Source organism: Thiocapsa rosea, from assembly GCF_003634315.1.
Classification (GTDB): domain Bacteria; phylum Pseudomonadota; class Gammaproteobacteria; order Chromatiales; family Chromatiaceae; genus Thiocapsa; species Thiocapsa rosea.
The window spans coordinates 771638-829308 of record NZ_RBXL01000001.1 but is presented as its reverse complement, the minus strand read 5'-3'; the positions used below and the strand labels follow the sequence as shown (position 1 = coordinate 829308).

The following is a 57671-nucleotide window of genomic DNA, read 5'->3' as shown; positions in this document are numbered from 1 at the left end:
TGATCGCAACCCCGGGGCGCCTGCTCGATCACGCCGGCCGACGCACCGTGGATCTGTCTCGCGTGGAAATCCTCGTCCTCGACGAGGCCGATCGCATGCTGGATATGGGCTTCATCCACGACATCCGGCGCATCATTCAGCTCCTCCCCGAGCGGCGTCAGAACCTGCTGTTTTCGGCGACCTACTCCGACGACATCAGGCGTTTGGCCGACGGGCTGCTCAAGCGGCCGAAATTGATCGAGGTTGCACGCCGCAACACGGCCGCCGAATCGGTCACGCAGGCGGCGCATCCGGTCGACAAGGCCCGCAAGCGCGATCTGCTCGCGCACCTCTTCCGTAGCGAGGGTTGGCATCAGGTCCTGGTGTTCACGCGGACCAAGGCCGGCGCCAATCGGCTCGTCGAGCACCTGGGTCGAGAGGGCATCACGGCTGCGGCCATCCACGGCAACAAGAGCCAATCGGCCCGAACACGCGCCTTGGATGATTTCAAGCGCGGGAGCGTCCGGGCATTGGTGGCGACCGATATCGCCGCGCGGGGATTGGATATCGTCGATCTGCCCCAAGTGGTGAATTTCGAGCTGCCCAACGTCGCCGAGGATTACGTGCACCGGATCGGTCGGACCGGTCGTGCAGGGGCCGGCGGCAAGGCATTGTCCTTAGTTAGCCATGACGAGCAAGGTTTGCTGCAAGGAATACAGCGGCTCCTGCGCAAAGAGATCTCGATGAATCCCGTCGTTGGTTTCGAGCCGTCTCTGGTTGCACCCGAGTGCGAGCCCGACCGAAGCCTCGGTGGCCGACGCGACTCGCGTGGACCGAGCCGACCGGCACGCAAGCCGGCGGCAGCTGCTTCGCCGGCAGCCAAACGCACATGGCGAGGCGGAGATCGGCGCGGGCGCATCGTCACGCCCTAGACACCCTTCGCCCTCGCGGGGACGCGGTCCAACCTGCCCCCGCGAAACCTTCGTCCCCAACGGTTGGGGACAAAGACCGTCGAAACAGTTGCGTATTGATCTTTCGACCGTTCTCTCTCTCTTCAATGCGCTCTCACGGAACTCTTGAATGATGAATATTTACGTTGGCAACCTGGCCTACGGCGTGACCCAAGACGAGCTGAAGACCGCATTCTCCGCCTATGGCGAGATCTCGAGCGTGAATTTGATCACCGACAAGTTCACCGGCGAGTCTAAGGGCTTCGGCTTCGTCGAGATGCCGAATAACTCCGAGGCAGATGCCGCCATCAAGGGGCTGAACGAGACGCCGCTGAAGGGCCGCAACCTGAAGGTCAACCAAGCCAAGCCGCGCGGTGAGCGTCCCTCACGCGGGCCGCGCTGGTAAGTTGACATCGACCTCGGGGCATTGCCCCGAGGTCGTTTGCGAAACCGAACTCGCGATCTTGTAGAGATTTCCTTTCCTCTCACAGCCCCCTGCGCATTCCCGATGTCGCTCGACCTGCTCTATCGCGTTTCTCCCGCCGCTCCGAATGCCCACCAGTTCCGCGTCGATATCGACATTCCGAATTCGGGTGCCGAACTCGTTGAGCTCTCTTTGCCCTCGTGGATTCCCGGCAGTTATATGATCAGGGACTTTGCGAGGAATATCCTGACGCTGGTCGCCGAATCGGCCGACGGAATGCCGCTCGAGTGTCGAAAGCGCGACAAACAAACCTGGGTTTGCCGGACGGCTGGCCATGCCATCAGGGTGCATTATTCCGTCTATGCGTGGGAGCTTTCGGTCCGCGCGGCGCATCTCGACAGCACGCACGCCTATTTCAACGGAGCGGTTCTCCTGATGCGGGTGCGCGGTATGGACGCCCGAGCCTGTTTGCTCGATGTATTGTCCCCCGATGCTCGCGACGGCGAGGAATGGGAGGTCGCAACCAGCCTCGCGCCCGAGCAGATCGACGCGCGTGGCTTCGGACGTTATCGCGCCGAGAATTACGACGATCTGATCGATCATCCGGTGGAGATGGGCTGCTTCGAGCGCGTGGCGTTCGATCTTGCGGGCGTGCCGCATCGCATGGCGATCACGGGCCGCCAGCAAGCCGATAAGGCACGCCTCGAGAGCGACCTCTCACACATTTGTGCCGAGCATGCGGCCCTATTCGGCGAATTGCCGATCGATCGTTATCTCTTTCTCGTCACCGCGGTGGGCGAGGGTTATGGTGGATTGGAACATCGGTTCTCCACCAGTCTGCTCTGCTCGCGCAACGATCTACCCCATCCGACCGACGAGAAACGCACCGACGCCTATATCCGCTTCTTGGGCCTGTGCAGTCACGAGTATTTCCATCTCTGGCATGTCAAGCGCATTCGGCCTGCTGCCTTGATGGATGGCGGGCTGGATCGGGAGATCCACACGCGCACGCTTTGGGCCTTCGAAGGCATCACGTCGTACTACGACGAGCTTGCCCTGGTGCGCAGCGGTCGTATCGATGTCCAAACCTATCTTGGCTTGCTCGCCGCGACCATCACCCGCCTGATGCGAACCCCGGGGCGCGAGGTGCAGACCCTGGTCGAGTCGAGCTTCGATGCCTGGACCAAGTTCTATAAGCAAGACGAAAACGCACCCAACGCCATCGTGAGCTATTACGTCAAGGGCGCCTTGGTCGCCTTGGCGCTGGATCTGAGGATTCGGGCGGGGACGCAGGGCAGGGTATCGCTCGATGACGTGATGCGCGCGCTCTGGAGCCGCTATGGCCGCACCGGTCTCGGCGTTCCTGAGCACGGGGTCGAGGCCGTCGCGACCGAGGTGTCGGGGCTCGATCTTGACGGTTTCTTCTCGACCGCCCTGGAGGGGACCGAGGAACTCGATCTCGAGCCGCTCTTGGCCGGGGTCGGGATCGCGATGCGGTTGCGCCCCGCGGATGGGCCGAAGGACCAGGGCGGGTGTCTGGAATGCTTCGGCCATCGCGAGGCGCGACCGACCCTGGATCTGCGCCTGCGGCCAGGTGCCTCCGAGGCGATCGTGCAGAACGTGATCCGCGGCGGTCCGGGCGAGCGTGCCGGTATCGCCCCGGGAGACGTCTTGGTCGCGGTCGACGGCCTGCGCGCAACGGCGGAGAATGTGGAATCCCTGGTCGCACGCGCTGCGGTCTCGTCCGAGGTCCGGATCCATCTGTTTCGGCGTGACGAGTTGATCGAGGTGCTAGCTATCCCGGCGCCGGCGCGATCCGATACCTGTGATGTGATGCTTTTGGACGCAGTGCCGCCGGAGGTGCTCGAGGCCCGCATGCGTTGGCTCGCCAGCGTTGTCCGGGACGGCGAGGATCGCGCCCCGTGATTCTCGGCTCGGCGTTTCATGGCCAGAACGTGCCCCCCGATCTCCTTGATGAGAAGCGACTTCTGGCAGCACTCTCCCCATCCGCTCGCCGAGCGATCGCGCGTCTGGAGATCCACACCGAGATCGACTCGACCAATCGCTACCTGATGCGCGAAGCGGCGACGGGCGCGCCCGGCGGAACGCTTTGCCTCGCGGAGTGCCAAACTGCCGGACGGGGGCGTCTCGGGCGTGCCTGGATCTCCCCGTTCGGGGCCAACCTTTATCTTTCGATGCTCTGGCGATACGCGGCGCCGCCGGTCGCCTTGGGTGGCTTCAGCTTGGTCGCAGGGGCCGTCGTTGCGGACGTGCTGCGTCGGATCGGCGCCGAAGGGCTCGCGCTGAAATGGCCGAACGATCTGCTCTGGGATCGGCGCAAGCTCGGCGGCATGCTCCTGGAGGTGGCCGGCGAGGCCAAAGGCCCCAGTGCCCTGGTGGTGGGGATCGGAATCAATGTGCGGATGACGGCCGATCACGGGCGGGTCATCGACCAACCTTGGGTCGATCTTACCGACGTGCTCGGTGGCTCGCGGGTCGATCGCAACACCCTGGCGGCGCTGATCGTCGATGCCCTGATCGATGCCTTCGAGCGTTTCGGTCGCGAGGGCTTGACCCCGTACCTTGCACTCTGGGCCGAATTCGACGCCTTTCGCGGCGAGCAGGCGCGCATCCTGCTTGCAGACCGAGAGATTCGGGGCAGGGTGCTCGGGATCGCATCGGACGGCGCTTTACGGCTCGATACCGCCGACGGGGAACGGCGGTTTCATGCCGGAGAGGTCAGTTTGAGACGCGAGGGTGAGGGCGAGCGATGATGCTGCTGTTGGATATCGGAAACACCAACCTGCGCTGGGGGCTCTCCGATGGCGGTCCTCCCGACGAGGTGCGGGTCGTTCGCCACTGCGCAGCGGTGCCGCTCGATCTTCTGGCCGACTGGGAGCGGCTGAATACACCCGAGCGCGTGGTTGCGAGCAACGTGGGCGGAGCTTCGGTCGCGACGGCGATCGGTCGCGCGACCCGGGCCTATTGGGGGCTCGACGTGGAATTCGTGCAGACTCGAGCGCACTTCGGCGCCCTGCGCATTGCGTATCCCGCGCCGGAACGCTTCGGTGTCGATCGCTGGCTCGCCCTGGTCGCCGCCCATCGCTTGGTTCCCGAGGCGGCGCTGATCGTGGACGCCGGAACGGCGGCCACCTTCGACCTCCTGCTTGCCGACGGGCGCCATCTCGGGGGCTTGATCCTCCCCGGGGTCGAGATGATGCGTGCGAGCCTTCTGGCCGGAACACTCATCCCGCGGATCGCCTCCGAGCCGACCGACGAACCTTGGGCGGTCGACACGGGTCCCGCCGTTGCGGCCGGCAGTCTTCAGGCGCTTGCGGCTCTGACAACTCGGCTCTACGACCGACTCGAGCAGCAGGCGCAGACGCCCCCGGCGCTGATTTTGACCGGCGGCGACGCCGAGCGCCTGATTCCGGCCATGGACCGACCCGCTCAGGTGGTGCCTGATTTGGTCTTGCGCGGACTGTTCGAGGTCGTTTCCGGCGAAGAAGCCCAGGCCGTCGGATGAGCGTCCGCCTCGCCGGGCGGGCTCGCAACGGGGCATCGGCTTGCGGCGTGAAGTGAGCGAGCAGAGGGTCACATGCGGGGATTTGGCGCCCTCGACAGGAATTGAACCTGTGACCTACCGCTTAGGAGGCGATCGCTCTATCCAACTGAGCTACGAGGGCGTGCTGCCGAGCGACATCGGCTTTAGTGTAACCCGGGGAATGACTGGAGGCACCGGTTAGGATCCCGATTCAGGCCGATATCGGTTGAAGTCCATCCGCGAAGCGGTGATTATTGAAGCGTGATCAGGTCTATACGCCCATGTCCATGACCAATCTGGCCCAGCCCGACGTCACCATCTTTCTCGATCACGCCGGCGTGATCCGGCGGGCGGCGCTGTCGCCTGCGATCCGCGGCGAGGCCCTGGATGCCTGGGTCGGGCGTCCCTGGGCCGAGACGGTGGAGTCGTTCGGAAGCGAGAGCCTGCAGAGCCTCGTCGACGACGCTCGGGATTCGGGTGTCTCGGCCTTCCGGCAGGTCAACCAGATCTTTCCATCCGGCTTGCGTCTTCCGATCGAGTATACCGCGGTGCGTTTGGGAGGGGATGCCGGTCTGGTCGCCATCGGCCGCAGTCTCCAAGCGGTGACGGAGCTGCAGACGCGCCTCGTTGAGGCGCAACAGACGATGGAACGTGACTATTGGAAGCTGCGCGAGGTCGAGACCCGGTATCGGCTCTTATTCGGATCCTCCAGCGACGCGGTCATTCTGTTGCGCGTCGACAGTCTCGCGATCCAGGACGTCAACCCGGCTGCGTCGCGCGCCCTCGTTGGTCCGGCCGGAGCGCGGAGGCCGTTGGTCGGAAAAGACTTTTCCGGCGAGTTGGTCGACGGCGAGCGCGACCTCTTTCACGCGATGCTCCGACGGCTTGACGATCACGGCAGCGCCCCGGGTATTCTGCTGCATCTCGGCGCGGAGCGAGCGGCTTGGATGGTGCGTGCTTCGCGGCTCGCGTCCGAGACCGGTTCACTGTACCTTCTCCAATTGACCGCCACCGAGGCCGCGTCGACGTCTCGGCCGTCTGCCGACGGGGAGGTTGCGAGCGTCCTGATCGAGCGCCTGCCCGATGGATTCGTCGTGACCGATCGCGGCGGCGTGATTCGCTGGGTGAATCCGGCGTTCCTCGACCTCGTTCAAATGCCGACCTCGGGCGGGGTGTTGCAGCAGAGCCTGGGGCGTTGGCTCGACCGGCCGGGCGCCGATATGGGCGTGTTGTTGGCGACGATCATGCGACTCGGCGTCGTACGTCCGTTCTTGACCAGACTCCGCGGCGAGCTCGGCGGGGAGACCGAGGTTGAGATCTCGGCAGCGGGGGATCTGGACAGCGAACCGACGTCGATCGGAATCTTCTTCCGCGACGTGGGCAGGCGCCTGCCGCGCCAGGACAACGACGAACGTCTCGGTGGACGTTTGGCCGCCTTGACCGGGCGGATCGGTAAAGGCCCCTTGCGTGCCTTGGTGGACGAGGCGGTCAGCGTGCTCGAGCAGCACTATATCGAAGAGGCGTTGGACCTCACGCGCGGCAATCGCACCGCAACCGCCGACCTGCTGGGCTTGAGTCGTCAGAGTCTCTACGTCAAGCTCAAGCGTTACGGAATGGATCAAGACACGATGACGGATCCAGGACATCGGCCCTAAACCGCGCCCGGAGTGAAATGCGTCATTTTCATTTTGTGATGGGCTTAAGGATTCTCCGACCTTTATGGAGACGCGGTTTAAGCATCGGAGTGCAGTCCAATTGACCCCCGATCTTTCCTCCTCACCGGCGTTCGGGCACGCCGATCTTTCCAATTGCGAGCGCGAGCAGATCCAGCTCGCCGCATCCATCCAGCCGCACGGCGCCCTGATCGTTCTGTCGGAGCCGGATCTTGTCGTGATCCAGGCCAGCGAGAATGCGCGCTCCCTGTTGCGGCTCGACCGGGAGCCGATCGGGCTCCGTCTCGACGCATTGATACCGGTCCTGGCAGCGCGGGTGCGGCCGAGGCTCGATGATGATCTGGCCCAGATCCCGCTGGTGTTGCGCACGCCGGTGGGGGGCCGCTCGGAGCGGGATTTCGATGCCATCGTGCATCGCCCGCCTGCAGGGGGATTGATCGTCGAGATGGAGCCATCGGGGTCCGCAGTCGATCTGTCGGCGCCGATCAACGCAGCGCTGCAGACGATCATCGCATCGGCGTCCTTGCGGTCCTTGTGCGACGAGGCTGCGCGAATCTTCAAGTCGATTGCCGGTTACGATCGGGTCATGGTCTATCGGTTCGACGACGAGGGCCACGGCGAGGTCTTTTCCGAGCAGCGCGAGCCAGAGCTGGAGGCCTACCTCGGCAACCGTTACCCGGATTCCGATATCCCTCAAATCGCGCGTCGACTCTACGAGCGCAACCGGATCCGTCTCTTGGTCGATGTCGATTACGCACCGGTGCGCATCCACCCCCGGGCCTCCCCCGTCACGGGGGAAGATCTGGATATGTCGCTGTGCAGCCTGCGCAGCATGTCGCCGATCCACATCCAGTATTTAAAGAATATGGGCGTCGGGGCGACCCTGGTCGCCTCGCTCTTGGTCGGCGGCAGACTCTGGGGTCTGATCGCGTGCCATCATCGCGGGCCGCGCTTCGTGCAGTACGAGATTCGCGCGGTCTGCGAGCTGCTGGCCGAGGCGGTGGCGACCCGCATCGCCGCCTTGGAGAGCTTTGTCCAGGCCCAGGCCGAGCTGTCGGTGCGGCGACTCGAGCAGCGCATGGTCGAGGCGATCTCGCGCGAGGGCGACTGGACATCCGCCCTCTTCGACGATCCCCGAACACTGCTCCAGACCGTCGATGCGGCCGGAGCGGCCTTGCTCTGCGACGGCAGGATTCTGACCACCGGAGATGTACCCGGAACCCGCGACCTACGCGAGATCGGCGCTTGGCTGGATACTCAGCCGCAGTGTGCGGTGATGGCGACCGCCTCGTTGCGGTGCGACGAGCCCCGTCTCGCCTATTTGACCCCGGTGGCGAGCGGTATCCTCGCAGCGCCGGTGTCGAGCTGTACGGGGGAGTATCTCATTTGGTGCCGTCCGGAGCGCGTACGCACCGTCACCTGGGGTGGGAATCCCTTCAAGCCGGTCTTCATCGGAGACGATCCCGCGCAGCTTTCCCCGCGGCGTTCGTTCGCGCAATGGCATCAGGTGGTCGAGGGCACATCCGAGCCCTGGACGTCCGCGAATCTGGCCACGGCTAGACTGATCGGCGAATCCGTGGCGGATGTCATCCAGCAGTTTCGCTCGGTCCGTGTGCTGATCGCCCAAGCGCAGCTCGCCCAGGTCCGCTCTCAGGTCCGAGTCTCCGAGCAGCCGATCCTCATCGCCGATGCGGACGGCGTGTTTTTGCTGACCACACAGTCCTTCGAGCGGCTCCTGCATCCGGATCAATCGCGCCCGCGGTGTCTGGATGAACTACTGGGCTTGTTCTCGGAGACGACGCAGGCGGAGGCGCGCCGCCGTCTCGAAGAGTTGATGACGCACCGTCGGCCATGGCGAGGAGAGGTCGAGTTAAATACCGGGGACAGCGGCCTGCGTCCGTTTCTGGTGCGCGCCGATCCGGTCTTCTCTTCGCCGGAGCGGGTCCTGGGATTTGTGCTCTTGCTGACCGACCTGAGCGAGCGCAAAAGGGCCGAGGATGCCCGGCATCGGGTTCAGGCCGGTCTGCTGGAGCAGCAGAAGATCATGCGCCAGCAGTTGCAATGGAGTGCCAACCCACTGTACCGCGAACTCCTCTCGGCCATTGTCGGGAATGCGCAGCTTGCCGCACTCGAGGTGACCGACGGCGTCGATTTGGGCCGCGTGCCCGCATTGGTCGACGCCGTTCAGTCATCCGTCCAGCGGACCACCCAGCTCCTCGAGCACCTCGCCTGGTATTCGGCGCAGAACACAAAGGGCGATCCGGCTAGCGGAAACTGATGCGAGCGGCTTAAACCGCGCCCGATAGGGTATGTGATGTTTTCGGATGGGATCGGCCCCGGCAGACTTAACGACCGTTTGAGTCGGCGCGGTTTAAGATATTAAAGAGATTAAATTCTAAACCGCGTCTCCGCAAAGGTCGGAAGAATCCTTGAGCCCGATACACAAGGAAAACGATGCATTTCACTCTGGACGCGGTTTAGGAGCGCCAGCGCAGTGCTAAATCCGCGAGGTGTGCGATCAGGGCTAGGCCCAGCCAGAGTCCGATCCAGATCCACTCGGCGCCGGTCAAGGCGAAACGCACCGCGACCAGCAGGAAGGCGCCCGCGAGCAGCAGGCCGACCAGATCGCGCGGTGCGACGCCTTTCCCCGTCAGGCGGTTGAAAAGCGTCAGTGCGATCGCCTCGACCACGACCAGGCCGAGGATCAGATCGATCAAGCGCCCGCTTTCGAAGAGCTCGGCCATGATGGCGCCTCCCTGGGTGCTTGCGTCGGACGCGTCGCGTCAGCGTGCCGAGACGAAACCCAAGAGGTGCGCCATGTCCTTGAAGAAGACCCGCAGATGGGCCGCCGGCTTGGCGCGGACCAGACGCTTGTTCATGTAGGCATCCCAGGTCAGAGACTGCACGTCAGGGTCTTTGCACATGCTCACGAAACGCTCGCGACGTTTGTCGCTGGAGTACCAAAAGTACTGCATCATCCCGAGCACCCAGAAGACCTTGCCGTGGGCCTTCATGAAGCGGGCTCGCGCGGTCTTGAGCGCGCGTGCGTCGCCGGTGGAGAGAAAGGTATCGACCGCGTCCCCGGCCAGACGTCCTCCGACCAGTGCGTAATAGATGCCTTCGCCCGAGGCGGGAGCCACGACGCCGGCGGCATCGCCGGCCAGCACCAGGTCACGTCCATTGTCCCAGCGCTTGAGCGGTTTCAGCGGGATGGGCGCGCCCTCGCGACGCAGGGTTTCGGCATGCTCGAGTCCGGCGCGGCGACGCAGCTCGGTGGTCGCGCTCTTGAGCGAGAAGCCATCGACCGCGGTGCCCACACCGACGCTGGTGGTGTCGCCGTGCGGGAAGACCCATCCGTAGAAGTCCGGCGAGATGTCGCCTTGGTAGTAGACATCGCAGCGCGTGCCGTCGAAGTCGGCCGGACCGCCGTTGGCCGGGGTCCGCACGATCTCGTGATAGGCTGCGACATACTTGATCTTGTCGGCGCCCGGAACGCACTGCTTGCCGACCGCAGAGTGTGCCCCGTCGGCGCCGATCACGGCACGGGCGCGGACCCGCTCGGACTCGTTGCCGCTGCGCCCGGCGCCCGGTCGATAACGGATGAGTGCCACACCGTCGGTGTCGCGCTCGACCGCCTCGAAGGTGCCGGTGCGCCGTTCGGCTCCGGCTTGTGCGGCGCGTTCGCGCAGCCACTCGTCGAAATGCTCGCGATCCACCATGCCGACATAGCCGCCGTTGATGGGCATGTCCACACGCTGATCGGACGGGGAGACCATGCGGGCGGAGTTGACCTGGTTCGCCAGCATGGATTCCGGGATATCGAACTCACGCATCGCCTGCGGCGGAATGGCGCCGCCGCAGGGCTTGATGCGCCCGCCGCGATCGAGCAAGAGGACGCGGCGACCGCGCTTGGCCAGGTCGGTTGCGGCAGTTGCACCGGCGGGGCCGCCGCCGACGATCACGACGTCGAATGTTTCAAGAGTTGTCATCGCATGCTGGCCCTGATGTTGGGGTAAAACGAAGTGTTCCGACGCCCGGAGCAACGGCGCCGAGCAGGCGCGATCAAGCCTTCTGTCGGGTTTGACTCAAGCGAGAAGCCCGCGCACGGCGAAGGCGCTGATCATCATCCCGGTGACGTAGACGCTGACGCCGAGTCCGCTGAACCAGGTCGCACGCTCGCGCGGGCTTTGCAGGAAGCGGATCATGAGCAGCAACTGGATCATCAAAACCACGCCGACCGCGATGGCGTGAGCCGGCTTGTCCCAAGCGAGCAGCAGCGCGATCACGACCGCTTGAGGCACGGCCATCACGATGCTGGCCAGCCGCGCGGCCCCGTCGACGCCGAGCTGAACCGGCAGCGAGCGCACATTCATCTGTTTGTCGCCCTCGATCGCTTTGAAATCGTTGAGCGTCATGATGCCGTGCGCGCCGATGCTGTAGAGCACGGCGAGCGCAAGGATCCGCCAGTCCGGCATGGCGCCGCCGAGCATGACGGCGGCCCCGGTCACCCAGGCCAATCCCTCGTATGAGAATCCGACGGCGAGGTTGCCCCACCAGCCGTTGCCCTTGAGCCGGAACGGCGGTGCGCTGTAGGCCCACGCCAGAGCCATACCGATCAGCGATGCCCCGAAGACCCAGGGTCCGAGCACCCACGCGAGCAGCAGCGAGAGCGTGGTCCAGATGAGTGCGAGATACAGACCCCAGCGCCCCGGGATCCGTCCGGAGGGGATCGGGCGGTTCGGCTCGTTGATGGCGTCCACATGACGGTCGTACCAGTCATTGACGACCTGACTCGTTCCGCACATCAGGGGGCCGGCCAGCAGCACGCCGGCGAGCAAAAGCCACCACTGCTGCAGGACAGGTGCGCCGGAGGACACGACGCCGCAGGCGAAGGCCCACATCGGCGGGAACCAGGTGATGGGATGCGACACTTCCAGGATCGCAGGCATGGACGGATAGGCGGACGGTGCCGCGGGTAACGCGCTTCGATTCATGCCGCTCACTTCTCGGATGGTGCCGATGGCTCGGTTGCTTGGTCTGAAATGCCGTAGCGATCGATTTTGACGTATAGGCTTTGGCGGCTCAAGCCCAGCAGCTCGGCCGCCGAGGCGCGATTGTCTCCGGTCAGCTTCAGTGCAGCCTCGATGCAGAGCCGTTCGATGGTGTCGGTCGACTCGCGCACCAGTTCCTTGAGCGGGACCCGCCCGACGCGATCGGTGAGCTGATCGAGCCAGCGCGGCTGCTCCGGGCTCGTCGGTTGCTCGGCATTGAGCCGGCGCCCGACATCTCGGATAAAGAACCCGAAATAGGGGCGCTCCCCGTTGCGCACCGCTGCGGCGGAGATCTCGATATCGGTCGTGGATCCATACTCGCCGCGCAAGGTGGTCGCGAAGAGCCGGACCGTGTCGTGCTGACGCAGGTTGGCCATCAGTACATTGAGGTCGACGCCCGGACGCCCGAGCCAACGGTCGAGCGACTCGCCTCGCGCCTGTTGCTCAGCGGCGATCTCGGTCAAGGCCAGGAAGGTGTTGTTGGCACTCAACACCCGTCCGTCCGCATCCGTGATGACGACACAGTCCGGCGCGTTCTCGAGCACGCGAAGATAGCGAGCCCGGTTCTCCGGCAGGGTGAAGGTGGCGCTCTCGGCGATGATCGGCGACAGGCGTACGAGCAGAAACGAGAGGTTTTCCTGGCGCAGCAGCGAGGCCGAGACCAAGAACTCCTGCATGCCGTCGGCGAGCTTGGCCCGCACGTCGTCGGCCCGGCCGGCGGCACGGACACCGGCCAGAAGACCATTGATCGACTGTGTGCCTTCGGTGTCGAATCCTTCCGGGAACGGGCGGCCGATGACCCGCGTCGGCGATTCTCCGAGCAGCTGTCCTGCGGCCGGATTCGCCTCGACGACCCGCTGGGTCGGCGCATCAATGATGAGAATGGCCTCCGAGACCATGCGAAACAGCAAGCGATAACGGGTCTCGACCTGGCGGAAACGCCAATAGTCGCGCTCGAGGGCTTGCTGCGCGTCGACGAGCTGCTGTTGCAGTGCGGCCATACCTTGGAGGTTGCGCCCCAGTGCCACGACGCTCGTCCCGAGACGCAAGGCCCGGTACTGGATCGGGATATCGGTCCCGCGAACGGAGGGATGGTTGACTTGTCGCCAACGTGTGACGCGGGAGTCGGATGCCTCGCTGAGCAAGGCTTCGAGGTTCGCGCGGCTCTCCGGCAGCACGGTGGTCAGCCACGGCTGTCCGATCCAGTCCCTGCTGAGCTCGCTCGAAAGATCCTCGCTGCCGAACGAGATGTCGCAGACGATGCCCGCCTGGTCGACCACGACCGCGATGTCGGTTGCGCCTTCGACCAGCGCCGCCGCCGTGTCGGCATCGAGGCTGCCGAACGATTCCTTCGGAGCTCTGAACGGACTCACGACGACCAGACCCTCCAATGCCTCTGGGCGCGCCCGCGCAACCCGATTTCGGTGCCGATAGCGGCTGGCTCGCCGGAGTCTTCCCGCCGGAGCGGTAAGCCCGTCGGTGCCCGATGTCTGCACCATCGCGCCCGACGGCCTCGAGCGCATCGCTCGACGCGGCTTCCGACTTCAGCCGGATCCTGTCTCGTATCGATGATCACACAAAGACCGCTAGCGCTGCTCGGGGGACGACAGTCGTCTTACGAAAACACGCCGAGGCGCGAGGTGCGAACAGCCCAGCCGATCCATTCCGGATCGAACGAGCGCCGCCGTTGTGCGGAGTCCGAGTGGGTGATCTTGCCGCAGCCGGTGTTCACATGCTGCGGGGCGCAGCTGCTGCCGATGGCCATGCAGAAACGCCGGTTCACCACTGTCGGGCTCGCTACCCTATTGTGGTGTCTGGCGCGGGGTTGTCAAGTCAGGTTTACGTAAAGTTTGGTTGACGCATCCCTGAAAGCGGACTAGATTCGTCATATGTAGAACGCGACGACGGATCATACCCTAGTTCGCCCACTGATGAATCATCCTCGAATGCAGCCCCAGCAACGCAGACCGCTTTACACCCCGGAGGAGCGCCTCCGCCGCGATGAGTCCCCGTGGACGCTGGTCCAAGGCATTCTTGCGCCGGTGCAGTTTCTGATCTTCCTCGTGAGTCTCTATCTCGTGCTGCGCTATTTGGCGACAGGCGAGGGGGCGTTCGCCGCAACCGTCTCGATCGTGGTCAAGACGCTGGTGTTGTACGCCATCATGATCACGGGCGCGATCTGGGAGCGCGTCGTCTTCGGGCGCTACCTCTTCGCACCGGCCTTCTTTTGGGAAGACGTGTTCAGCATGCTGGTGCTGGCCCTGCATACGGCCTATCTGATCGCGCTCGCCACCGCTGCGCTCGATACGCAAGGGCTCATGTGGCTGGCGCTGGCGGCGTATGCGGCGTACGTCATCAATGCCGGTCAGTTCTTGATCAAGCTGCGCGCCGCCCGACTCGATCAGGCGCGCGATCAGGCAAAGGATCGCGAGAGCCTCGCGGAGGCGGCCGAATGAGTGGGCAGCCGACGCTCGAACGGGGATCCGCCGCCGGCGATCTGCTTCCGGTCGTCACGCGCGAGCGCGGCCAGCGGCAGGTGTTCTGCGGCCTGGCCGGAATCGTCTGGCTGCACCGCAAGATCCAAGATGCCTTCTTTCTCGTCATCGGCTCGCGCACCTGCGCGCACCTGCTGCAGTCCGCTGCAGGTGTGATGATCTTCGCCGAGCCGCGCTTTGCCACGGCGATCCTGCACGAGCGCGACCTCGCCGGTTTGGCCGACTGCAACGCCGAGCTGGATCGCGTGGTCGCCGAGGTCCTGGAGCGGCGTCCCGATATCGGCACCCTGTTCCTGGTCGGCTCCTGCCCGTCGGAGGTCATCAAGCTCGATCTGGCGAAGGCCGCCGAGCGTCTGTCCGGTGTCTACAGTGGTCGGGTGCGGATCCTCGACTATTCGGCGAGCGGTCTGGAGACCACCTTCACGCAAGGCGAGGATGCTTGTCTGAAGGCGCTGGTGCCCGAGTTGCCGCAGCTGCCGAGCGGCGAGCGCTCGCTCCTGGTCCTCGGGACCTTGCCCGACGTGGTCGAAGATCAATTCGCCCGGCTGTTTGCCGAGCTGGGGATCGGTCCGGTGCACTTCCTGCCGCCGCGCCGGACCACCGCGTTTCCTCCCCTGGGCAGCGGGACCAAGATCCTGCTGGCCCAGCCCTTTTTAGGGGAAACGGCGCGGGCCTGTGAGGCGCGGGGGGCACGTCTGCTGTCCGCGCCCTATCCCTTCGGGATCGAAGGCACGCTCGGCTGGCTGCGCGCGGCGACCGAGGCATGGGGCGTGACGGGCGAGGTGCTCGACGCCGTCACGGCGCCTGCGATCGCGCGGGCCCAACGCGGACTTGCGCATCATCGCGAGTCTCTCGAAGGCAAGCGCATCAGCTTTCTCCCGGATTCGCAGCTTGAAATCCCGCTCGCGCGCTTCCTGCAGCGCGAATGCGGCATGGAGCTGGTCGAGGTCGGTACACCCTTCCTCGATCGTCAGCTCATGGCCGAGGAGATGCGCCTCTTGCCGGAAGGCGTGCGCCTCACCGAGGGCCAAGATCTCGAGCGTCAGCTCGATCGTCTGCGCGCGGATCGCCCCGACCTCACGGTCTGCGGTCTGGGCCTGGCCAATCCGCTGGAGTCCGAGGGTCTGCGGACCAAGTGGTCCATCGAGCTGGTGTTCACGCCGGTCCATGGCTTCGATCAGGCCGCCGATCTTGCCGAACTCTTCGCGCGGCCGCTGCGGCGTGCCGCCTTGTTGCGGGTCTGACGCGATGCAGCTCACTCTCTGGACATACGAAGGACCACCGCACATCGGCGCCATGCGCGTCGTTGCCTCCATGCAAGGCGTGCATCTGGTCCTGCATGCGCCTCAGGGCGACACCTACGCGGATCTGCTCTTCACCATGATCGAGCGGCGCGGCACACGTCCGCCCGTGTCCTACACGACCTTCCAGGCGCGCGAGCTCGGCAGCGATACCGCGGAGCTGGTCAAGAACTGCGTCGGCGAGGCCTTCGAGCGTTTCAAACCGCGCGTGCTCTTGGTCGGCGAGGCTTGTACGGCCGAGTTGATCCAGGATCAGCCCGGTGCGCTGGCCCGTGGGATGGGTCTGCCGGTGCCGGTCCTGTCGCTCGAGCTGCCTGCCTATGCGCGCAAGGAGTGCTGGGGCGCAAACGAGACCTTCTATCAACTGGTCCGCGGTCTGCTCAAGCCCCGCGTCCCGGAAGCGGGGCGTCATCCCGAGCCGAGACCGGCCGATCGGTGCCCGCGTGCGAATCTGCTCGGCCCGACGGCGCTGGGTTTTCGCTGCCGCGACGATGTCGAAGAGGTCACCCGGCTGCTCGCCTCGGTCGGCGTGGATGTTCATGTCGTCGCGCCCTTGGGTGCCACCCCCGAGGATCTGCTCCGGATCCCCGAGGCGGATTTCAACGTGTGTCTCTATCCCGAGACGGCAGATCAGACCTGCCTGTGGCTGGAGCGCATGTTCGGTCAGCCGACGGTGAAGACGGTGCCGATCGGCATCGGCGCGACGCGTGATTTTCTCGACGAGGTCGGGCGCATCGCAGGGATCGACGTGACTGATGCCAAGTCGCCGATTTCGTCTAGAATGCCCTGGTACTCGCGGTCGGTGGATTCGACCTACCTGACCGGCAAGCGTGTGTTCATCTTCGCCGACGCCACCCACGCGGTCGCGGCGGCGCGGATGTGTGCCGAAGAGTTGGGCTTCATGGTCGTCGGCATCGGGACCTATGCCCGCGAGTTTGCGCGTGACGTTCGGGAATGCGCGAAACGCTACGGGGTCGAGCCGCTGATCACGGACGATTATCTCGAGGTCGAGAAACGGGCGGCAGAGCTTCAGCCCGAGCTGATGTTGGGCACCCAGATGGAGCGCCACATCGCCAAGCGTTTGGGTATCCCGTGCGCGGTCATCTCGGCGCCCGTGCATGTACAGGATTTTCCGGCGCGGTATGCGCCGCAGATGGGTTTCGAAGGTGCGAACGTGATGTTCGACACCTGGGTCCACCCCTTGATGATGGGGCTCGAGGAGCATCTCATCACCATGTTCCGGGAGGACTTCGAGTTTCACGATGCGGCGACACCGTCGCATCTCGGATCACGGGTCGGAGCGAGTCGGCCGACCGAGGCCGGTTCGCAAGCCGTGGCCGAATCGGCGGATTCGCCGATGCAGGCCGATGCTTCCACCATCATTTGGGCAGCGGAAGCCGAGCAGGAGCTGAAAAAGATCCCTTTCTTCGTGCGCGGCAAGGCGCGTCGGAATACCGAGCGCTTCGCGGCGGAACAGGGCATCCAGACCATCACTGTGGAGACGCTCTACGATGCCAAAGCGCACTTCGGCCGCTGACAAGCGCGCCCCGACCACGGACATCACCCCCGTCCGCGTGGTCATTGTGAATCTCGACGGGCACCTCGCCGGTACGACCGAGCGGGCGCGTCCGTCATTGCAGCGTGAGCTGCCCGGTCTGCAGCTGACGCTGCATGCCGCCACCGAATGGGCCGATTCCCCGGAGCTGCTCGAGCGTTGTCGCGAGGACATCGCCCGCGGCGACATCATCATGATCACCATGCTGGTCATGGAGGAGCACTTCAAACCCATCCTGCCCGCGCTCGCCGCCCGTCGTGACGACTGCGATGCCATGATCGTCTGCATGTCGGCCGGCGAGCTGATGAAGATGACGCGGCTCGGCGGATTTAAGATGGACGGCTCCCCGGGCGGTCCGATGGCGCTGCTCAAGCGTCTGCGCGGCGGCAAGGAGAAGAAGCAGAGCGCGGGCGCCCAGCAGATGTCGATGCTGCGACGCATCCCCAAGCTGCTGCGCTTCATACCGGGCACCGCCCAGGATGTGCGCGCCTACTTCCTGACGCTTCAGTATTGGCTGGCCGGCTCGGACGAGAATCTGGGCAACATGATCCGGTTCCTGGTCGACCGCTATGCCGACGGCCCGAGGCGCCATCTGCGCGGGACCATCAAGGCCGCGCCGCCCGTCGAGTACCCGGACGTCGGGCTCTATCATCCGAAGATGAAGGGCCGGATCTCCGATCAGCTCGCGAGCCTGCCGCCCGTGAACGGCCGCCCCGTCGGTCGCGTCGGTCTGCTGCTCATGCGCTCGTACGTGCTGGCAGGCAACGCCGCCCACTACAACGGTGTGATCGAGGCGCTGGAGTCGCGCGGTCTGCAGGTCATCCCCGCCTTCGCGAGCGGTCTGGACGCGCGCCCGGCGATCGAGCGGTTCTTCCTGAAGGACGGCAAGGCGACGGTCGATGCGGTCATCTCGCTCACCGGATTCTCCTTGGTGGGCGGGCCGGCCTACAACGACTCCAAGGCCGCCGAAGAGATCCTGACCAAGCTGGACGTGCCTTATCTGTCCACCCTGGCGGTCGAGTTCCAGCATGTGGACCAATGGGAGGCATCGAGCCAAGGTCTGCTCGCGGTCGAGGCGACCATGATGGTCGCCATCCCCGAGCTGGACGGCGCGACCGGCTCCATGGTCTACGGCGGTCGCAGCGGCGGCGGCTCGGGCGACGGTGCACGCGACATGCAGTCGCACACCGAGCGCGCGCAACGTCTGGCCTCGCGCGTGGAGCGTCTGGTGCGTCTGCGTCGTGCCAAGCGCGCCGAGCGCAAGGTCGCCATCGTGCTGTTCAACTTCCCGCCGAACGCCGGCAACACCGGCACGGCCGCCTATCTGTCGGTCTTCGCCTCGCTGTATCACACGCTCAAGACGATGCATGCGGAAGGCTACAAGGTCGATGTGCCCAAAGACGTCGACGCGCTGCGCGAGCAGATCGTCAACGGCAACTCCGGGCGCTTCGGTTCCCACGCGAACGTCCATGTCCGCATCCCGGTCGACGATCATGTCCGGCGCGAGCCGTGGTTGGCCGAGATCGAGGCGCAATGGGGCTCGGCACCGGGCAAGCAGCAGACCGACGGTGGCTCGCTGTTCGTGCTCGGCGCCCAGTTCGGCAACGTCTTTGTCGGCATCCAGCCCGCGTTCGGCTACGAGGGCGACCCGATGCGGTTGCTCTTCGAGAAGGGCTTTACCCCGACCCATGCCTTCTCGGCCTTCTATCGCTGGATCCGCGACGACTTCGGCGCCCATGCGGTGCTGCACTTCGGAACCCATGGCGCATTGGAGTTTATGCCCGGCAAACAGGCCGGTCTGTCCGGTGCCTGCTGGCCGGATCGACTGATCACGGATCTGCCCAACGTCTATCTCTACGCCTCGAACAATCCGTCCGAGGGCACGATCGCCAAGCGGCGCGCAGCGGCGACCCTGATCAGCTACATCACGCCCCCGATCGCCCACGCCGGGCTCTATAAGGGTCTGATCGATCTGAAGGGCTCGATGGAGCGCATGCGCGGTCTGCCCCCCGAGGAGAAAGACGAGCGCGCCGAGCTGGCCGTGCTGATTCAGGCCCAGGCCGCCGAGCTTGATCTGGCGGAGCTTGAGCCGACGTGGACCGATGATGCGGAAAGCCGCATTGCCAAGCTGCATGACAAGGTTCTGGAGCTCGAATACACCCTGATCCCGCACGGACTGCACGTCGTCGGCGAGGCACCGAGCGAAGAGGAGCGGCTCGATCTGCTGCTCGCGGTCGCCGAGGCGTCCAAGGACATGCACCCGACGCGCGCCGCCATCGAGGCGCTGGTTGCGGGCAAGACTCCGGAAAAGGCACTCAAGGCCGGCGGGATGGCCACCTCTCACGAGAACGTCGAGCTGTTCCGCGAGCTGGCCGAGACCGACCGACTTCTGGTTCAGGACACCGAGACGCCGGCCATCCTGCATGCGCTCGACGGTGGCTTTATCCCACCGGCACCGGGCGGCGATCTGCTGCGTACCCCGGCGATCCTCCCGACCGGGCGCAACCTGCACGGTTTCGACCCCTTCCGTCTGCCGAGCACCTACGCGGTCAAGGACGGGGCGCGCCAGGCCCAGCGTCTGATCGAGCGTCACCTGTCGGAGGAGGGCAACAGCTTCCCGGAGACCATCGCGCTCGTGCTTTGGGGGACCGACAACCTCAAGACCGAGGGCGGACCGATCGGGCAGGCCCTGTCGCTGCTCGGCGCGCTCCCGCGTTTCGACAACTACGGTCGTCTGGCCGGCGCGACCCTGATCCCGCTCGAAGAGCTGGGCCGTCCGCGTGTCGACGTGGTCATGACGCTCTCGGGCATCTTCCGCGATCTACTGCCGCTGCAGACCCGTCTGCTGGCCGAGGCTGCCTTCCTTGCAGCCCAGGCCGACGAGCCGCTCGAGCAGAACTTCGTGCGCAAGCATGCTCTGGCCTACCAAGAGGCGCAGGGTTGCGATCTCGAGACAGCCTCGCTGCGTGTCTTCAGTAATGCCGACGGGGCCTACGGCGCCAACGTCAACTACCTGGTCGACAGCAGCAACTGGGACGGCGAGGACGAGCTGGCCGAGACCTACACGCGTCGCAAGTGCTTCGCCTACGGGCGTTCCGGTCAGCCGGTGCGTCAGGCCGAGCTGCTCAAGAGCGTGCTCTCCACCGTCCAGTTGGCCTATCAGAACCTCGACTCGGTCGAGCTGGGCGTGACCACCGTCGACCATTATTTCGACACCCTCGGCGGGATCACCCGCGCGGTAGGTCGCTTCAAGGGCGACGACGTCCCCGTCTATATCGGCGATCAAACCCGCGGCGACGGTGTCGTTCGCACCCTGGCCGAGCAGGTCGCGCTCGAAACGCGCACTCGCATGCTCAATCCTAAGTGGTACGAGGGCATGCTCAAGCACGGCTACGAAGGCGTGCGCCAGATCGAGGTCCATGTCACCAACACCATGGGGTGGTCGGCCACAACCGGGCAGGTCGCGCCCTGGGTCTATCAGCAGCTCACCGAGACCTACGTGCTCGATGAAGAGATGCGCAACCGTCTGGCGCAGCTCAACCCGACGGCATCGGCCAAGGTCGCGAACCGTCTGATCGAGGCCCACGAGCGTAACTACTGGTCGCCCGATGCGGCCACGCTCGAGGCGCTGCGTCTGGCCGGCGAGGAGCTTGAAGACCGTCTTGAAGGCATTGTCGAGGAGGCCGCTGCGTGACGATCCAAGAGATCCCGGCCGGCATGCTCGGCGACTTCACACGGCACCCGGACGGCGAGGGCAGCGTCCAGGTCCAGCTCGATCCGGATATCCGGATCGATACAGCCAAAGTCTTTGCCGTCTACGGCAAGGGCGGTATCGGCAAGAGCACGACCTCGTCGAACCTGTCGGTCGCTTTTTCCAAGCTCGGCAAGCGCGTCCTGCAGATCGGCTGTGACCCGAAGCACGACTCGACCTTTACGCTGACCAAGTGCCTGGTTCCGACGGTGATCGACATCCTCGAATCCGTGGACTTCCATGCCGAGGAGCTGCGCCCGAGCGACTATGTCTATGAGGGCTACAACGGCGTGATGTGCGTGGAGGCGGGTGGTCCGCCGGCCGGCACCGGCTGCGGCGGCTATGTGGTCGGCCAGACCGTGAAGCTGCTCAAGCAGCATCACCTGCTGGAAGACACCGACGTGGTGGTCTTCGACGTGCTCGGCGACGTCGTCTGCGGGGGGTTTGCCGCGCCGCTGCAACATGCCGAGCGTGCGCTGATCGTCACCGCCAACGACTTCGACTCGATCTTCGCGATGAACCGCATCGCGGCGGCGATCCAGGCCAAGGCCAAGCATTACGGCGTGCGCATCGGCGGCGTCATCGCCAACCGCAGCGTGAATACCGACGAGATCGACCGTTTCAACGATGCGGTGGGTCTGAAGCGGCTTGCCCATCTGCCTGACCTGGACGTCATCCGGCGCAGTCGTCTGAAGAAGTCGACCCTGTTCGAGATGGACGACGCAGACGGACTCGAGCATGCCAAGTCCGAGTATCTTCGCCTTGCCCAGATGCTGTGGGACGGGGTCGAGCCATTGGACGCGCAGCCCATGCGCGACCGCGATATCTTTGATTTTCTGGGGTTCGATTGATGGCCAACGGCTCGTATCAAGAGCGCCGCGAAGAGATCGAAACCTATTTCGATCGCACCGCGGCCGACGCCTGGCGCAAGCTGACATCCGACGTGAAGGTCAGCCGCATCCGGGCGACCGTGCGCGCCGGCCGCGACGACATGCGGGCGACCCTGTTGAATTGGCTGCCCGCCGATTTGACGGGTAAACGTCTGCTCGACGCCGGTTGCGGGACGGGTGCCTTGGCCTTCGAGGCGGCACGCCGCGGTGCGGAGGTCGTCGCCATCGACGTCGCACCGACCCTGATCCAGATCGCGCAGGAGCGTACCCCGAAGGACCTCGGTCCAGGGTCGGTCCATTTCGAGGCCGGCGACATGCTCGACCCGGCGCACGGCCGATTCGATCATGTGGTCGCCATGGATTCCTTGATCCATTACGTTCCGGCGGATGTGGTGAAGGTGTTGGCCGGGCTGGCCGCACGAACCGGCGGCTCGATCCTCTTCACCTTCGCACCCAAGACGCCCGCGCTGGCCGTGATGCACGCCGTCGGGCAGCTCTTTCCGCGCGGCAACCGTTCGCCTGCGATCGTGCCGGTCGGACCGGATCGGCTGCGAGCACTCTTGGCCGGCGATCCGGCCCTCGCGGGCTGGCATCCGCAGCGGACCCGGCGGATCGCCGTCGGTTTTTATACCTCGCAGGCGCTGGAGCTGGTGCCTGCGTGAGCAGTCGCGTGTGGTGTTTCGAGACTGCCGTTCGTGCGCCCATGCGTATGGCTCCGCTGCCTGTTGCGGCGCGGCGCTCGGGTGTCGTCTCGGGCCGGCAAGTTCCGGTCCTTTCACTGGCTAGGGGGGCGTCTATCACATCGAGATCCAGAGCATATTTCCCCGCGTTGGCCGCCATTGATCCGCTCGTCGCTCCCCCGAACGAACCCGGTCATCGGCAGTTATCGCGCTTCGGCCTAACCGGTTCTCGCGGTTAGTCTTTCGTCCTACGGAGGTCACCTCATGACAGCAGCCATCACCAGCTATATCGACGTCGCCCAGATCGTTCTCTATGTCTTCTGGTTCTTCTTCGCCGGGCTTGTCTTCTATTTGCATCGCGAGAACAAGCGGGAAGGCTATCCGCTCGAGTCCACGCGTGGCGGTAAGGTCAAGATCGAAGGTTTCCCGTCCATGCCGAAGCCGAAGACCTATGTGCTTCCGCACAACGGCGGAAGCTTCTCCGTGCCGCGTGTCGAGGCCGCAGAGAAGATCAATGCCACGCCGGCTCAGCCGGGCGCGGGCTCGCCGCTCATCCCGAACGGCGATCCGATGCTGTCCGGTTTCGGTCCGTCCGCTTCCCCGGATCGCGCAAAGCACCCGGATCTGACCTTCGAGGGCGCGCCCAAGATCGTCCCGCTGCGCGTCGCCACCGATTTCTCGATCGCCGAGAAGGATCCGGATCCGCGCGGTATGACGGTTGTCGGATTCGACGGGGAAGTCGGCGGAACCGTGACCGACGTCTGGGTCGATCGTTCCGAGCCGCAGATCCGGTATCTCGAGGTGAAGGTCGCGAAAGGCGGTAAGCAGGTCCTGCTGCCGATCAACTTCACGCGCTTCGACAAGAAAAACCGCAAGGTCAATGTCAAGTCGATCGCCGGCAAGCACTTCGCGAACGTGCCGGGTCTGGCCAAGCCCGATCAGGTCACCCTCTACGAAGAGGACAAGGTCTGCGCATACTATGCCGGTGGCCAACTTTACGCAGCTGCGGATCGGTCTGAGCCTCTGCTGTGAGAGAGTATGAGTCCGAGCCCATTCGGGGCTTGCCCGAGCATCTTCCTCCCGGCGAGGAGATGCTCTGGCAGGGCGCGCCGCGCTGGACCGCGTTGGCGCGGCGCGCCTTTCATGTTCGGAAGGTCGCCGTCTATTTCGCCATCATTCTGGTCTGGCGGATCTTCGCGGATCTCTCCGCGGGGGAGACCGCGGCTGAGGTCGTGGTCGGTGCGCTCTGGATCCTGGCCCTCGGCGTCGTCTCGATCGGCGGCCTTGTGCTGCTTGCTTGGGCGATGGCGAGGTCTACGGTCTACACCATCACGACGCGCCGCTTGGTGATGCGTTTCGGTGTCGCACTGCCGATGATCGTGAACTTTCCGTTTGCTCAGATCCATTCCGCGCAAATGAAACGCCATAGCGACGATACCGGCGACATCCCCATCATCCTGGTGGCGTCCACGCGTACGTCCTATACGGTCATGTGGCCGCATGTTCGCCCCTGGCATTTCGCCAAACCGCAGCCGATGCTCCGGGCCATTCCCGATGTGGGTCGGGTCGCCGAGATCCTCTCGGATGCCCTCAACCGCTATCTGGCCCAGACCGAAACGGGCGCTGCGCATGCCGAGGCGGGCTCGGACGATCGCGCCGGATCCGACCCTGCTCCGACATCCTGAAGAAGAGGTTGAATCTTGACTGAATTGCATGATCGTCCGTTCCCGCGGGGCATGCTCATCGCGGTTGCCTTGCTGATCGGTTTCACGATCCTGGCGGTCGCTGTCGCTCGGCTGACCGGCTTCGATCCGAGCCAGGCTCCCGTCTCACCCGAGGTTGCGGTTCGCGATCTGAGTTTCGTCGAGGTCGGCCAGGGCGACCTGGCGGTCTACGATGCCGAGTCCGGGGTGCTGCTGGAAACGCTCCCTCCGGGTGAGGACGGGTTCATTCGAGGGGTGCTTCGCACCTTGGAGCGCGAGCGTCGGATGCACGGCGTCGCTCTGAATGGGCCCTATCGGCTGAGCCTTCGCGAGAACGGTCGTTTTACGTTGGAGGATCAAACGACCGACTTCTTTATCGACCTCAGGGCATTCGGCCCGACGAACGAAGTCGCCGTCGGTCGATTCCTATCGGCACAGCCATCGCCTCAGTGAGATTGCGGCCGGGCAGGGGGGCGAGCGCTGCCCTCTGCCCGGCTGCCGTCGCGACGACACGAAGAATGCTCGTGCGGCGTCTCGCCTGTTATTATCCGACTCCCCGACCTCGATATTCCGCGTCCGCGGGATCTGCTCCTACCGAGCGACACGTCGGTCGATCCTCGACCCGGCGATGGCGAGGTCTTTCGCTGCAGGGCAGGGGTGATCTCGGAAGGAGAGGTCTTCCGATCGCCGTCGGCCAGAGAATAGGGCGCATTTCATGCTCGAATATGGTTACCCCGTTCTTTTCGCGCTCGGGCTCTGGTGGTTCAGCACGGGTGTCGTGCTCTATTTGGACAATTTGCCGGGTCGCACCTTCGGTTGGACGATGCTCGGCGGCTCCGCGGTGCTTGCGTTTGCCGTCTTTGCGCTCGTCGTCAGCAGTACCTCAACCTCTCTGAGCGCCGCCTACATTGCCTTTACCTCCGGCGTGATGGTTTGGGGTGTCTTGGAGATGAGCTATTTCACCGGTCTTCTGACCGGGCCGCGCAAGACGCCGTGCCCGCCCGGTTGTGCGGCCTGGAAGCGCTTCGGTCTGGCCATTCTGACCAGCCTCTATCATGAGTTTGCGGTCCTCTCGGCGGTGGCCTTCCTGGTCTTGATCACATGGGGCGAGCCCAATCAGGTCGGAACCTGGACCTTCGTCGTTCTCTGGCTGATGCGCTGGAGCGCAAAACTCAATCTCTTTCTGGGTGTTCCCAATCTGAACGACTGGCTGCCCGAGCATCTGGCGTACCTGAAGTCCTACATGCCCAAGCGGAGCATGAACCTCTTGTTTCCGATCTCGGTGACCCTGGCCACCCTGATCGTGGTTCTGATGGTGTCTCGGGCGCTGAGTCCGGGTGCGAGCGAGTTCGAGGTCGTGAGCCTGATCCTGGTGGCGAGCCTTTTGGGTCTGGGGATCCTCGAGCACTGGTTCCTCGTGCTTCCCGTGCCGGACGAAAGGCTCTGGGCCTGGGCGCTGCCGCCGCGCGACGCCGACGGGGAGCCGGGTGGGGAGCGCGGCCAGGGGGGATCGCCTTCCGATGGATCGACCCGCAGAATGGCGGCCTCCCGAGAGGCGTCGGTCCAGCAGGCGGTCTCGGCGTCACCCGGTCGTTCGGTCGGGGGTGGTCGAGGCGGGGCACCGATCACGGAGATTCCTTGAGCGCTTTGATCCGAGCCCGAGACTCGGCTAGGCTTACAAGGATGTTGGCCACGGCGGCTGTCGGAAAGACGATGTCGTAGCGCCCGGCGCGGTTGACGCGAATCATATCGAGATGCTCGGGAATCAGCTAAGGTATGAAGCAATGCGCGCCCGGACGGCGCGATTACGAAACGACCCGATTCGGAAACGTTCGAGCTCTAGGCCAACGCATCGCGGAGGCACTGCGTCCCGGTGTCCTCGCGTCTCGGTGTGATTGCCGGTGTCGCTGGCTCGACGAGTTCGGCTTCGCCCGAGATCGGACTAATGCGGTCAGGCTTGAATGGCCGTTTGCCGTTCGACCCGTTCCTGAGGAATTCTCATGCGTATATTGATGATCCAGCCGAACTATCACTGTGGTGGTGCGGAAATCGCGGGAAACTGGCCACCCGGTTGGGTTGCCTATATCGGCGGTGCGCTCAAGCACGCGGGCATGACGAACATCCGGTTCATCGATGCCATGACCTATGATATTCCGGACGACAAGCTGCGCGAGATCATCCGGGTCAACCAGCCCGACGTCGTTCTGGCGACCGCCATCACCCCGCAGATCTACAAGGCGCAGACCACGCTGCAGATCGCCAAAGAGGTGCTCCCGGACTGCGTCACCGTGCTCGGCGGCATCCATCCGACCTTTATGTACACCCAGGTGTTCAGCGAGGCGCCCTGGATCGACTACATCGTGCGCGGCGAGGGCGAGGAGATCGCGGTTGCGCTCCTGCAGTCCATCGAGGCAGGCACGCATCGGCAAGACCGCAAGCGTATCTGGGGTATCGCCTATATCGACGACGACGGCCAGGTTGTCGCGACCCCGGCGCGTCCGGTCATCGAGGATCTGGATACCCTGACGCCGGATTGGTCGCTTCTCGACTGGGACAAATACATCTACACCCCGCTCAACTGCCGGGTTGCCGTCCCGAACTTTGCGCGCGGTTGTCCGTTTACGTGCCGGTTTTGCTCGCAGTGGAAGTTCTGGCGCAAATATCGTCATCGCGATCCGAAGAAGTTTGTCGACGAGATCGAGACCCTGGTTCGTGACTACAACGTCGGCTTCATGATCCTCGCCGACGAAGAGCCGACGATCTTCCAGAAGAAGTTCGTCGCACTCTGCGAGGAGTTGATCAAGCGCGATCTCCCGCTCCACTGGGGTATCAACACCCGCGTAACCGACATCATGCGCGACCGCGACCTGCTGCCCTTGTACCGCAAGGCGGGTCTGGTCCATGTCTCGCTCGGCACCGAGGCGGTGTCGCAGTTGAACCTCGACACCTTCCGCAAGCAGACCACGGTCGAGCAGAACAAGCTCGCAGTCAAGCTCCTGCAGCAGGCCGGAATCGTCGCCGAGGTCCAGTTCATCATGGGTCTCGAGAACGAGACGCCCGAGACCATCGAGGAGACCTACAAGCTCGCCCAGGATTGGAAGCCCGACATGGCGAACTGGAACATGTACACGCCATGGCCCTTCGCGGAGCTGTTCGAAGAGTTGGGCGACCGGGTGGAGGTTCGCGACTACTCCAAGTACAATTTCGTGACGCCGATCATGAAGCCCGAGGCGATGACGCGCGAGCAGGTGCTCAAGGGCGTGCTGAAGAACTATGCGCGCTTCTATATGCGCAAGAGCTTCTTGGAGTATCCTTGGATCAAGGACAAGTTCCGCAGGCGTTACATGCTCGGCTGCCTCAAGGCCTTCGCCAAGACGACCGCGTCGAAGAAGTTCTACGATCTCGAGCGGCTCAAGATGAAGGGGATGTCGGCCGAGGTGGATTTGGGCTTCGATGCATCCAAGGTTCTGACTGCCGACGAGATCGCGCAGTTGAAGCGGGATCGTCCCGAGCTGTCCGCAGATATGAATTTCAAAGGAACGCCCGTCAAGGTCGTGGCATGCGGTGCACCGGACGATCTGCAGGTCTCGGAATCGGATCTGCCGGTCAAGGTCGCCGTCTCCAAGCCCAAGATGACGGCAGTCCAACCTGACTAACCGGGTTCAAGACATGGCGCCTCCACTCCCTTCAAGCCTACCGATCGAACTCCTCGAGCGGTTCGGACATTTGCCGCCGGGGTGCGCCTTGGCGGCCTCGCAGATGGGTGGTGATGCGGCTTTCTCGGATTCGAACTATAAAGAAGCGCTCATGGGGCTGCGCGACAGCCCCGATGAGCACGTTTCCGTGTACGTGCATGTGCCCTTCTGTCACGTGCGCTGTCTCTACTGTGCGTGCAACACGACCATCACGCACAGCGAGGATAAGGTCGACCAATACCTCGATGCCCTCGACCGGGAGATGGGCTTGGTCACCGACATCATCGGTCGGGGTCGGGTCACCGACCAGCTTCACGTCGGAGGCGGCACGCCGAACCATCTCAACGAGCCTCAACTGGCTCGACTGATCGAGATCGTGGAGCGCCACTTTCGGATTGCGGAAAAAGCCTGTACCTCGATCGAATGCAACCCGCGCCGGACCTCGGCCGGTCAGCTCGACCTTCTCTACGGGCTCGGGTTCAAGCGCATCAGTTTCGGTGTGCAGGACCTCAACTCGGACGTTCAGCGCGCGATCGGCCGCGTCCAGTCGCTCGATATGGTGCGTGACGTCTTTCTGACGGCGCGCGACACCGGGTTCGAGAGCATCAATCTCGATCTGATCTACGGCTTGCCTTTCCAGACGCCGGAGGGGTTCCAGGCGACACTCGACCAGATCGTCGCGCTCGGGCCGGATCGGATCGCCTGTTTCAGCTACGCTCACGACCCCGTGAGCAGGCCCCATCAACACGCCATCAGTGCAGACCACCTTCCGTCGGTGGCCGAGAAGCTGGCCCTGTTCCATCAGGCCGTGCAGTCCTTCTCGGCAGCAGGGTATCGCTGGGTCGGTTTGGATGTCTTTGCGCGCGAGGCAGACGAGTTGACCAGTGCCCAAGACGAGCGCCGCCTCTATCGCAACGCGATCGGCTACACCCCGATGCCGGCCAAACAGGTGCTCGCCTTTGGCCCGAGCGGGATCGGGGAGGTCGGCGGTGCATTGGTTCAGAACGCGCCGGACCTCAAGACCTGGCAGAGTTGTGTGTCCTCGGGGCTGCTGCCCGTGTCCTGGGGACGTCGGCTGAGCGATCAAGATCGGCGCCGTCGCGAGGCCATCCTCTATCTCATGTGTAACCTCGAGCTGCCCGCCTCATCCGCTCACGGTTTGGAGCATGAGTACGAGAGTCTCTGCCGCGACGGCGGACGTGGCCTGCTCGAGGTCACGGACGACGGGATTCGGGTTACCGAGGAGGGCCGTTATCTGCTGCACGGGCTCTGTGTCGAGCAGGACGCGTCGGTCGACTGGGGAAGCACCCAGTGGCGCGCGACGGCTGGGCCATGAACGCGCCGACCGATTTCGGTGCGTCCGCACGGGTCGGACCCAATGCCGTGATCCGTGTCGCCGAGGCGTTGGAGGCAGCTCGCGGCGCCGACGCCGTTGCCCGGGTGTTTCAAGCGGCCGATCTCGAACACTATCTGACGGCGCTCCCGAGCGAGATGGTCGACGAGCGCGAGGTCGCCCGTCTCCAAGCCGCGCTGCGCGATCAACTGGGCCTAGAGGTTGCCCGGCCGGTGTCGCACGATGCGGGTTTGCGCACGGGCGATTATCTCCTCGCCAATCGCATCCCGCGTCCCGTCCAGCGCCTCCTCACGATCCTGCCGGCGCGCTTGGCGAGCCGCGTTCTCATCTCGGCCATTCGTCGCAACGCCTGGACCTTTGTCGGCAGCGGCGTCTTCGACGGTACGCCCGGTCGCCCGACCAGGCTATCGGTGACCGATGGTCCGATCTGCCGCGGCGCTTCGGCCAACCAGCCTCTCTGTGATTTCTATGCAGGGAGCTTCGAGCGCCTGTTCTCCCGGCTCGTCCATCCGAACGCGCGTGTCACCGAGATTGCCTGCCAGGCCAACGGCGCCGAGTCCTGCGTCTTCGAGGTCCGCTGGTAGCCTCGATTCCGTCGGCTGCTGACTCTGCCTCTCTCGATTCGGTCGCAATCGCACCTCTTGTCTGATCCATTCGGTATTCACGGCGCCATCCTCTTGGATCGCACCCGACGAGGTCGTGTCGGGCGCGATGCACCTGTCGGCGAGACTGTTGCCGCGCTGACGCATCAGGGGCTTCGGCCGGGACAGGTTGTCCTCTGTCCGGATACCCCCGTGATCGAGCCGGTGACGATGATCCTGGCGCTCATGCGGATCAGAGCGGCATTGTTGCCGTATCGCACCGGTCTGACCCCGAACGAACGCCTTGAATTGGCGACCTCGACCGGGGCGGAGTGGCGTTGGTGTCCCGAGTCCAAGATCCTGGTCCCGATCAAGCATGCGGCCGGGGCCGTATCTGCGAGTCCCTGGTCCTCGGATTCGGAACTCGCCTTGCTCGTGAAGACCAGCGGCAGCAGCGGCGGACCCAAGGTCGTGATGTTGACCCGCGAGAATCTCCTCGTCTCGGCTGCGGCTGTGAATCGGCGCCTCGGTTTCGGGTCCGATGATGTCTGGCTCTGTTGTCTGCGTTTGAGCCATATCGGCGGTCTGGCGATCATTCATCGCTGGGCGCTCGCCGGGGCGACCCTTGTCCTGCATGAGGGATTCGACGCGCAGGCCGTTGCCGAGGATCTGCAGCGTTGCGCGGTGACCCATGTCTCTTTGGTACCGCCGATGTTGGTCCGCCTGCTCGAGACGGGCGTCGCGCCGCCGCGCTCGCTGCGCGTCGTGTTGGTCGGTGGGCAAGCCTTGAGTCCGGTGCTGGCCGAGCGCGCACTTGATGCCGGATGGCCGCTCTTTCTCACCTACGGCATGACCGAGGCCACGTCTCAGATCGCGACCTCGGCGCATGCGCTCGAGCGCGTCCCCGCCGACGGCCGCGTGGGTCCGTTGCTCCCGGGTGTGGAGATCGATCGGCGCGACGGATTCGAAGGCCCGAGTCGACTTCGGGTCCGCGGGCCCATGGTGATGGCGGGTTACGCCAATCCCAGACGTGTTGCGGGTCAGGGGCTCGCCGAGGGTTGGTTCGAGACCTCCGACCTGGGCGGCATCGACGCGGCAGGTGAGCTTTGCGTTGTCGGACGCGCCGATGACGTCTTGGTCATCGGCGGCAACAACGTCTCACTGGTCCGTGTGGATGGGCTGCTCCGCGCGGCCCCCGGCATCGCGGATCTCGCCGTCGTCGCACTCGAAGACACGATCTGGGGACATCGCTTGGTGGTGGTCTACGCCGGCGATCTGGACGAGCCGGCATTCGAGCGCTGGTGCGACGGCACCCTCTCGGGTGCCGAGCGACCTCGCACATTCAAGCGGGTCCCTGCGCTCCCGCTGCTCGATTCGGGCAAGTACGATCGGATCGCGATCCGTGCCCTGGCGCTTTAAACCGCGTCCAGAGCGACATGCGTCATTTCTATTTTGCGCTTGGCTTCGGAGATGTCCTTGATCTCGGTGGGGCGCGGTTTAAATTTAATCTTTTTAATACCTTAAACCGCGTCCCCGCTAGGGGCCGTGGATGCACCAAACGCCGAGCGCACTCGAAATTCAGCATCTCGCTCTGGGCGCGGTTTAATCCGCAAACCGTCTGTCGCCGCGTCCCGGCGGCGCTTCAACCCCCGACCCGCGGCATCCGAAACGGCAGCATCAATTGGACGATGCGCGAGGCGAAGCGATCGAGGGAGAGGCTCTCGTGCACGCAGGTCGCGGTCTCGCCGGCCAGGCGTGTCTCGACGAGCGAACGTGCATAAAAGGGCGTGTCTTCCAGCGTCTCGACGACGCGGGCCTCATGCCCCGGCTCGCATTGGGTCCCGCGCTTGATGCGCCAGATCCCGGTCGTGGGCAGCCGCACCCGCGGCGGTGGCGCGAATTCCTCGACCTCGCCAGAGGCATTGAAGCGCAGCGCGAGCCCGGCGCCGGTCCCGTGACGCGCGGTCACGTCGTAGAGCATGGTGGTGCCAGACGGCGTATTGGCGCGCGACCAGTCCCAACACACGAAGGCGTCCTCGAGCGGCTCCTCCCCGCGATTGGAGTCGAGATAGGCGTGCCCGCTCCAGCGCAACGCCGGTTTTTCCAGATCGACCTCCACGCGCGAGATGGGCGCGATCGGCCACCAGACATGACGCCCCGCCGGATCGAGCGTGAACTCGCGCGTGTTGACGGCGGCCGGGATCACCCGAATCCGCCCGCGCACGTGCGAGGGGATGGGTGCGGTGATCTCGTTGACCTCGATGGTCAGCGCCGTGCCGTCCCAGGTCAGATGGCTCGGCCCGATATCGAGTCGCCCCGGTGACTGGCGCAGCGCCTTGCGCCCGCGCTCGGTCATGGTCCAGCGCTTACCGGCCTTGCCGTAAAGCGCGACATTGAGCGCGCAATGATCGAGCGGGTCCGGGTTGCCGCGCCGCCGTGCCCACGCGTAGTAGGGCGAGAAGACACTGCCGAGCATGGCGATGATGGTCAGGCCGTGGTCGCCGTCATCGCTCAACGCATCCACATACCACCACAGATAGCCGCCGGGCGTGATCCTCAGGTCGAAGCGAGGTCCGCGAGCAGTGTCGCTGCCGCCAGGCGTCCCGACATCGCCGCCATCGGCACCCCGGCTCCCGGATGCGCGCTCCCCCCCGCCAGATAAAGCCCCGGCACCTTGCTGCGCGACGGCGGACGCGTGAAGGAGGCCCTCCATCCGTGTGATGCCTGGCCGTAAAGGGCCCCGCCCGTCGCCGGGAAGAGCTGGTTGAAGACGGCCGGCGTCGTAACGACGCTCGTCTCGGGTGTCCGATGTACCTGGAGCCCACAGCGCTCCAGGAGTGAGAATGCCCGCTGCTCGCATTGCTCGATCTCCGCGGTGTCGAATGGGTGCCGATCGCCCTTCGCCGGGGCGTTGAGAAGGCAGAGTAGACGCTCGGGTCCCTGCGGTGCGGCGTCGTCGTGGGCGCCGCGATCCTGAGCGCAGATGTAAACGGTCCCCTCGCGCGGGACTTGGCCGCGGCCGAAGATGTCTTCGAACTCGGCCGGATAGTCCCGACAGAAGAAGACGCTGTGGCGCAACAGCGGGAAGCCCTCGGTGCGTGCGACCAGGCTCCAGGTGATGGCCGAGAGCGAACGCTCGGACGGCGAGGTCTTGGCCACGGCCTGCCCCACGCCTGCCCCCAAGTACCCGGCCGAGAGCGCGGCGGCGTCGCCGTTGAAGACGACGGCGTCGGCTTTGAGCTGCTCGCCCGAGCCGAGTCGAACCCCGCGGGCGCGCCCGCGTTCGACCAGGATCTCGGCCACGTCGGCCCCGTAGGTGATGCTCGCGCCGAGCGATTCGGCCAGCCGCGCCAAAGCCACGGCCGTCTGGTGCATGCCGCCCTCGACCGACCAGACGCCTTGACGCTCGACATGGGCGATCAGCATCAGGGTGGCCGGTGCGAGGAAGGGCGAGGAGCCGCAATAGGTCGAGTAGCGCCCGAAGAGCTGGCGCAGACGCTGATCCTTGAAGTGCTCGCCGAGCGACTGCCAGAGGCTGTCGAACGGTTTGATGCGGCGCAGACCCGGAAAGCCGCTGATCCCGCAGCGACTCACCAGACTGAGCGGGTTGGGTCGCGAGGACCGGATAAAGGGCCCGTCTAGCGTCTCGAAGATGGTGCGCGCGTGCTCGCAGAAGCCGCGGTAGCGTTTCGCCTCGGCCGCGCCCGCGAAGTCGCCGATCGCCTCGATGGTGCGCTCCTCGTCGGCGTAGAGGTCGAAGCGCTCATGCTCGCTCCACGCATGGCGTGCTAAGATCTCGAACGGCTCGAGCGTCAGATAGTCGGTTAGGGATGCGCCCGCTTCTGCGAAGATCTCCTCGAAGATCCAGCGCATCGTGAAGACCGTCGGTCCGGCGTCGATGTGTTGATCTCCGACCACGACCTCGCGCATCTTTCCGCCCGGTGCGGCGGCCCGTTCGAGGACACGCACCTCCAGGCCGCGCGAGGCCAATTGAACCGCGGTGACGAGCCCGCCGATACCGGCGCCGACGACGATGACTTTCTCTGTGGGCATCCGATGATGGCCTCTCTTTCGATTTGTATTTGACGCCGTTGGCGTCCATGTCTATTGTACATGACACTTGTGAGTGTCAACTAATATTTACAGATCGGCGGCGACCGGGGGAGCGGCGATGGACCCAACCACGCGAATCGAGCAAGCATTGGCAGCGGCCTTGGAGTCGGTGACGACGTCGGCCTGCCCGCCCAGGCTTGCAGAGGCGGTTCGCCATGCCGTCTTCCCGAGCGGTGCGCGCGTGCGACCGAGGCTCTGTTTGGCCGTCGCTGCGGCCTGCGGCAGCCGCGATGTCGAGGCAGCAGATGCTGCGGGCGCCTCCATCGAGCTGCTGCACTGCGCATCCTTGGTCCATGACGACCTGCCCTGTTTCGACGACTCTCCGTTGCGCCGGGGTTTGCCCTCGGTCCATCGGGCCTACGGCGAGCCGCTGGCCGTGCTGGCCGGCGATGCCTTGATCGTCCTCGCCTTCGAGAACCTTGCCCGTGTCTTGGGCAACAGCCCCGAGCGTTTGGCGCCGCTGCTGATGACCGTCAGCCGAGCCGTCGGGATGCCGTCCGGCATCGTCGCGGGGCAAGCCTGGGAATGCGAGCCCAAGGTCTCGGTCGCAGACTATCACCGAGCGAAGACGGGCGCGCTTTTTGCTGCCGCAACCGCGGCCGGTGCCCAGGTGGCCGGTGCCGATGCAGACGCTTGGCGCGTGGTCGGCGACAAGATCGGCGAAGCCTATCAGGTCGCGGACGATCTGCGTGACGTCGCCGCCAGCGCGCAAGAGGTCGGCAAGCCGGTCGGGCGCGATGCCGTGCTGAACCGACCGAGTGCCGCCGGCGAGCTCGGCGTGGACGGCGCGGTCGCGCTGCTTCGCGGGTTGGTCAAGGGTGCCATCGATGCGATCCCGCCGTGTCCGGGGTCCGCGCAGCTTGCCGAGGTCCTGATGTCGGAGTCTCGTCATATCATGCCGAAGGGCCTCGCCGATCGCGCTTAAACCGCGCCCGTTGAGAGATGCGACGTTTGTCGGATTGGCTTGGCCGCGCCAGCTCCGACGACCGTCGGAGCTGGCGCGGTTTAAGGCATTAAAAAGATTAAGATTTAGTATCTTAAATCGCGTCTTGCCGCGGTCGAGGATATCCTCGACGCCAAACACAAAGTGAAAATGACGCATGTCGCTCTGGACGCGGTTTAGGTCGCGTCGGTTCGCACGTCAACCAACCGCTGTCGGTCGTTCGCGCCTGTGGTGTGCCGCCTATTGTGTGTCGTTGGACGACGCCGCTCGGGCGGGACGCGATTTTCAGCCCTGGTTTTCGACAGGGACCTGCTCTGCACGTCCCAGCGGTCATTTTCGCCTTTAACCTTTCTTTAACCTTCTTATTCATTCGTCGAGGTTTAGGACGTGTCGATCTTTGATTCCTGGTTGGGTGTACGCAACCGTCTCCTGGCAAGCCCCGGTTTTCAGCGCTGGGCCTCGGCCTTTCCCTTGACCCGCCCGATTGCACAGAAACGTGCGCGCGAGCTGTTCGACATCGTCGCCGGGTTCGTCTATTCGCAGGTCTTGTTTGCGTGCGTACGCCTGAAGCTGTTCGAGATTCTCGCGGAGGGTTCGCAGAGCGCGGACGCCTTGGCCAAGCGGATGGCGCTTCCGCCCGAAGGCGCGATTCGCCTGCTGCGCGCCGCGGTCAGTTTGCGTCTGGTCGCCGTGTGCGAGGACAAGCGCTACGCCTTGGGCGAGCTGGGCGCGGCCATGATCGGAAACCCCGGGATTGCCGCCATGGTCGAGCATCACGCGATGGTCTATGCGGATCTCGCCGATCCGGTCGCCCTGCTGCGGGGCGAGGCGGAGCGCACAGCCTTGTCGAGCTATTGGTCCTACGCGGCCAACACCGACGCGGCGAGCGTGGACGAGCAATCGATCGACGGCTACACGGCGCTCATGTCCGACAGCCAGTCCCTGATCGCCGGCGATGTGCTCGATGCCTACTCGCTGAAGGATTGCAAATGCCTCTTGGACGTCGGCGGCGGCGACGGCACTTTCCTGGTGACGGCCGCCAAGCGTTGGCCGCATCTGAAGGTCATCTTGTTTGATCTTCCGGCGGTCGCCGAGCGCGCGCGCGCGCGCTTCGAGCGCGAAGGGCTCGCGGATCGGGCCACCGCGGTCGGGGGCGACGTGATGCGCGATCCCTTGCCGGAGGGCGCGGATGTCGTGTCTCTGGTCCGGGTACTGCACGATCACAACGACGAAGAAGCGGACGCGATCATCAAGGCCGCTCGGCGCGTCTTGCCGACTGGCGGAACCCTCTTGGTCGCCGAGCCGATGTCCGGAACGTCGGGCGCCCAGCCGATCGGCGACGCCTATTTCGGGTTCTATCTCCTCGCCATGGGCAGCGGGCGCCCACGCACCCCGGTGGAGATCGAAAACATGCTCCGGCTCAACGTCTTCGATCCAGTGCGTTTGGTGCCGACCGCGCGGCCGATCCTGACGCGCTTGCTCGCCGCGACGCGCATGGCCTGAGGTCCGTTCCGTGCAAAAGTCCGGCGCTTTGTGCCGGACGCGCTCGAGTTGGGTTAAACTCCAATGCCTTTGATTGCTACTCTCAGGGTCGAACATTGAACCTCGATACCCTCGCCGTCGTTCTCGATCAGCCCGAATCCCTCGCGCTCAAGCCGCTGACGCTCACCCCGCCGGGCGACGCCGATGTCATGGTTGCGATCGAATGGAGCGGAATCAGCACGGGCACCGAGCGTCTGCTCTGGTCCGGGCGCATGCCGAGCTTCCCCGGCATGGGCTATCCCTTGGTGCCCGGCTACGAATCGGTCGGTCGCGTGACCTGGGCCGGCGATCGGTCGGGGCTCGAGGTCGGCCAGCGCGTCTTCGTGCCCGGGGCGCGTTGCTACAACGAGGCGCGCGGTCTGTTCGGCGGAGCGGCCTCCCTGATCGTGCTCCCCGGCGAGCGGGCCGTGCCGGTCAGCGATGCGCTCGGAGAGGATGCCGTCCTGCTCGCGCTGGCCGCGACCGCCCATCACGCGATCGGCGGCCTGAATGCCGGCCCCGTCGACCTCATCGTCGGACATGGCGTGCTGGGTCGGCTGGTGGCGCGGATCGCGGCCTTGGCCGAGGGCGCTCGCCCGACGGTGTGGGAGACGAACCCGGAGCGCGCGCAAGGCGCCGAAGGTCATGGCTATCAGGTCGTCGCGCCGGATCAGGACCACCGCACGGACTATCGGCGCATCTGCGACGTCAGCGGCGACTCGGGAATCCTCGACACCCTGATCGCACGCATGGCGCCGGGCGGGGAGGTCATCCTCGCCGGGTTCTACAGCCAACCTCTGTCCTTCTCGTTCCCGCCGGCCTTCATGCGCGAGACGCGCATCCAGGTCGCTGCCGAATGGCGTCCGCCGGATATCGTCGCGGTCAAACAGCTCCTCGATTCGGGACGTCTGTCGCTCGACGGGCTCATCACCCATCGCGAGCCCGCGACCCGTGCCGATGCGGCCTATCGCACCGCGTTCGGCGACCCCAACTGTCTGAAAATGATCCTGGATTGGAGATCGATCTCGTGAGTGTATCCGTCAAGAGTCCCGCATTGGTGCCCGGGCGCCAATCGACCAAGGATCCGGTCGGCGCACCCTCGATCGCCACGCCCTCCATCAAGGAGACCCAGATCATCGCGATCTACGGGAAGGGCGGCATCGGCAAGAGCTTCACGCTGGCCAATCTGTCCTACATGATGGCGCAGCAGGGCAAGAAGGTCCTGCTGATCGGCTGCGATCCCAAGAGCGACACCACCACACTGCTGTTCGGCGGGCGTGCCTGTCCCACCATCCTGGGAACATCGGGCGAGAAGAAGCGTGCCGGCGACAAGGTCAGCATCGGCGACGTCTGCTTCAAGCGCGACGGTGTCTTCGCGATGGAGCTGGGTGGTCCCGACGTGGGTCGGGGCTGCGGCGGTCGCGGTATCATCCATGGCTTCGAGCTGCTCGAAGGGATGGGCTTCCACGAGTGGGATTTCGACTATGTCCTGCTCGACTTCCTCGGCGACGTGGTCTGCGGCGGCTTCGGTCTGCCGATCGCGCGCGATCTCTGTCAGAAGGTGATCGTGGTCGGCTCGAACGACCTGCAATCACTCTACGTCGCCAACAACGTCTGCTCGGCGGTCGAGTATTTCCGCGGATTGGGCGGCAACGTCGGCGTGGCGGGCATGGTGATCAACAAGGACGACGGTACCGGCGAGGCCCAAGCCTTTGCCAAGGCCGTGGAGATCCCGATCCTGGCGACCATCCCGGCACACGAGGAGATCCGGCGCAAGAGCGCCAATTACGAAATTATTGGCCGACCGGGCGATCGCTGGGGGCCGCTGTTCGAAGAGCTGGCGACCAACGTGGGCCTGGCGCCGCCGATCCATCCCAAACCGCTGGATCAGGATGGCCTGCTGGGTCTCTTCACGGGCGATGTGGTCGGCCGGCATGTCGTGCTCGAGCCGGCGCGGCCCGAGGACATGTGCAGTGCCGAGACCTTCAAGAAACCCTCGCTCGAGGTGATCTACGACGATGTCTGAGCAATCCGAGCGCGAAGGGCCGATCGTGGATCGCTCGGTCGACGCGGGAGAGGGGGGCGGTTGTCACGGCGGCGCCGAGACCTTGCACGCCGCCGCGGTTGCGTCGGGAAACCGCGAGCTGCTGAAGCGCTATGCCGAGGACTATCCGAAGGGCCCGCACGATCAACCCCAGACCATGTGTCCCGCGTTCGGCGCCTTGCGCGTCGGGTTGCGCATGCGGCGCACGGCCATGGTGCTCGCCGGCTCGGGCTGTTGTGTCTACGGCCTGACCTTCACCTCGCACTTCTACGGTGCGCGCCGCTCGGTCGGCTATGTACCCTTCGACTCGGAATCGCTGGTCTCGGGCGCACTCTTCGAGGACGTGCGCGAGGCGGTGCTCAAGCTCGCCGATCCGGATCATTACGACACCATCGTGGTGATCAACCTCTGCGTGCCGACCGCCTCGGGCGTGCCGCTGCGTCTCTTGCCCAAAGAGCTCAACGGCGTGCGCATCCTCGGGATCGACGTACCCGGATTCGGGGTGCCCACCCATGCCGAGGCGAAGGACGTGCTCGCCGGAGCCATGCTGCAGTATGCGCGCACGGAGGCCGAGCAAGGTCCGGTGCAGGCACCGCGCGGGGGGCGCAGCGAACGGCCGACCGTGACCCTGCTCGGCGAAATGTTCCCGGCCGATCCGGTCGGCATCGGGATGATGCTCGAGCCGATGGGACTGGCCCCGGGCCCGGTCGTGCCGACCCGCGAATGGCGCGAGCTGTACGGGGCGCTCGACTGTCGCGTCGCTGCGGCCATCCATCCGCAATACACCGCGAGCGCGCGCGAATTTGGCCTGGCGGGTCGCCCCGTCGTCGGCTCGGCTCCGGTCGGGTGCGAAGGCACCGCGAGCTGGCTCGACGCGATCGGAGCGGCCTGCGGGATCGCTCAGGCCAAGGTCGATCTGGCCAAGAACAAGATCTTGCCGGCCATCGCCGGTGCCCTGTCGGGCAGTCCGATCAAGGGCCGGGTGACGGTCTCCGGCTACGAGGGGTCCGAGCTGCTGGTCGCGCGTCTGCTGATCGAGTCCGGTGCGGACGTCCCCTATGTCGGCACCGCCTGCGGACGCACCCCCTGGTCCGAAGCGGACCTCGCCTGGCTGGAGTCGCGCGGGGTGCCGGTTGCGTTCCGTGCGTCGCTGGAGCAGGACATCGCGGCCGTGAAGGCGCTGGAGCCTGATCTCGCGATCGGGACCACGCCGGTCGTGCAGGCGGCCAAGGAGATGAGCATCCCGGCGCTCTATTTCACGAATCTCATCTCGGCGCGTCCGCTGATGGGGCCCGCGGGTGCCGGTTCTCTGGCGCAGGTCATCAATACGGCGCTGGCCAATCGGCATCGCTTCACCGCCATGCGCGGCTTCTTCGAGGGCGTGGGTGCGGGCGAGACCTGCGGGATCTGGGATCAGCCGCCCGTGTCGGTCGCCGTGCCCGCCCCCTCCCCAGTCGTCAAGCCACTTTGAGTCCGGTCACGAGGACGTTTTACCCATGTTGATCAACGACCTCGACCGCGCCGGCGGTTACTGGGGCTCCGTCTACGTCTTCGCGGCCATCAAGGGCCTGCAGGTCATCATCGACGGGCCGGTCGGCTGCGAGAACCTCCCGGTGACCGCCGTCCTGCACTATACGGACGGGTTGCCGCCGCACGAGCTGCCGGTGGTCGTCACCGGTCTGGGCGAGGAGGAGCTGGGCCAGAAGGGGACCGAGGAGGCGATGCGTCGCGCCTATGCCACCCTGGATCCCAAGCGTCCCGCCGTGGTGGTCACCGGCTCGATCGCCGAGATGATCGGCGGCGGTGTCACGCCCGAAGGGACCAACATCCATCGTTTCCTGCCGCGCACCATCGACGAGGATCAGTGGCAGAGCGCGAATCGCGCCATGTACTGGCTGTGGAGTCAGTACGGCCTGAAGAAGGGCGGGATGCCCAAGGCCAAGCCGCGCAAGCCGGGCGAGTCCCCGCGCGTGAACATCATCGGACCCATGTACGGGACCTTCAACACCCCGTCGGATCTCGCCGAGATCAGGCGTCTGGTGGAAGGGATCGGGGCGACGGTCAATCAGGTCTTTCCGCTGGGGAGCCATCTGGATCGGGTCCCCGAGCTGGTGAATGCAGAGGTCAACATCTGCATGTACCGCGAGTTCGGTCGCAGCCTCTGCGAGGCGCTCGAGCGACCCTTTATCCAGGCCCCGATCGGTCTGCACAGCACGACCAAGTTCCTGCGGACCCTCGGCGAGCTGCTCGAGCTGGATCCCGAGCCCTTTATCGAGCAGGAAAAGCACACGACGATCAAGCCCATTTGGGATCTTTGGCGGTCGGTGACACAGGACTTCTTCGGCACGGCCAGCTTCGGCGTCGTGGCCACCGACACCTATGCGCGCGGCCTACGCCATTTCCTCGAAGACGAGCTGGGTCTGCCCTGCAATTTCGCCTTCTCGCGCAAGGCCGGCGTGAAGCCGGACAACGATGCCGTGCGCGAGGCGGTGCACAAAAGGACACCGCTGATCGTCTTCGGCAGCTACAACGAGCGCATGTATCTGTCCGAGATCGGCGCCCGCGCGACCTATATCCCGGCGTCGTTCCCCGGTACCGTCATCCGTCGACATACCGGAACGCCCTTCATGGGCTATTCGGGTGCGACCTATCTCGTCCAAGAGGTCTGCAACGCCCTCTTCGACGCGCTCTTCAACATCATTCCGCTCGGCACGGATCTCGACAAGGTCGATGCCACGCCGGCCCGACTCCATCGCGAGCTGCCCTGGGACGAAGACGCCCTCGCGGCGTTCGACCGCATCGTGGATTCCCAGCCCGTGTTGGTGCGCATCTCCGCCGCCAAGCGCTTGCGCGATGCCGCGGAGCGCGCCTCGCGCAATGCAGGGGATGAGCGGGTGAGTCTCGATCGCGTGGTCGAGGCGCAGCGGTCGGTCTAGCGGCCGACCCTCCTGTTGGTCGCAAGTTGGATTGGCTTGGCCGCGCGGGCTCCGACGACCGTCGGAGTCGGCGTGGTTTAAAGTATTGAAATATATTAAATTATAAGCTGCGTCTCACCGAGATCGAGGGCATCTCCGAAGCCAAGCGCAACATGAAAATGACGCATGTCGCTCTGGCCGCGCTTTAGCCCGTGGGGAAACGGGCGGGGCGGTGCGTCGCCCGGATTCAGCTCTTGTCGGGTCGGCCGGCGACCCCTCGTTTACTTCCCCCGTTGCCGCGTTCTTCTTCAGTCTGCCGTTTGCGCCGGCTCGAAAGTCTCGCCGCCACGTCTTCCGCGCCTGTTTTCCCAGCCGTTTCTTCACGCTCACCCTGCATTCGTGGCCGGCGTGTCCCCTGCTGATTGTCCGAGCGCAGCTGCGGCGTAAAAGAGGTGTAAATGTAGATTGACATCTACGTCAGTCAAGCTAGACTGACACCTAATCCAGTCACTCCGCAAAGCGTTCGTACCGAACCCGTGAGACCCGACCTGAACAATCCGCGATTCGACGTTCCGAGCTTCTCGCCGGTTGCGTCGCGCAAGACTCCCTCGGAGGTCGAGGTCCACGGGCGAGGTCATTCGCCGAGCGCTGACCGTTGGAATCTGTCGCGCGGAGTGCTTGCTCCGTTCGACATGAGTTGCACGTCCCTTGTTTCGGGACGATGGAGTCGAGAGGCTGATCGGGCGTTTCGAGCAGCTTCTCCGTCGCGGCCCTTTGGTCCGCGACGAAACCCCCGCCGCACGGGGTCGGTGCGGCGTCACTTAGGTTCATCTCCTACTGGAGGATCGATCAATGGCTGAAAACACCAGCATGTCCGGCATGACCGAAGAAGAAGCGAAAGAGTTCCACGGCATTTTCGTGCAGAGCATGACCACGTTCTTCGGAATCGTGATCGTTGCGCACATCCTGGCGTGGCTGTGGCGCCCCTGGCTGTAGCAAAACCCAATTCAGCGCTGGCGCCCGAGGGTGCCGGTCGCAAGGTTATCTAACTCGTCCTGATTCCAGGAGAAACAAATATGTTCTCGACCGAAAGCTTGTGGAAAATCTGGCTGATCATGGATCCGCGTCGCATCCTGGTCGCCCTCTTTGCGTTCCTGATCATCCTTGGTCTGGCTATTCACATGATTCTGCTCAGCACCGCAGATTTCAACTGGCTCGAAGACGGCATCCCCGCCAAGTCCAATGTCAGTCAGATGCAAGTGACGCCGGTTGTGCCGCAAAGGCAATAGCGTCCTTTACGGGGGTGGCAGGGGAGGCTGGACCCATTGGCCAGGCCCCACCTACCGCCGACAGTGCTAAGAGGAGGCAGCCGAATCGGATGCCTCCCCAGCAGAGGATTTTACGATGGCCATGCTCAGTTTTGAGAAAAAATACCGCGTCCGTGGCGGGACGCTGATAGGGGGAGACCTATTCGACTTCTGGGTGGGGCCGTTCTATGTCGGCTTCTTCGGAGTCTCGGCGTTCTTCTTCGCATTGTTAGGTACGCTCTTGATCGTCTGGGGCGCCACCCTCGGTCCGACGCCTGAGCTGCAGACATTCAACATCTGGCAGATCAGCATCGCTCCCCCGGATCTCAGCTACGGCCTAGGAATGGCTCCGCTCGATCAGGGCGGTCTTTGGCAGTTCATTACCCTCTGTGCGATCGGGGCATTCGTCTCTTGGGCGCTGAGGCAGGTCGAGATTTCCCGTAAGCTCGGAATCGGTTTCCACGTCCCCTTCGCCTTCAGTTTCGCGATCGGTGCCTTTGTGACGCTCGTAGTGATTCGTCCCATCTTGATGGGTGCGTGGGGTCATGGCTTCCCGTACGGAATCATGAGCCACTTAGACTGGGTTTCGAATGTGGGTTACCAATACCTGCACTTCCATTACAACCCGGCCCATATGCTCGCGATCACTTTCTTCTTCACCACATGTCTGGCGCTGGCGATGCACGGCTCCCTGATCCTGTCGGTGACCAATCCCAAGAAGGGCGAACCGGTCAAGACCGGCGAGCACGAGAACACCTTCTTCCGGGATCTGATCGGCTACTCCATCGGCGCACTTGGTATCCATCGTCTAGGTCTCTTCCTGGCGCTGAGCGCGGTCTTCTGGAGCGCCGTCTGCATCGTGATCAGCGGACCCTTCTGGACGCGCGGCTGGCCGGAATGGTGGAACTGGTGGCTTGAGCTTCCGCTCTGGTAGGGTCTAGGAGACAACAATGGCTGAATATCAGAACATTTTTACAAGCGTGCAGGTGCGCTCTCCGGCTTACCCCGGAACGCCAATGCCGAAAGGCAATCTGCCGCGAATCGGCAAGCCGATCTTCTCCTACTGGGCGGGTAAGCTCGGTGATGCTCAGATTGGTCCCATCTATCTCGGGTTCACCGGTGTTGCATCCCTTCTCTTCGGCTTTGTCGCCATCGAGATCATCGGCTTCAACATGGCGGCTTCCGTAAATTGGAGCCCGATGGAGTTCCTGAAGAACTTCTTCTGGTTGGCGCTTGAGCCGCCACCGCCGTCCTACGGTCTCAGCATCCCTCCTTTGGGTGATGGCGGCTGGTGGCTGATCGCCGGTTTCTTCCTGACTGCATCCATCATTCTTTGGTGGGTCCGGACCTACAAGCGGGCAGCGGATCTGGGTTTGAGTCAGTGGCTGTCGTGGGCGTTTGCAGCGGCGATCTTCTTCTATCTAAGCTTGGGCTTCATTCGCCCGGTGTTGATGGGGAGCTGGGCGGAGGCGGTGCCTTTCGGTATCTTCCCTCACCTTGACTGGACGGCGGCCTTCTCGATTCGGTACGGGAACCTGTATTACAACCCGTTCCATATGCTCTCGATTGCCTTCCTGTATGGCTCGGCCTTGCTGTTTGCCATGCATGGCGCGACCATCCTCGCCGTCAGCCGCTTCGGTGGTGATCGCGAGATCGACCAGATCACGGATCGCGGCACGGCAGCCGAGCGCGCGGCACTCTTCTGGCGCTGGACGATGGGCTTCAATGCCACGATGGAATCGATTCATCGCTGGGCGTGGTGGTTCGCAGTCTTGACGGTCATCACCGCAGGCATCGGGATTCTCCTGACCGGCACGGTGGTCGACAACTGGTATCTGTGGGCCGTGAAGCATGGTGTCGCTCCCGTCTATCCGCTTGACGGCGCTGTGGATCCGACGCTGTTGCAGGGGGTTTCGCAATGAAGATGGCTAATTACACGTCGATCCCGCTGGCCGCTGTTGTCGCTTCGGTTTTTGTTGCGGGCTGTGAAGCTCCGCCTCCCGAGACGGTGCAGTTGGGTTACCGCGGACTTGCAATGGAGCATGTCCAAAACCCCGGCGATCTGGCTCGCAGCTATAAAGCGAACCAGCCTCCCGAGGTGATTCCGGCGGCACCGCCGGGCGGACCGAAGGTCTCCGAGGTTTACGAGAACGTTCAGGTCCTGAGTGATCTTACCGTTGCGGACTTCACCCGCTTGATGGTGGCCGTAACGACTTGGGTCTCTCCGGAGCAGGGTTGTAACTACTGCCATGTGCCGGGCAACTGGGCGTCTGACGACATCTATACGAAGGTCGTATCGCGGAAGATGTTCGAGATGACGCAGCAGGCCAATTCGGCATGGAAGGACCATGTCGCGGATACGGGCGTCACCTGCTATACCTGTCATCGTGGCAAGCCGGTACCCGAGTACGTCTGGACAACCGATCCGGGTCCGAGACTGCCGTCCGGTGTGGCTCCGACGGGCCAGAACATCGCTTCATCGACGGTTGCTTATGCGTCCTTGCCGTTCGACCCCTTTACGCCTTTTCTCGATCAGGCGAACGAGATTCGGGTCATCGGCGATTCGGCCCTGCCGAGCGGCAACCTGGCTTCGACCAAGCAGGCGGAGTGGACTTACGGCTTGATGATGCACCTGTCCGACGCACTCGGCGTCAACTGCACCTTCTGCCACAACAGTCGCTCCTTCTTTGCCTGGGATCAGAGCACCCCGCAGCGCACCACCGCCTGGTACGCGATCCGGCATGTGCGTGAGATGAACCAGGAATACATCTGGCCGTTGAACGAGGTGTTGCCCGAGACGCGGAAGGGTCCGCTGGGCGATCCCTACCGTGTGAGCTGCGCGACCTGCCATCAGGGCGCTTATAAGCCGCTTTACGGTGCTCAGATGCTCAAGGACTACCCCGCACTCGCAGGTCCGACCCTGATTGCGGCGCCCGAGGAAGCGGCTCCGGTCGAGCCCGCGGCAGAAGCAGCGCCCGCGGAGCAGCCGAAGCAGTTGTAAGCAAGTCGGCCGGCTCGGCTGGCTGACGAAGGCAAGGAGGCCAAAAGCAGCGCCGGATTCCGGTCCGGCGCACGTCGGGTGAGATGGTTCAGCAGGCCGTGCCCTTCCTTGGCTCCGATCGAGCCGCGGGGCAACGATTGAAGGCCCACCGGGCGTTTGCTGATACAGCAGCACCCATCTGATAGTCACTGGAGTACACAGATGCATAAAGTTTGGCAGATCTTCGATCCGCGCAGAACACTCGTAGGCTTGTTCTCATTCCTGCTCGTCCTGGGTTTGTTGATCCATTTCATCCTGCTCAGCAGTCCGGGCTTCAACTGGCTCGGGGGCGTTTAGTCCGGTGTGCGCATCGGGAGCGTCCGAGTCGCCGTAAAAGGGCGCACGGACGGTCCGATCCACTGTGGTCCCCGCCGCGGGGAAGTTCGCGGTAACGGCCAACTGGCCAAAACATGACAAGTGAGGGTAATTCCATGGCTGAAGTGAAAAGCACGTCCGGTCTGACCGAAGAAGAGGCGAAGGAATTTCACGGTATCTTCGTGCAGAGCATGACCGGGTTCTTCGGCGTCGTCATTGTCGCTCACATCCTTGCATGGCTCTGGCGCCCCTGGCTGTAGTCGAGCGCCTTGGACTCGTGATGGATTCCGACGGGAGGAGCGCAGCGATCTGCACCGTCCCGCTTTACGTCTTTAGGAGATAAACTCATGCACAAAATTTGGCAGATCTTCGATCCGCGCAGAACGCTGGTTGCTTTGTTCGGTTTCCTGTTGGTGCTCGGGCTGTTGATTCATTTCATCCTGCTCAGCACGGCCGACTTCAACTGGTTGTCCGACGGCGTGCCCGCTACCGGTAAGGCTGCCGCTGTGACCCCTGCGGCACAGATGGCTCCCCTGCCTGCCGGCCGTTAGATCGGGCCGCGAGTTGCGATCTCGGGCGAGCGGCGTGCAACGCCGCCCCTGCCCGAGATCGCAGCGCTCGAAGCACCCCGTCCGAAGCGCTACGCATGTTCTTCCCCTGCGAATCGATCGTCCTCCGCACGACTGCACCGATCGAGATCATCGATATCACGACACTCGTCCAGACACGCTTCCAGGGTTACGGAATCGTTCAAGGTCAAGTGACCTTGTTCTCGCCCCACACGACCGCATTCGTCTGTCTGAACGAGAAAGAGCCGATGTTGCAGCGCGACATGCTCGATTTCCTTCATCGCCTCGTTCCCGCCGATTCTGATTTTCGTCACAATCGCGATCCGGTTGACGGTCGCCTGAACGCACATTCCCATCTGCTCGGGCTCTTGATGACCGCATCGCAAATCATACCGGTCGCCGACGGACGTTTGCTGCTCGGCGGATGGCAATCGATTTTTTTTATCGAATTGGATGGCCCGCGCGACGAGCGTCGGCTTCTGATGCAGGTCAGCGGAGAGCAGTAGCGGATGACGGCAGCCGATCTCGAAGGGTTTTTTGCGGACGCGGATACCCTAGATCCCGACGCCTATCTGCGTCTCGACTATTACCTGGAGTGCCGGGGAGACCCGCGTGTTGCAGTTGCACATTTCTGCTCGGAGCAGTCGACTGCCCAGTGGCGCCGCGTCGGCTCGGGCGAGGATCTGCGCGGCGAGTTCGGCGCGAAGGTCGTCCATCTCGCCGTCGATGCGACCCTGCCGGAATTCAGCTACGGGTTGAAGTCGCCTGGCGAGGGCGAGATTCATGCGTGTCGTGTCCGCATCGCCCATCCCCACCGCAACTTCGGTCCTCGCATTCCGAACCTGCTCAGCGCGGTCTGCGGCGAGGGCACCTTCTTCTCGCCCGGCGCGCCGGTCGTGAAGTTGCTCGATATTCATTTTCCCGACGCCTATCTGAGTCGGTTCGACGGTCCAGGCTACGGTGTCGAGGGTTTTCGTGACCTGCTCGGGGTTTACGATCGTCCGATCTTCTTCGGGGTGATTAAGCCGAACATCGGACTGGCGCCGGAGGATATGGCGGAACTCGGCCTTCAGGGTTGGTTGGGCGGGCTGGATGTCGCCAAAGACGACGAGATGCTTTGCGATACCGATTGGTGTAGCCTCGAACGACGCTCGGCGCTGTTGGGCGCCGCGCGGCGTAGCGCGGAAGCGCAGACGGGCACCGCGAAGGTCTACCTGGCCAATGTCACCGACGAGGTGGATCGGTTGACCGACCTGCATGACTTGGCTGTCGAGAACGGTGCCAACGCCCTGCTTGTCAACGCACTGCCGGTCGGATTGAGCGCTGTTCGAATGCTTGCTCGGCAAACGCGCGTGCCTTTGGTGGCACATTTTCCGATGATTGCCGCCATGAGCCGCATGGAGCGCTTCGGTATCAGCTCCGTGGTGATGACTAAGCTGCAGCGACTCGCCGGGTTCGACGTCATCATCATGCCGGGCTTCGGAGGTCGAATGTTCATGTCGGATGCCGAGGTTTGCCGCAATGCCGCCGCATGCCTGGAGCCGATGGGCCATCTTCGCCCGAGCCTGCCGGTGCCCGGCGGAAGCGATTGGGCGGGGTCGCTCAAGCGGGTCCACGATGCGCTCGGAACGCGCGATTTCGGCTTCGTGCCGGGGCGCGGCGTCTTCGGCCATCCGATGGGGCCCCGTGGCGGTGCCGCAAGCATCCGCCAGGCTTGGGATGCCATTGCTGCCGGGGTCCCGATCGAGGATCACGCCATTCATCACGCGGAGCTGAGCGCCGCGATCGACGCCTTCGGTTCCAGAGCCTAAGGCGGCTTGAATCGACGTCGCGCCGCGACGTTTCGTTGGAGGTCATGCTTGAGTGCTCGAATCGTACCGCCGCTCGCGGCAGACGCCTTGGAGCGTGCGTCGCAGCGCGACGCCTGCGAGGAAGTCGTCCTGGTCGATGACCGGGATGTTGTCCTCGGTTGCGCAGGGAAAATCGATGCGCATCGTGACGGCCAACTGCACCGCGCCTTCTCGATTCTGGTCTTCGACGCGGACGATCGGCTCCTTCTGCAGCGACGCGCCGACGTCAAGTATCATTTCGCGACGCGTTGGTCCAACACCTGTTGCGGCCATCCCCGGCCGGATGAGCCGACCATCCAGGCTGCCGGGCGGCGTCTGAGGGAAGAGTTCGGAATCCGCGTGCCGCTCGCCGAGCGCACCCAACTCATCTATCGGGCCGAGGATCAGGCGTCGGGTCTGATCGAGCACGAATATCTTCACGTCTTCTTCGGCGTTTACGCCGGTGATCCGAGGCCTGATCCGTCCGAGATCGGGGCTTGGCGATGGATGTCCGTCCCGGCCATTCATCGCGCTCTCGCACGCCGACCCGAGTGGTTTACTCCCTGGTTCGCCTTGCTGATGAATCGTCTGTTTCCGCGATGAAATAGCCCCGAAGGATCTGCGCGCGGTATGCCGACCCCGCGCGCGCACCTGCACGGACCGACGGCGGCCTGGTGATCGGCCGAGCGCACCCCAACCCTCTTCCGTCAACACGCGTCTGCGCTCCCGGTCGGATCCGATCGGCGCGGATGCGCGAACAGCGACATCGATCTCGGCACACTCTGCAGCCTCTCCGTCCGGTGGACGCGAGCGCTCGGTGCCGATTGCTCACTCCAAACCGTGCCCGATATCAAACATGCCTTTTGAACATCCGCTTGACGCCCCTTCTCGGACGACCCCCGACACCCATCAGCGCGGACATGACAAGGTTTCGCGCATCCCGGTCAAGGTCGAGCCCGCAACGGAGATCCTGCGTAAACCGGCATGGATCCGCGCCAAAGCGCCCGTCGGCGCTGGAGTCAGCCGGATCAAGAGTCTGCTGCGCAAGGGCAAGCTGGCGACCGTTTGTGAGGAGGCGATGTGCCCGAACTTGGGAGAGTGCTTCAGTCACGGCACGGCGACCTTCATGATCCTGGGCGACATCTGCACGCGACGCTGCCCCTTCTGCGACGTGGCTCACGGGCGTCCGCAGCCTGTCGATCCGGATGAGCCGCGACATCTGGCCGAGTCGATCGCGGTGATGGGCCTTCGCTATGTCGTGATCACATCGGTTGACCGAGACGATCTTCGCGATGGCGGAGCCGCGCATTTCGCGGCCTGCCTGGCCGCGGTTCGGGAGCGCAGTCCGGCGATCAAGCTCGAGGTCTTGGTGCCGGATTTCCGCGGACGCGAGGCGATCGCGCTGTCGCAGTTCGCGGGCGCGGGGGTTCCGGATGTTTTCAACCATAATCTCGAAACGGTGCCGCGGCTCTACCGGGAGGCGCGTCCCGGGGCGGACTACGCAGGGTCGCTGCAGCTTCTCGCCGCCTTCAAGGCGGCGCGCCCCGGTGTTCCGACCAAATCGGGGTTGATGCTCGGGCTCGGGGAGACACGCGAGGAGGTCGACGAGACCCTGCGGGATCTGCGCGCGCACGGCTGCGACATGCTGACCTTGGGCCAGTATCTCCAGCCCAGTCGTGACCATCTGCCCGTGAAGCGCTACTGGACCCTGGACGAGTTCGAAGACCTCAGGCGTTTCGCCGAGTCGATCGGGTTTTCAAGCGTTGCGAGCGCGCCGATGGTGCGCTCCTCCTACCACGCCGATCGTCAGGCGAGCGAGATTCTCGACGGCGCGACGTCGGCAGAGGACTGACGCATGGCACCTTAGTCTTCGGTCGGCAGATGGTCGCTGTAGCGTTCCATGAGATAACAGAGACAATCTTGGCGGATGACGACCTGATTGGTCGTCAGCATCGAGGGCATCACAGGCTGATGCAGCCGCAGCTCGTCGTCTTCGACGTGGAAATAGCGCTCGCCGACATCCCGGCCGTGCTCGTCGCGCACGTCCAGACCGATCCCCGAGCCCGGCGCGATGCGGCCGAAGGCCATGCCGCGGGGCAGCTCGCAGAAGTTGAGGTGCTCCAAGGCCGGATTGAGCTGCAGGTCGGCCTCCTCCGGAGAGAATCCGAACCCGACATCCTCGCGGATCTTCACCTGGGCAACCGTGTGGAAGAGATCGATATCCTGCGGCGCGACCGGATGGGGCGAGATGCGTGCGAGATGCAACGCGGCCTCGATGAAGCTGCGGGCGTGCTCGATCCCCTGCTGCTCGCCGACCTTGCCGCATTCCACCGTTACTGACGGACACAGCTCTGCCATGGCGAGCGACTGCACCCCGGCCGGTCGGGTGAAATAGACGACGATGCGCCCGAACAGATTCGCAAGGTTCAAAAACCGGTTGTCGATCCGATTCACGCAGGCGTAATGGGGATTGGAGCCCGTGTTGTTGTGAATGTCCAGACTGGCGAAGAGCCCGCGTTCGGCCATGATGCGCACGACTTCCGCCATGAGATCGTGCTCGGGGGTGTGCGCGCGATCGGTGCCGGGCCAGACACGGTTGTAGTCCGGCTGTCCGGGCAGTCGGCGCACCCCCGATGCCGCCGCGCTCACATTGCCGATGAAGAGGCTGAGCGCGCGCGGTAGGCGCAGCTCGCCGTAGCGCTCGAGCCGGTCGCGCAACAACGCGCGGATCGCCTCCCACCCGACCGTCTCGTTGCCGTGCATGAGCACCGACACGAAGAGTGCGGGCTCGCGGGCGCCGGGCAGATGGATCAAGGTCGGCGCGCCGAGCAGCCGATCCAGCTCATGGCTTTCGGCCTCGAGGATGCCTTCCGGAAGGTGATCGAGCTCTTGGAGCATGGCGTCTTGGTCGTCGATTCGCGAGTCGGTTGAAAGGTCAGTCGTGATTCGGTCGGCTCGTCGTGGTCGGTGCGCGGGAGCCCGGCCCATTGGATCAGCCAAGCAAGGTCCACTCGTGTACCGGCCGTCCGGTGTCTTGCTGTTCCAGGTAGGCTGCGGTCAGGCCGGCCATATCGGGGCCATGACGTGCAACCCAGGCGCGTTGCCACCGGGCGCCGGTTCGGCGCGTTTCGAGCCGCCGCTCGACGATGCCGAGCCAATGCGCGATCTCCGGCGGGTCGATGCCCGCAGCCAGCAGCCCGCGCCGCGCCCTCGGCAAGAGATCCTCTCGGAGAACACGGGCGACCGGCAGGATCGCGCCGTCGAGCCACGGAATCTCGGCATCGAGCCCTTCGCGCGCACAGGCATAAAAGGCTGCGCGGGTCTGCAGGAAGGGGATGCGGGACTCCAGTGGCTCGGATTGTCCGGCCAGATCGCGCACGGCGCCCAGATACAAGGCCGCATTCGCGACCATGTCCGACACCGTCGGGCCGGCCGGAACGACACGATGCTCGATGCGCAGATGCGGTCGCCTTGCCGCATCGAAGCCGAGCAACGGGCGGTTCCAACGCCAAATGGTACCATTGTGAAGACGCAGATGGGCCAGTGCCTGCGGCTCCTCGTCCATCAGGTGCGGGAGCAGCACCGGATAGCGGTCCAGGTTTGCGCGAAAGGTCTCCATGATCGAACGCTCGGCATACCGGAACCCGAAGCTCACGCGCTCCTGCAAGATGGGGCCGCCCGGGGAGACCGCCTGCTCGAACAGCGGGATCCGGGTCTCGTCCCAGAGGTCGTGTCCGAAGAGGTAGGGCGAGTTGGCCGCGATGGCGACCATGGGCCCGCTGATGATCTTCGAGGCGTTGTAGACGCGCGCCGCCTCCCCCGGGGTGACCTTGAGGTGGATCTGAAAGGAGGTTGCTGCGGCCTCCAACATGACATCGTGCCACTCCAGCGTGAGGCGGTCGCGACCCGCGATCTCGAGCTTCAGGGGGCGGTCGTGCCGCAGGGCAAAGATCTGGTCGTTGAGTGCGCGGTAACGCTGTCGCGGTGTCATCGCGCCGAGGCTCAGATGCTGCGGGCGCACGGTCGGTAGGATGCCGATCGTCAGGAGACGGGTCCCCAGCGTCTGCGCGACGCGGTCGCAGCGTTGCAGCGTCGCGGTCAGCTCGGTCGCGAATCTTGACAGGCAGTTGCCCGTCAGCGGCAACGGCGAGCCGTTGATCTCCGCGTTGAAGGTCGCGAGCTCCGCGACCACCAAGGGGTCGTTCAGACCCGCAAGGAGCGACTCGACCTCGGGTGCCGGATCCAGCCGAGGATCCACAAGCCAAGTCTCCAGCTCGAATCCCGCGGTCGGCTCGGCGGTCTCGAACCGATCCGAGGCGAGCCAGTGCTTCAAGAGCGCCGTCTCCTCGCGCAGCCTGGCGGTAAACTCGACGAAGTCCTGCTGGGTGAAATGCGCCTCCGCAATCTCCTGGCCCATGCCTTGCCCCCCCGTCAGGGTTGACTTAAACCGCGCCCAACGCGGTATGCGATGCTTTTGGATGGGATCGGCCCCGGCAGACTTGACGAGCGCTGGAGCCTGCGCGGTTTAAGGTATAAGAAAGCTAAAATTTAAACCGCGTCTCTCCAAGATCAAGGAAGTCTCCGACGCTGAACACAACGCAAAAATGACGCATTTCGCTCTGGACGCGGTTTAAGCTTCATTATGGTCGGATCTCGGGCCGCTCGATAGGCGATGCGCGGTGCGATGACTCCCGCAGGAGCCGATCCAGCTCGGCGAGCCGTTCGGGCGTGCCGATGTCGAGCCAGTGTCCGCGGTGATGCTCTCCGCCGACGCGGCCCTGCGCCATTGCTTCTCGAAGCAGCGGTGCCAGCGCAAAGGCCCCCGGGCGACACCCTGCGAACAGGCGCGGGCTGTAGACGCCGACCCCGCTGAAGGTCAGACGCCTGTCGCCCTCGGTCTGGACCCGGCCGCCCGTCAAGATGAAATCACCGTTCGGGTGGTGCGGCGGATTCTCGACCAGGACCAGATGAGCGAGGTCGGTTCCTGCGAGGTGCAGGCCGATCGGGTCGATATCCGACCAGATGTCGCCGTTGATCACGAGGAAGGGGTCCGGACCAAGGAGCGGCAGGGCTTTGAAGATGCCGCCGCCGGTCTCCAGGGCCGTTTGCTCGGGGGAATAGCGGATGCGGACGCCGAATCGACTGCCGTCACCCAGTGCCGCCTCGATCTGTTCGCCGAGATGGGCGTGGTTGATCACGATCTCGCGGATGTCGGCCGCAGCCAGACGTTCCAGATGATATTGAATCAATGGGCGACCGCCGGCTTCGAGCAGGGGCTTGGGGACTTGGTCGGTCAGGGGGCGCATTCGATTGCCGCGGCCGGCGGCGAGGATCATCGCCTTCATAAGAGCGGGTAGGCTGTTGTGGGGGTGCCTCCAAGATACACCAGCCGGCGTCGCCCAGGTCGTTGACTCGATCCTCGTCGACTCGATCGGGATCCTGCGGCTCGAACGCAGCGGACGGCCGGTTTGGATGCCCGCCGTCGCCGTGGTAGCCTTTTCGTGCCTTGTCGGCCACCCAGGTGAGCGAGCGTCTTCGTCGTGTTCAAGATCATATCCTTCAATATCAACGGAATTCGTGCGCGGCCGCATCAGCTCGAAGCGATCAAGGCTGTCCATGATCCGGATGTGCTGGGCCTGCAGGAGTGCAAGGTTGCCGACGACGCCTTTCCGGTCGATCTCGTGCGAGGGCTTGGGTTCGCGACGCACTTCCACGGTCAGAAGTCGCACTACGGTGTCGCGCTCTTGAGCAAGGTCGAGCCGCTATTTGTCGCCAAAGGCTTCCCGGGGGACGCCGAAGACGCCCAGCGTCGCGCCATCATCGGGCGCTACCCCTTGCCCGGCGGGGACGAGATCACGGTCATCAACGGCTACTTTCCGCAGGGCGAGAGCCGTGACCATCCGATCAAGTTCCCGAACAAGCGCAAATTCTATGCGGATCTCACGGCCTATCTGCGCGCCTTCTGCACGCCCGATCAGAACCTCGTCGTGTTGGGCGATATGAATGTCGCACCGCTCGACTTGGATATCGGCATCGGGGCCGACAACGCCAAGCGCTGGCTGCGCACGGGCAAATGCAGCTTCCTCCCGGAGGAGCGCGAATGGCTCGAGACCTTGACCGATTGGGGTCTGGTCGATGCCTATCGCACGGTGCACCCCGAGGTCGACGACCGCTTCAGCTGGTTCGATTATCGCTCGCGCGGCTTCGAGCGTGATCCCAAGCACGGGCTGCGCATCGATCATCTGTTGGTGACCGCGCCGCTGCGCGAGCGTCTGCTCGATGCCGATATCGACTATGCCATTCGCGGTATGGAAAAGCCCTCGGACCATTGTCCGGTCTGGGCGCGGTTCGATCTGTGAGTCCGCCTCCGAGATCAAGGACATCTCCGAAGCCAAATGCGACATGAATAATGACGCATTTTGCTCTGGATGCGGTTTCATCAACACGGCGATTCTGATGCCTCACATCACGTCCCGGAAACAGGTTTCGGCAGGAGCGCTCGCGCGATGACGTCTGACCAACCGATCGGCGTCTTCGACTCGGGTGTCGGCGGTCTCTCGGTCCTGCGCGAGATCCGTCGCGCGCTGCCGCGCGAAGATCTGCTCTATGTGGCCGACTCGGCGTATGCGCCTTACGGCGATCAGTCTGCCGACGCGATCGAGCTGCGCGCCGTTGCCGTCACCGAGCGCCTGATTGCTCGCGGGGCGAAGGCGATCGTCGTGGCCTGCAATACGGCGACGGGTGCCGCGGCCCGGGTGCTTCGGAGCCGGTATCCGGTGCCGGTGATCGCCATGGAGCCTGCGGTCAAGCCGGCCATCGAGCAGACCCGCACGGGCGTGGTCGGGGTTCTGGCCACGCGACAAACCCTGGCGAGCCACACCTTCAAGCAGCTGCTCGCGCGCTTGGGCGAGGGGCCGGAGATTCTCCTTCAGGCCTGTCCGGGTCTGGTCGAGCGGGTGGAGGTCGGCGACCTGGAGGGCGACGGTACCCGAGCCCTGTTGGCCAGCTACCTTGAGCCGCTCTTGGCGCAGGGTGCCGATACCCTGGTCCTGGGCTGCACCCATTATCCGCATCTGGGCAGGCTGATCGGCGAGATCGCCGGACCCCGGACGACCGTGTTGGACTCCGGCGCTGCCGTTGCGCGGCAGGTTTACCGCCGACTGGCCGAGGCCGGATTGCTGGCACCGCCCGGCCGTGTCGGAATCGAGCGCTTCTGGACGAGCGGCGAGCCGGCCAGGGTCTCTGCGGTGATGGAGCGGCTCTGGGGCGCACCTTTGGAGCTCTATCCGTTGACCCGGGAGGCGGCGACACCCTTTGTCGGCGACGGGGCGGTCCTCGTCGCCCAAGGCGCCGGGTGCAGCCGATGATGTCCTGCGGCCTTCAACCTCGCTGCGCTGGCATCACGTCCAGAACAAGGGGACTCCGAATCGTCGCGATCTTCACCCTTCTCATCGCCGCGTTTACCTCGGCAGGTGCCTTCGCCAACGACCCGTGCCTCAAGATGGTGTTCGGGCGTTATTGTTTGGGCGGTGATGTCGGACCGCTGCTGCAGGCCGTTCCACCTCCGCTCGTGCGCCAAGAGCAGGACGCGAGTTTGGCCCTGGTGTTCGTCGATGGTCCGGACCGCCTCTATGTGCTCGCCTTCAACGGCAAGATCTACAAGGTCGTGCTCGCCTTCGGCGTCTCGACGCAACTGCGCTACGAGGAAACCTATGCCGCCTTGCGCGACATCTACGGATCCGGCGAAGACCGCAGCCGCTTCTCCCCCGATGCGACCACGCCCGGGCGCCGTCTGGTCGCGATCCGTCGCGGCGAAGGCGTCGCCATGCATGTCTGGACGCCATCGCCGGCTTGGCGCATCGAGCTGTCCTGGACGCGCGAGATGGGCCTCGCGCTTGCCTATGTCGCCACCGAGATCAACGCCGCACGCGCTGCGCAGATCGACCGGGGCCTCTGAGACCGGTCTCGGGTCTCTCAGTCGCGGCTGTCCGTTCGCCGATCCATCGGCCGTCCGACCAGCATGAGTCCAGCGTCGTCCAATCCGGAAAGCACAGCCTTGACAAGCTGATTGCCGTCGATGGCGGTATCATGCGTCGCGACCTGGACCGGCAGATAGTTGGGGGTGTAGCCGAATCGGGTGTCCCGCCGCTCGCCGTCGGGGTTGCCCTCGCAGAGGATCTCGACGGACTTGCCGATCTGCTCGCGCAGGACCGCTTCGCGCATCTGCAGTGCGAGGTCCTTCAGCGCGATCAAGCGCCGATGCTTGGTGTGGCTATCGACCTGACTCGGCATCTCGGCCGCACGGGTTCCGGTCCGCGGCGAGTAGGCAAAGGCATGGATGTGCCCGAATCGCATCGACTCGGCGAAGGCGAGCGTCTCGTCCCAGTCATCGACGCTCTCGCCGGGGAAGCCGACGATGATGTCGGTCGTGATGTTGAGGTCCGGCACGCGCGCGCGACCCTGCTCGACCAGGCTCGCGAATTCCGCCGTCTTGCAGCGCCGCGCCATGCGTCGCAGGACGTGGTCCGAGCCGCTTTGCAGCGGCAGGTGCAGATGCGGCATCAGGCGCGGATCCTCGAAGTTTCGCCAAAAGGCATCGCCGAGATCCCAAGGTTCCAACGAGCCGAGGCGCAGACGGGGGATCCCGGTCTCGCCGAGGATGCGCGCGATCAGCTCGGAGAGCGTGCCGCCCGAGTCGCTGCCGTATCCGCCGAGATGCACGCCGGTCAGGACCACCTCGCGGATGCCCTGCGCGACCAGCCGGTCGATGGCGCCGATGATCTCGGCAGGTGTCCGGCTGCGCTCCGCACCCCGCGCGACGGTGGTGATGCAGAAGGTGCAGCTGTAGCGACAGCCATCCTGAATCTTGATGAAGGCACGCTGACGGCCCCGCGCGAAGAGTGCTCCGGCGGCATCGGTTGCGGCCGTCTCGGCCATGGCCGGAAGGTTCAGGGTGGCGAGCGCGATCTCGACCAAGCGGTCCTTGTCGCGATTGACGACGATCAGATCGACACCGGTCTCGGCCGAGACGGCGCTGTCCCCGAGCGTGGCGAGACAGCCGCTGACGATCAGTCGTGCCCTCGGGTTGGCGCGTTGGCTACGCCGCAGGACGCCGCGCGATTTACGCACCGCCTCCTGCGTGACGGCGCAGGTGTTGACGACCACCAGGTCGGCAGGGGCGTCCGCATCGACTACGCGAAAACCTGCGTCCCGAAAACGCTCCGCCCACTCCTCGGATTCGGCCTCGTTGAGCCGACAGCCGAGCGTCGCGATATGGACGCGCCGACCGAGGCTTACTGCGGGCCCATGGTGATCGGGTCCGATCTCAAGCCCCCGGCGCACTCGGCGCCTGCGGCGTCGGCGAGTTCTGGTGAATCAGCAGGCGCCAGCCATCGGCCCCTTTTCTGAAGACGTTGGTGCCGTAGATCGCGGGACCCGGCTGACCTGGT

Annotated in this window: 55 protein-coding genes and 1 tRNA gene (2 of these 56 running past the window's edge); 42 read left to right on the top strand and 14 right to left on the bottom strand. The window is 64.4% G+C overall.

Going from position 1 to position 57671, the window contains the following annotated elements:
* The 5 genes from BDD21_RS03705 to BDD21_RS03685 form a co-directional block, all read left to right on the top strand.
* A protein-coding gene (locus BDD21_RS03705) for a DEAD/DEAH box helicase (RefSeq protein ID WP_120795991.1) crosses the window boundary here: on the top strand, positions 1-911 show its 3' portion. It extends 376 nt beyond the left edge of the window; the window shows 911 of its 1287 coding nt (coding positions 377-1287); the start codon falls outside the window, past its left edge; it ends in the stop codon at positions 909-911.
* Positions 912-1062: 151 nt separating this feature from the next.
* Entirely contained in the window at positions 1063-1335 is a 273-nt protein-coding gene (locus tag BDD21_RS03700; RefSeq protein ID WP_007191936.1) for an RNA recognition motif domain-containing protein, read from the top strand.
* Positions 1336-1437: 102 nt separating this feature from the next.
* A complete protein-coding gene (locus BDD21_RS03695) occupies positions 1438-3279 on the top strand; it encodes a M61 family metallopeptidase (RefSeq protein ID WP_120795990.1) in 1842 nt (613 codons plus the stop codon).
* Complete coding sequence (locus BDD21_RS03690) at positions 3276-4127, top strand: biotin--[acetyl-CoA-carboxylase] ligase (RefSeq protein ID WP_120795989.1); 852 nt, start codon at positions 3276-3278, stop codon at positions 4125-4127. Before BDD21_RS03695 ends, BDD21_RS03690 begins: the two co-directional genes overlap by 4 nt.
* A complete protein-coding gene (locus BDD21_RS03685) occupies positions 4124-4879 on the top strand; it encodes a type III pantothenate kinase (protein ID WP_120795988.1) in 756 nt (251 codons plus the stop codon). The genes BDD21_RS03690 and BDD21_RS03685 overlap by 4 nt, the downstream gene beginning before the upstream one ends.
* A gap of 83 nt (positions 4880-4962) precedes the next feature.
* On the opposite strand, the gene BDD21_RS03680 is transcribed toward BDD21_RS03685, so the two are convergent.
* Positions 4963-5039: transfer RNA gene (locus BDD21_RS03680), tRNA-Arg, on the bottom strand.
* A gap of 112 nt (positions 5040-5151) precedes the next feature.
* Between BDD21_RS03680 and ppsR (BDD21_RS03675) the strand changes: the two genes are divergently transcribed.
* Both ppsR (BDD21_RS03675) and BDD21_RS03670 read left to right on the top strand, forming a co-directional pair.
* Entirely contained in the window at positions 5152-6552 is a 1401-nt protein-coding gene (ppsR, locus tag BDD21_RS03675) for a transcriptional regulator PpsR (RefSeq protein WP_245969390.1), read from the top strand.
* Positions 6553-6652: 100 nt separating this feature from the next.
* Positions 6653-8848 carry a PAS domain-containing sensor histidine kinase gene (locus tag BDD21_RS03670; protein ID WP_120799729.1) on the top strand — a complete coding sequence of 732 codons (2196 nt, stop codon included), beginning with the start codon at positions 6653-6655 and terminating at the stop codon, positions 8846-8848.
* Between the two features lie 199 nt (positions 8849-9047).
* Here BDD21_RS03670 and BDD21_RS03665 read toward each other — a convergent pair whose 3' ends face one another.
* The 5 genes from BDD21_RS03665 to BDD21_RS27715 form a co-directional block, all read right to left on the bottom strand.
* On the bottom strand, positions 9048-9314 hold the full coding sequence (locus tag BDD21_RS03665) for a hypothetical protein (RefSeq protein ID WP_120795987.1): 267 nt from the start codon (positions 9312-9314) through the stop codon (positions 9048-9050).
* Positions 9315-9353: 39 nt separating this feature from the next.
* Positions 9354-10559: a geranylgeranyl diphosphate reductase gene (locus BDD21_RS03660; protein ID WP_120795986.1), complete on the bottom strand. Its 1206-nt coding sequence runs from the start codon at positions 10557-10559 to the stop codon at positions 9354-9356.
* 96 nt (positions 10560-10655) lie between these two features.
* Complete coding sequence (gene chlG / locus BDD21_RS03655; protein WP_120795985.1) at positions 10656-11564, bottom strand: chlorophyll synthase ChlG; 909 nt, start codon at positions 11562-11564, stop codon at positions 10656-10658.
* A 5-nt stretch (positions 11565-11569) separates the two neighbouring features.
* Positions 11570-12994, bottom strand: coding sequence for a transcriptional regulator PpsR (ppsR, locus tag BDD21_RS03650; protein WP_120799728.1), 1425 nt, complete (start codon positions 12992-12994; stop codon positions 11570-11572).
* A 242-nt stretch (positions 12995-13236) separates the two neighbouring features.
* Positions 13237-13386: a hypothetical protein gene (locus tag BDD21_RS27715; RefSeq protein WP_170164678.1), complete on the bottom strand. Its 150-nt coding sequence runs from the start codon at positions 13384-13386 to the stop codon at positions 13237-13239.
* Positions 13387-13567: 181 nt separating this feature from the next.
* On the opposite strand from BDD21_RS27715, the gene bchF reads away from it, so the two are divergent.
* The 10 genes from bchF (at position 13568) to puhE (ending at position 25638) form a co-directional block, all read left to right on the top strand.
* Positions 13568-14077, top strand: a complete 510-nt coding sequence (gene bchF, locus BDD21_RS03645; RefSeq protein ID WP_120799727.1) for a 2-vinyl bacteriochlorophyllide hydratase — start codon at positions 13568-13570, stop codon at positions 14075-14077.
* Complete coding sequence (locus tag BDD21_RS03640) at positions 14074-15360, top strand: ferredoxin:protochlorophyllide reductase (ATP-dependent) subunit N (RefSeq protein WP_120795984.1); 1287 nt, start codon at positions 14074-14076, stop codon at positions 15358-15360. Before bchF ends, BDD21_RS03640 begins: the two co-directional genes overlap by 4 nt.
* A gap of 4 nt (positions 15361-15364) precedes the next feature.
* Positions 15365-16954, top strand: a complete 1590-nt coding sequence (bchB, locus tag BDD21_RS03635) for a ferredoxin:protochlorophyllide reductase (ATP-dependent) subunit B (protein WP_120795983.1) — start codon at positions 15365-15367, stop codon at positions 16952-16954.
* Positions 16929-20666, top strand: a complete 3738-nt coding sequence (locus BDD21_RS03630) for a magnesium chelatase subunit H (RefSeq protein ID WP_120795982.1) — start codon at positions 16929-16931, stop codon at positions 20664-20666. The genes bchB and BDD21_RS03630 overlap by 26 nt, the downstream gene beginning before the upstream one ends.
* A complete protein-coding gene (gene bchL, locus BDD21_RS03625) occupies positions 20663-21574 on the top strand; it encodes a ferredoxin:protochlorophyllide reductase (ATP-dependent) iron-sulfur ATP-binding protein (protein WP_425470208.1) in 912 nt (303 codons plus the stop codon). The genes BDD21_RS03630 and bchL overlap by 4 nt, the downstream gene beginning before the upstream one ends.
* Complete coding sequence (gene bchM, locus BDD21_RS03620) at positions 21574-22275, top strand: magnesium protoporphyrin IX methyltransferase (protein WP_120795981.1); 702 nt, start codon at positions 21574-21576, stop codon at positions 22273-22275. The genes bchL and bchM overlap by 1 nt, the downstream gene beginning before the upstream one ends.
* Before the next feature lie 282 nt (positions 22276-22557).
* A complete protein-coding gene (puhA, locus tag BDD21_RS03615; RefSeq protein ID WP_120795980.1) occupies positions 22558-23325 on the top strand; it encodes a photosynthetic reaction center subunit H in 768 nt (255 codons plus the stop codon).
* Positions 23322-23978: a photosynthetic complex putative assembly protein PuhB gene (gene puhB, locus BDD21_RS03610; RefSeq protein ID WP_120795979.1), complete on the top strand. Its 657-nt coding sequence runs from the start codon at positions 23322-23324 to the stop codon at positions 23976-23978. Before puhA ends, puhB begins: the two co-directional genes overlap by 4 nt.
* Positions 23979-23993: 15 nt before the next feature.
* A complete protein-coding gene (gene puhC / locus BDD21_RS03605) occupies positions 23994-24449 on the top strand; it encodes a photosynthetic complex assembly protein PuhC (RefSeq protein WP_120795978.1) in 456 nt (151 codons plus the stop codon).
* Positions 24450-24711: 262 nt separating this feature from the next.
* Positions 24712-25638 (top strand): putative photosynthetic complex assembly protein PuhE, encoded by a 927-nt coding sequence (puhE, locus tag BDD21_RS03600; protein WP_120795977.1) that lies wholly within the window; start codon positions 24712-24714, stop codon positions 25636-25638.
* Here puhE and BDD21_RS29000 read toward each other — a convergent pair.
* Positions 25622-25744: a hypothetical protein gene (locus BDD21_RS29000; RefSeq protein WP_281269126.1), complete on the bottom strand. Its 123-nt coding sequence runs from the start codon at positions 25742-25744 to the stop codon at positions 25622-25624. The two genes, puhE and BDD21_RS29000, sit on opposite strands and share 17 nt — an antisense overlap.
* A gap of 252 nt (positions 25745-25996) precedes the next feature.
* Between BDD21_RS29000 and bchE the strand changes: the two genes are divergently transcribed.
* The 4 genes from bchE to BDD21_RS03580 are packed head-to-tail and all read left to right on the top strand — an operon-like array spanning position 25997 to position 31045.
* The gene (bchE, locus tag BDD21_RS03595) at positions 25997-27652 is read left to right on the top strand and encodes a magnesium-protoporphyrin IX monomethyl ester anaerobic oxidative cyclase (RefSeq protein ID WP_120795976.1); all 1656 of its coding nucleotides are present in this window, start codon (positions 25997-25999) and stop codon (positions 27650-27652) included.
* Positions 27653-27665: 13 nt separating this feature from the next.
* Entirely contained in the window at positions 27666-29027 is a 1362-nt protein-coding gene (hemN, locus tag BDD21_RS03590) for an oxygen-independent coproporphyrinogen III oxidase (protein WP_120795975.1), read from the top strand.
* A complete protein-coding gene (gene bchJ / locus BDD21_RS03585) occupies positions 29024-29629 on the top strand; it encodes a bacteriochlorophyll 4-vinyl reductase (protein ID WP_170164677.1) in 606 nt (201 codons plus the stop codon). The genes hemN and bchJ overlap by 4 nt, the downstream gene beginning before the upstream one ends.
* Before the next feature lie 57 nt (positions 29630-29686).
* Positions 29687-31045, top strand: a complete 1359-nt coding sequence (locus tag BDD21_RS03580) for an AMP-binding protein (RefSeq protein WP_245969386.1) — start codon at positions 29687-29689, stop codon at positions 31043-31045.
* Between the two features lie 223 nt (positions 31046-31268).
* Here the strand turns inward: BDD21_RS03580 and BDD21_RS03575 are convergent, their stop codons facing one another.
* Together BDD21_RS03575 and crtD are read right to left on the bottom strand one after the other, a co-directional pair.
* A complete protein-coding gene (locus BDD21_RS03575) occupies positions 31269-32150 on the bottom strand; it encodes a carotenoid 1,2-hydratase (RefSeq protein WP_342769591.1) in 882 nt (293 codons plus the stop codon).
* A 32-nt stretch (positions 32151-32182) separates the two neighbouring features.
* Positions 32183-33679 carry a 1-hydroxycarotenoid 3,4-desaturase CrtD gene (gene crtD, locus BDD21_RS03570; protein WP_120795973.1) on the bottom strand — a complete coding sequence of 499 codons (1497 nt, stop codon included), beginning with the start codon at positions 33677-33679 and terminating at the stop codon, positions 32183-32185.
* A 118-nt stretch (positions 33680-33797) separates the two neighbouring features.
* On the opposite strand from crtD, the gene BDD21_RS03565 reads away from it, so the two are divergent.
* From BDD21_RS03565 to lipA, 18 genes are all read left to right on the top strand, one after another.
* Positions 33798-34664 (top strand): polyprenyl synthetase family protein, encoded by an 867-nt coding sequence (locus BDD21_RS03565; RefSeq protein ID WP_120795972.1) that lies wholly within the window; start codon positions 33798-33800, stop codon positions 34662-34664.
* A 405-nt stretch (positions 34665-35069) separates the two neighbouring features.
* Entirely contained in the window at positions 35070-36185 is a 1116-nt protein-coding gene (locus BDD21_RS03560; protein WP_120795971.1) for a methyltransferase, read from the top strand.
* Positions 36186-36280: 95 nt separating this feature from the next.
* Positions 36281-37234, top strand: a complete 954-nt coding sequence (gene bchC, locus BDD21_RS03555; RefSeq protein WP_120795970.1) for a chlorophyll synthesis pathway protein BchC — start codon at positions 36281-36283, stop codon at positions 37232-37234.
* A 26-nt stretch (positions 37235-37260) separates the two neighbouring features.
* On the top strand, positions 37261-38229 hold the full coding sequence (locus tag BDD21_RS03550) for a chlorophyllide a reductase iron protein subunit X (RefSeq protein WP_425470276.1): 969 nt from the start codon (positions 37261-37263) through the stop codon (positions 38227-38229).
* Positions 38222-39718, top strand: coding sequence for a chlorophyllide a reductase subunit Y (bchY, locus tag BDD21_RS03545; protein ID WP_120795969.1), 1497 nt, complete (start codon positions 38222-38224; stop codon positions 39716-39718). The genes BDD21_RS03550 and bchY overlap by 8 nt, the downstream gene beginning before the upstream one ends.
* A gap of 25 nt (positions 39719-39743) precedes the next feature.
* Positions 39744-41183, top strand: coding sequence for a chlorophyllide a reductase subunit Z (gene bchZ, locus BDD21_RS03540; protein ID WP_120795968.1), 1440 nt, complete (start codon positions 39744-39746; stop codon positions 41181-41183).
* 831 nt (positions 41184-42014) lie between these two features.
* On the top strand, positions 42015-42158 hold the full coding sequence (pufB, locus tag BDD21_RS03535) for a light-harvesting antenna LH1, beta subunit (RefSeq protein WP_093033233.1): 144 nt from the start codon (positions 42015-42017) through the stop codon (positions 42156-42158).
* Positions 42159-42238: 80 nt separating this feature from the next.
* Positions 42239-42451 carry a light-harvesting antenna LH1, alpha subunit gene (pufA, locus tag BDD21_RS03530; protein WP_211334969.1) on the top strand — a complete coding sequence of 71 codons (213 nt, stop codon included), beginning with the start codon at positions 42239-42241 and terminating at the stop codon, positions 42449-42451.
* A 115-nt stretch (positions 42452-42566) separates the two neighbouring features.
* Positions 42567-43403 (top strand): photosynthetic reaction center subunit L, encoded by an 837-nt coding sequence (gene pufL / locus BDD21_RS03525; protein ID WP_120795967.1) that lies wholly within the window; start codon positions 42567-42569, stop codon positions 43401-43403.
* A 16-nt stretch (positions 43404-43419) separates the two neighbouring features.
* The gene (gene pufM / locus BDD21_RS03520) at positions 43420-44391 is read left to right on the top strand and encodes a photosynthetic reaction center subunit M (RefSeq protein WP_120795966.1); all 972 of its coding nucleotides are present in this window, start codon (positions 43420-43422) and stop codon (positions 44389-44391) included.
* Complete coding sequence (pufC, locus tag BDD21_RS03515) at positions 44388-45470, top strand: photosynthetic reaction center cytochrome PufC (RefSeq protein ID WP_120795965.1); 1083 nt, start codon at positions 44388-44390, stop codon at positions 45468-45470. The genes pufM and pufC overlap by 4 nt, the downstream gene beginning before the upstream one ends.
* 201 nt (positions 45471-45671) lie before the next feature.
* Complete coding sequence (gene pufA / locus BDD21_RS03510) at positions 45672-45806, top strand: light-harvesting antenna LH1, alpha subunit (RefSeq protein ID WP_120795964.1); 135 nt, start codon at positions 45672-45674, stop codon at positions 45804-45806.
* 134 nt (positions 45807-45940) lie between these two features.
* Positions 45941-46084 (top strand): light-harvesting antenna LH1, beta subunit, encoded by a 144-nt coding sequence (gene pufB / locus BDD21_RS03505; RefSeq protein ID WP_120795963.1) that lies wholly within the window; start codon positions 45941-45943, stop codon positions 46082-46084.
* Between the two features lie 87 nt (positions 46085-46171).
* On the top strand, positions 46172-46375 hold the full coding sequence (pufA, locus tag BDD21_RS03500) for a light-harvesting antenna LH1, alpha subunit (protein WP_120795962.1): 204 nt from the start codon (positions 46172-46174) through the stop codon (positions 46373-46375).
* A 95-nt stretch (positions 46376-46470) separates the two neighbouring features.
* Complete coding sequence (locus BDD21_RS03495; RefSeq protein ID WP_120795961.1) at positions 46471-46899, top strand: secondary thiamine-phosphate synthase enzyme YjbQ; 429 nt, start codon at positions 46471-46473, stop codon at positions 46897-46899.
* Between the two features lie 3 nt (positions 46900-46902).
* A complete protein-coding gene (locus BDD21_RS03490; RefSeq protein ID WP_120795960.1) occupies positions 46903-48204 on the top strand; it encodes a RuBisCO large subunit C-terminal-like domain-containing protein in 1302 nt (433 codons plus the stop codon).
* 48 nt (positions 48205-48252) lie between these two features.
* Positions 48253-48825: an isopentenyl-diphosphate Delta-isomerase gene (idi, locus tag BDD21_RS03485; RefSeq protein WP_120795959.1), complete on the top strand. Its 573-nt coding sequence runs from the start codon at positions 48253-48255 to the stop codon at positions 48823-48825.
* A gap of 253 nt (positions 48826-49078) precedes the next feature.
* A complete protein-coding gene (gene lipA / locus BDD21_RS03480; RefSeq protein WP_120795958.1) occupies positions 49079-50074 on the top strand; it encodes a lipoyl synthase in 996 nt (331 codons plus the stop codon).
* 11 nt (positions 50075-50085) lie between these two features.
* Here lipA and BDD21_RS03475 read toward each other — a convergent pair whose 3' ends face one another.
* From BDD21_RS03475 to murU, 3 genes are all read right to left on the bottom strand, one after another.
* Positions 50086-51120, bottom strand: a complete 1035-nt coding sequence (locus BDD21_RS03475; protein ID WP_120795957.1) for a M14 family metallopeptidase — start codon at positions 51118-51120, stop codon at positions 50086-50088.
* A 94-nt stretch (positions 51121-51214) separates the two neighbouring features.
* Positions 51215-52639: a glutamate-cysteine ligase family protein gene (locus BDD21_RS03470; protein ID WP_120795956.1), complete on the bottom strand. Its 1425-nt coding sequence runs from the start codon at positions 52637-52639 to the stop codon at positions 51215-51217.
* 223 nt (positions 52640-52862) lie between these two features.
* Positions 52863-53567 carry an N-acetylmuramate alpha-1-phosphate uridylyltransferase MurU gene (gene murU, locus BDD21_RS03465; protein WP_120795955.1) on the bottom strand — a complete coding sequence of 235 codons (705 nt, stop codon included), beginning with the start codon at positions 53565-53567 and terminating at the stop codon, positions 52863-52865.
* Positions 53568-53762: 195 nt separating this feature from the next.
* On the opposite strand from murU, the gene xthA reads away from it, so the two are divergent.
* From xthA to BDD21_RS03450, 3 genes are all read left to right on the top strand, one after another.
* Positions 53763-54581: an exodeoxyribonuclease III gene (gene xthA, locus BDD21_RS03460; RefSeq protein ID WP_120795954.1), complete on the top strand. Its 819-nt coding sequence runs from the start codon at positions 53763-53765 to the stop codon at positions 54579-54581.
* Between the two features lie 147 nt (positions 54582-54728).
* Complete coding sequence (murI, locus tag BDD21_RS03455) at positions 54729-55589, top strand: glutamate racemase (protein WP_120795953.1); 861 nt, start codon at positions 54729-54731, stop codon at positions 55587-55589.
* Positions 55586-56179, top strand: a complete 594-nt coding sequence (locus BDD21_RS03450; RefSeq protein WP_245969385.1) for a hypothetical protein — start codon at positions 55586-55588, stop codon at positions 56177-56179. Before murI ends, BDD21_RS03450 begins: the two co-directional genes overlap by 4 nt.
* 17 nt (positions 56180-56196) lie before the next feature.
* On the opposite strand, the gene mtaB is transcribed toward BDD21_RS03450, so the two are convergent.
* Positions 56197-57564, bottom strand: a complete 1368-nt coding sequence (gene mtaB, locus BDD21_RS03445; RefSeq protein WP_120795951.1) for a tRNA (N(6)-L-threonylcarbamoyladenosine(37)-C(2))-methylthiotransferase MtaB — start codon at positions 57562-57564, stop codon at positions 56197-56199.
* Positions 57548-57671 carry the 3' end of a YybH family protein gene (locus tag BDD21_RS03440; protein WP_120795950.1) on the bottom strand. The gene runs 275 nt beyond the window's last position, so the window shows 124 of its 399 coding nt (coding positions 276-399); its start codon lies off the right edge, out of view; it ends in the stop codon at positions 57548-57550. The genes mtaB and BDD21_RS03440 overlap by 17 nt, the downstream gene beginning before the upstream one ends.

Bases quoted from the DNA above. Each gene is read 5' to 3' on its own strand.
- BDD21_RS03700 (WP_007191936.1), top strand. From the start codon at position 1,063: ATGAATATTTACGTTGGCAACCTGGCCTACGGCGTGACCCAAGACGAG.
- BDD21_RS03695 (WP_120795990.1), top strand. From the start codon at position 1,438: ATGTCGCTCGACCTGCTCTATCGCGTTTCTCCCGCCGCTCCGAATGCC.
- BDD21_RS03685 (WP_120795988.1), top strand. From the start codon at position 4,124: ATGATGCTGCTGTTGGATATCGGAAACACCAACCTGCGCTGGGGGCTC.
- BDD21_RS03665 (WP_120795987.1), bottom strand. From the start codon at position 9,314: ATGGCCGAGCTCTTCGAAAGCGGGCGCTTGATCGATCTGATCCTCGGC.
- BDD21_RS03660 (WP_120795986.1), bottom strand. From the start codon at position 10,559: ATGACAACTCTTGAAACATTCGACGTCGTGATCGTCGGCGGCGGCCCC.
- chlG (WP_120795985.1), bottom strand. From the start codon at position 11,564: ATGAATCGAAGCGCGTTACCCGCGGCACCGTCCGCCTATCCGTCCATG.
- BDD21_RS27715 (WP_170164678.1), bottom strand. From the start codon at position 13,386: ATGGCCATCGGCAGCAGCTGCGCCCCGCAGCATGTGAACACCGGCTGC.
- bchF (WP_120799727.1), top strand. From the start codon at position 13,568: ATGCAGCCCCAGCAACGCAGACCGCTTTACACCCCGGAGGAGCGCCTC.
- BDD21_RS03640 (WP_120795984.1), top strand. From the start codon at position 14,074: ATGAGTGGGCAGCCGACGCTCGAACGGGGATCCGCCGCCGGCGATCTG.
- bchB (WP_120795983.1), top strand. From the start codon at position 15,365: ATGCAGCTCACTCTCTGGACATACGAAGGACCACCGCACATCGGCGCC.
- BDD21_RS03630 (WP_120795982.1), top strand. From the start codon at position 16,929: ATGCCAAAGCGCACTTCGGCCGCTGACAAGCGCGCCCCGACCACGGAC.
- bchM (WP_120795981.1), top strand. From the start codon at position 21,574: ATGGCCAACGGCTCGTATCAAGAGCGCCGCGAAGAGATCGAAACCTAT.
- puhA (WP_120795980.1), top strand. From the start codon at position 22,558: ATGACAGCAGCCATCACCAGCTATATCGACGTCGCCCAGATCGTTCTC.
- puhE (WP_120795977.1), top strand. From the start codon at position 24,712: ATGCTCGAATATGGTTACCCCGTTCTTTTCGCGCTCGGGCTCTGGTGG.
- BDD21_RS29000 (WP_281269126.1), bottom strand. From the start codon at position 25,744: ATGATTCGCGTCAACCGCGCCGGGCGCTACGACATCGTCTTTCCGACA.
- bchE (WP_120795976.1), top strand. From the start codon at position 25,997: ATGCGTATATTGATGATCCAGCCGAACTATCACTGTGGTGGTGCGGAA.
- hemN (WP_120795975.1), top strand. From the start codon at position 27,666: ATGGCGCCTCCACTCCCTTCAAGCCTACCGATCGAACTCCTCGAGCGG.
- bchJ (WP_170164677.1), top strand. From the start codon at position 29,024: ATGAACGCGCCGACCGATTTCGGTGCGTCCGCACGGGTCGGACCCAAT.
- crtD (WP_120795973.1), bottom strand. From the start codon at position 33,679: ATGCCCACAGAGAAAGTCATCGTCGTCGGCGCCGGTATCGGCGGGCTC.
- BDD21_RS03565 (WP_120795972.1), top strand. From the start codon at position 33,798: ATGGACCCAACCACGCGAATCGAGCAAGCATTGGCAGCGGCCTTGGAG.
- bchY (WP_120795969.1), top strand. From the start codon at position 38,222: ATGTCTGAGCAATCCGAGCGCGAAGGGCCGATCGTGGATCGCTCGGTC.
- bchZ (WP_120795968.1), top strand. From the start codon at position 39,744: ATGTTGATCAACGACCTCGACCGCGCCGGCGGTTACTGGGGCTCCGTC.
- pufB (WP_093033233.1), top strand. From the start codon at position 42,015: ATGGCTGAAAACACCAGCATGTCCGGCATGACCGAAGAAGAAGCGAAA.
- pufA (WP_211334969.1), top strand. From the start codon at position 42,239: ATGTTCTCGACCGAAAGCTTGTGGAAAATCTGGCTGATCATGGATCCG.
- pufL (WP_120795967.1), top strand. From the start codon at position 42,567: ATGGCCATGCTCAGTTTTGAGAAAAAATACCGCGTCCGTGGCGGGACG.
- pufM (WP_120795966.1), top strand. From the start codon at position 43,420: ATGGCTGAATATCAGAACATTTTTACAAGCGTGCAGGTGCGCTCTCCG.
- pufC (WP_120795965.1), top strand. From the start codon at position 44,388: ATGAAGATGGCTAATTACACGTCGATCCCGCTGGCCGCTGTTGTCGCT.
- pufA (WP_120795964.1), top strand. From the start codon at position 45,672: ATGCATAAAGTTTGGCAGATCTTCGATCCGCGCAGAACACTCGTAGGC.
- pufB (WP_120795963.1), top strand. From the start codon at position 45,941: ATGGCTGAAGTGAAAAGCACGTCCGGTCTGACCGAAGAAGAGGCGAAG.
- pufA (WP_120795962.1), top strand. From the start codon at position 46,172: ATGCACAAAATTTGGCAGATCTTCGATCCGCGCAGAACGCTGGTTGCT.
- BDD21_RS03495 (WP_120795961.1), top strand. From the start codon at position 46,471: ATGTTCTTCCCCTGCGAATCGATCGTCCTCCGCACGACTGCACCGATC.
- BDD21_RS03490 (WP_120795960.1), top strand. From the start codon at position 46,903: ATGACGGCAGCCGATCTCGAAGGGTTTTTTGCGGACGCGGATACCCTA.
- lipA (WP_120795958.1), top strand. From the start codon at position 49,079: ATGCCTTTTGAACATCCGCTTGACGCCCCTTCTCGGACGACCCCCGAC.
- BDD21_RS03475 (WP_120795957.1), bottom strand. From the start codon at position 51,120: ATGCTCCAAGAGCTCGATCACCTTCCGGAAGGCATCCTCGAGGCCGAA.
- BDD21_RS03470 (WP_120795956.1), bottom strand. From the start codon at position 52,639: ATGGGCCAGGAGATTGCGGAGGCGCATTTCACCCAGCAGGACTTCGTC.
- murU (WP_120795955.1), bottom strand. From the start codon at position 53,567: ATGAAGGCGATGATCCTCGCCGCCGGCCGCGGCAATCGAATGCGCCCC.
- murI (WP_120795953.1), top strand. From the start codon at position 54,729: ATGACGTCTGACCAACCGATCGGCGTCTTCGACTCGGGTGTCGGCGGT.
- BDD21_RS03450 (WP_245969385.1), top strand. From the start codon at position 55,586: ATGATGTCCTGCGGCCTTCAACCTCGCTGCGCTGGCATCACGTCCAGA.